At 68.9% G+C, this 56829-nt stretch carries 54 protein-coding genes and 1 other RNA gene (1 of these 55 only partly in view); 16 read left to right on the top strand and 39 right to left on the bottom strand.

All coding sequences use genetic code 11. The features are described 5' to 3' along the window. Positions 1-430 carry the start of an RNA polymerase sigma factor SigJ gene (gene sigJ / locus NE2_RS00270; RefSeq protein ID WP_373862190.1) on the bottom strand. Its footprint begins 491 nt before the window's first position, so 430 of the gene's 921 nt are visible here — the first part of the coding sequence; the start codon lies at positions 428-430; its stop codon lies off the left edge, out of view. Between the two features lie 116 nt (positions 431-546). Between sigJ and NE2_RS00265 the strand changes: the two genes are divergently transcribed. Continuing rightward, positions 547-1644, top strand: a complete 1098-nt coding sequence (locus tag NE2_RS00265) for a cobalamin biosynthesis protein (protein WP_063022769.1) — start codon at positions 547-549, stop codon at positions 1642-1644. On the opposite strand, the gene NE2_RS00260 is transcribed toward NE2_RS00265, so the two are convergent. The 3 genes from NE2_RS00260 to NE2_RS36810 form a co-directional block, all read right to left on the bottom strand. Continuing rightward, complete coding sequence (locus NE2_RS00260; RefSeq protein ID WP_063022767.1) at positions 1618-2034, bottom strand: ester cyclase; 417 nt, start codon at positions 2032-2034, stop codon at positions 1618-1620. The genes NE2_RS00265 and NE2_RS00260 overlap by 27 nt on opposite strands. Before the next feature lie 95 nt (positions 2035-2129). Next, entirely contained in the window at positions 2130-3149 is a 1020-nt protein-coding gene (locus NE2_RS00255; RefSeq protein ID WP_063023266.1) for an SURF1 family cytochrome oxidase biogenesis protein, read from the bottom strand. Between the two features lie 5 nt (positions 3150-3154). Beyond that, the gene (locus tag NE2_RS36810) at positions 3155-3649 is read right to left on the bottom strand and encodes a low molecular weight protein-tyrosine-phosphatase (protein ID WP_255407291.1); all 495 of its coding nucleotides are present in this window, start codon (positions 3647-3649) and stop codon (positions 3155-3157) included. Between the two features lie 289 nt (positions 3650-3938). Between NE2_RS36810 and cobC the strand changes: the two genes are divergently transcribed. Next, positions 3939-4967 (top strand): Rv2231c family histidinol phosphate aminotransferase CobC, encoded by a 1029-nt coding sequence (gene cobC / locus NE2_RS00245; protein ID WP_063023264.1) that lies wholly within the window; start codon positions 3939-3941, stop codon positions 4965-4967. A gap of 94 nt (positions 4968-5061) precedes the next feature. Then, the gene (locus NE2_RS00240; protein ID WP_063023262.1) at positions 5062-6204 is read left to right on the top strand and encodes a Nif3-like dinuclear metal center hexameric protein; all 1143 of its coding nucleotides are present in this window, start codon (positions 5062-5064) and stop codon (positions 6202-6204) included. Between the two features lie 128 nt (positions 6205-6332). Here NE2_RS00240 and NE2_RS00235 read toward each other — a convergent pair whose 3' ends face one another. Beyond that, positions 6333-6776 carry an OsmC family protein gene (locus tag NE2_RS00235; RefSeq protein ID WP_063022765.1) on the bottom strand — a complete coding sequence of 148 codons (444 nt, stop codon included), beginning with the start codon at positions 6774-6776 and terminating at the stop codon, positions 6333-6335. A gap of 233 nt (positions 6777-7009) precedes the next feature. Here NE2_RS00235 and NE2_RS00230 point away from each other — a divergent pair, with 233 nt between their 5' ends. Together NE2_RS00230 and NE2_RS00225 are read left to right on the top strand one after the other, a co-directional pair. Beyond that, complete coding sequence (locus tag NE2_RS00230) at positions 7010-7747, top strand: zinc ribbon domain-containing protein (protein ID WP_030515366.1); 738 nt, start codon at positions 7010-7012, stop codon at positions 7745-7747. Between the two features lie 10 nt (positions 7748-7757). Continuing rightward, positions 7758-8999: a bifunctional RNase H/acid phosphatase gene (locus tag NE2_RS00225; protein WP_063022763.1), complete on the top strand. Its 1242-nt coding sequence runs from the start codon at positions 7758-7760 to the stop codon at positions 8997-8999. Positions 9000-9015: 16 nt separating this feature from the next. Here the strand turns inward: NE2_RS00225 and NE2_RS00220 are convergent, their stop codons facing one another. Together NE2_RS00220 and NE2_RS00215 are read right to left on the bottom strand one after the other, a co-directional pair. Continuing rightward, complete coding sequence (locus NE2_RS00220) at positions 9016-9903, bottom strand: alpha/beta hydrolase (protein WP_063022761.1); 888 nt, start codon at positions 9901-9903, stop codon at positions 9016-9018. A 62-nt stretch (positions 9904-9965) separates the two neighbouring features. Beyond that, positions 9966-11129: a lactate 2-monooxygenase gene (locus NE2_RS00215; protein WP_063022759.1), complete on the bottom strand. Its 1164-nt coding sequence runs from the start codon at positions 11127-11129 to the stop codon at positions 9966-9968. Between the two features lie 208 nt (positions 11130-11337). Between NE2_RS00215 and rnpB the strand changes: the two genes are divergently transcribed. Both rnpB and NE2_RS00205 read left to right on the top strand, forming a co-directional pair. Further along, positions 11338-11755, top strand: an RNA gene (gene rnpB / locus NE2_RS00210) — RNase P RNA component class A. Positions 11756-11787: 32 nt separating this feature from the next. Continuing rightward, positions 11788-12093 carry a putative quinol monooxygenase gene (locus tag NE2_RS00205; RefSeq protein ID WP_228816300.1) on the top strand — a complete coding sequence of 102 codons (306 nt, stop codon included), beginning with the start codon at positions 11788-11790 and terminating at the stop codon, positions 12091-12093. Positions 12094-12107: 14 nt separating this feature from the next. Here NE2_RS00205 and NE2_RS00200 read toward each other — a convergent pair whose 3' ends face one another. The 3 genes from NE2_RS00200 to NE2_RS00190 form a co-directional block, all read right to left on the bottom strand. After that, the gene (locus NE2_RS00200; protein ID WP_063022757.1) at positions 12108-12380 is read right to left on the bottom strand and encodes a Clp protease N-terminal domain-containing protein; all 273 of its coding nucleotides are present in this window, start codon (positions 12378-12380) and stop codon (positions 12108-12110) included. 74 nt (positions 12381-12454) lie between these two features. Next, positions 12455-12853 (bottom strand): nuclear transport factor 2 family protein, encoded by a 399-nt coding sequence (locus tag NE2_RS00195; RefSeq protein WP_030515360.1) that lies wholly within the window; start codon positions 12851-12853, stop codon positions 12455-12457. A gap of 35 nt (positions 12854-12888) precedes the next feature. Continuing rightward, positions 12889-13722 carry an oxidoreductase gene (locus NE2_RS00190; RefSeq protein WP_063022755.1) on the bottom strand — a complete coding sequence of 278 codons (834 nt, stop codon included), beginning with the start codon at positions 13720-13722 and terminating at the stop codon, positions 12889-12891. An 809-nt stretch (positions 13723-14531) separates the two neighbouring features. Between NE2_RS00190 and NE2_RS00185 the strand changes: the two genes are divergently transcribed. Together NE2_RS00185 and NE2_RS00180 are read left to right on the top strand one after the other, a co-directional pair. Then, a complete protein-coding gene (locus NE2_RS00185) occupies positions 14532-14864 on the top strand; it encodes a hypothetical protein (protein WP_062963048.1) in 333 nt (110 codons plus the stop codon). A 15-nt stretch (positions 14865-14879) separates the two neighbouring features. Next, a complete protein-coding gene (locus NE2_RS00180; protein ID WP_084493654.1) occupies positions 14880-16322 on the top strand; it encodes an RNB domain-containing ribonuclease in 1443 nt (480 codons plus the stop codon). On the opposite strand, the gene NE2_RS00175 is transcribed toward NE2_RS00180, so the two are convergent. From NE2_RS00175 to NE2_RS00140, 8 genes are all read right to left on the bottom strand, one after another. After that, a complete protein-coding gene (locus NE2_RS00175; RefSeq protein ID WP_063022753.1) occupies positions 16303-16710 on the bottom strand; it encodes a MerR family transcriptional regulator in 408 nt (135 codons plus the stop codon). The genes NE2_RS00180 and NE2_RS00175 overlap by 20 nt on opposite strands. A gap of 34 nt (positions 16711-16744) precedes the next feature. Beyond that, entirely contained in the window at positions 16745-17761 is a 1017-nt protein-coding gene (locus tag NE2_RS00170) for an NADP-dependent oxidoreductase (protein WP_063022751.1), read from the bottom strand. Positions 17762-17805: 44 nt separating this feature from the next. Next, positions 17806-18675: a CHAD domain-containing protein gene (locus NE2_RS00165; protein ID WP_063022749.1), complete on the bottom strand. Its 870-nt coding sequence runs from the start codon at positions 18673-18675 to the stop codon at positions 17806-17808. Further along, positions 18672-19634 carry a prolyl aminopeptidase gene (gene pip / locus NE2_RS00160; protein ID WP_063022747.1) on the bottom strand — a complete coding sequence of 321 codons (963 nt, stop codon included), beginning with the start codon at positions 19632-19634 and terminating at the stop codon, positions 18672-18674. Before pip ends, NE2_RS00165 begins: the two co-directional genes overlap by 4 nt. Further along, positions 19634-20080 carry a hypothetical protein gene (locus NE2_RS36150; protein ID WP_233429592.1) on the bottom strand — a complete coding sequence of 149 codons (447 nt, stop codon included), beginning with the start codon at positions 20078-20080 and terminating at the stop codon, positions 19634-19636. The genes pip and NE2_RS36150 overlap by 1 nt, the downstream gene beginning before the upstream one ends. A gap of 106 nt (positions 20081-20186) precedes the next feature. Beyond that, positions 20187-21080, bottom strand: a complete 894-nt coding sequence (locus NE2_RS00150) for a phosphotransferase family protein (RefSeq protein ID WP_063022743.1) — start codon at positions 21078-21080, stop codon at positions 20187-20189. A 66-nt stretch (positions 21081-21146) separates the two neighbouring features. Continuing rightward, complete coding sequence (gene glnA / locus NE2_RS00145; RefSeq protein WP_063022741.1) at positions 21147-22484, bottom strand: type I glutamate--ammonia ligase; 1338 nt, start codon at positions 22482-22484, stop codon at positions 21147-21149. Positions 22485-22557: 73 nt separating this feature from the next. Beyond that, positions 22558-24108, bottom strand: a complete 1551-nt coding sequence (locus tag NE2_RS00140) for an alpha/beta hydrolase (RefSeq protein ID WP_106958700.1) — start codon at positions 24106-24108, stop codon at positions 22558-22560. 204 nt (positions 24109-24312) lie between these two features. On the opposite strand from NE2_RS00140, the gene panB reads away from it, so the two are divergent. The 3 genes from panB to NE2_RS00125 all read left to right on the top strand — a co-directional run bounded on the left by panB (position 24313) and on the right by NE2_RS00125 (position 30239). After that, positions 24313-25176: a 3-methyl-2-oxobutanoate hydroxymethyltransferase gene (gene panB / locus NE2_RS00135; RefSeq protein ID WP_106958701.1), complete on the top strand. Its 864-nt coding sequence runs from the start codon at positions 24313-24315 to the stop codon at positions 25174-25176. Positions 25177-25478: 302 nt separating this feature from the next. Continuing rightward, entirely contained in the window at positions 25479-28490 is a 3012-nt protein-coding gene (locus NE2_RS00130; RefSeq protein ID WP_063022739.1) for a bifunctional [glutamine synthetase] adenylyltransferase/[glutamine synthetase]-adenylyl-L-tyrosine phosphorylase, read from the top strand. A gap of 375 nt (positions 28491-28865) precedes the next feature. Continuing rightward, a complete protein-coding gene (locus NE2_RS00125; RefSeq protein ID WP_084493653.1) occupies positions 28866-30239 on the top strand; it encodes a bifunctional lysylphosphatidylglycerol flippase/synthetase MprF in 1374 nt (457 codons plus the stop codon). A gap of 7 nt (positions 30240-30246) precedes the next feature. Here the strand turns inward: NE2_RS00125 and NE2_RS00120 are convergent, their stop codons facing one another. Beyond that, a complete protein-coding gene (locus tag NE2_RS00120) occupies positions 30247-30774 on the bottom strand; it encodes a hypothetical protein (RefSeq protein ID WP_063022737.1) in 528 nt (175 codons plus the stop codon). A gap of 249 nt (positions 30775-31023) precedes the next feature. On the opposite strand from NE2_RS00120, the gene NE2_RS00115 reads away from it, so the two are divergent. Further along, positions 31024-32478 (top strand): neutral zinc metallopeptidase, encoded by a 1455-nt coding sequence (locus NE2_RS00115; protein WP_063023250.1) that lies wholly within the window; start codon positions 31024-31026, stop codon positions 32476-32478. A gap of 97 nt (positions 32479-32575) precedes the next feature. On the opposite strand, the gene NE2_RS00110 is transcribed toward NE2_RS00115, so the two are convergent. From NE2_RS00110 to NE2_RS00085, 6 genes are all read right to left on the bottom strand, one after another. Beyond that, positions 32576-33043 (bottom strand): 6,7-dimethyl-8-ribityllumazine synthase, encoded by a 468-nt coding sequence (locus NE2_RS00110; RefSeq protein WP_063022735.1) that lies wholly within the window; start codon positions 33041-33043, stop codon positions 32576-32578. 9 nt (positions 33044-33052) lie between these two features. Next, positions 33053-33889 (bottom strand): alpha/beta hydrolase, encoded by an 837-nt coding sequence (locus NE2_RS00105; protein ID WP_063023248.1) that lies wholly within the window; start codon positions 33887-33889, stop codon positions 33053-33055. 91 nt (positions 33890-33980) lie between these two features. After that, a complete protein-coding gene (locus tag NE2_RS00100) occupies positions 33981-34388 on the bottom strand; it encodes a DUF3224 domain-containing protein (RefSeq protein ID WP_030515341.1) in 408 nt (135 codons plus the stop codon). Between the two features lie 37 nt (positions 34389-34425). Continuing rightward, positions 34426-35784 (bottom strand): M20/M25/M40 family metallo-hydrolase, encoded by a 1359-nt coding sequence (locus NE2_RS00095; RefSeq protein ID WP_063022733.1) that lies wholly within the window; start codon positions 35782-35784, stop codon positions 34426-34428. Beyond that, the gene (locus NE2_RS00090; protein WP_233429591.1) at positions 35781-37427 is read right to left on the bottom strand and encodes a CocE/NonD family hydrolase; all 1647 of its coding nucleotides are present in this window, start codon (positions 37425-37427) and stop codon (positions 35781-35783) included. The genes NE2_RS00095 and NE2_RS00090 overlap by 4 nt, the downstream gene beginning before the upstream one ends. 116 nt (positions 37428-37543) lie before the next feature. Then, positions 37544-38455 (bottom strand): oxygenase MpaB family protein, encoded by a 912-nt coding sequence (locus NE2_RS00085; RefSeq protein WP_063022729.1) that lies wholly within the window; start codon positions 38453-38455, stop codon positions 37544-37546. A 197-nt stretch (positions 38456-38652) separates the two neighbouring features. Here NE2_RS00085 and NE2_RS35380 point away from each other — a divergent pair, with 197 nt between their 5' ends. Then, positions 38653-38820: a hypothetical protein gene (locus NE2_RS35380; RefSeq protein WP_157110917.1), complete on the top strand. Its 168-nt coding sequence runs from the start codon at positions 38653-38655 to the stop codon at positions 38818-38820. A 73-nt stretch (positions 38821-38893) separates the two neighbouring features. Here NE2_RS35380 and glnA (NE2_RS00080) read toward each other — a convergent pair whose 3' ends face one another. Beyond that, complete coding sequence (glnA, locus tag NE2_RS00080) at positions 38894-40330, bottom strand: type I glutamate--ammonia ligase (RefSeq protein WP_063022727.1); 1437 nt, start codon at positions 40328-40330, stop codon at positions 38894-38896. A gap of 462 nt (positions 40331-40792) precedes the next feature. Between glnA (NE2_RS00080) and NE2_RS00075 the strand changes: the two genes are divergently transcribed. After that, entirely contained in the window at positions 40793-41254 is a 462-nt protein-coding gene (locus NE2_RS00075) for an RDD family protein (RefSeq protein ID WP_036500011.1), read from the top strand. Positions 41255-41309: 55 nt separating this feature from the next. Here NE2_RS00075 and NE2_RS00070 read toward each other — a convergent pair whose 3' ends face one another. Then, positions 41310-41903 carry a TetR/AcrR family transcriptional regulator gene (locus NE2_RS00070; RefSeq protein WP_063022725.1) on the bottom strand — a complete coding sequence of 198 codons (594 nt, stop codon included), beginning with the start codon at positions 41901-41903 and terminating at the stop codon, positions 41310-41312. An 84-nt stretch (positions 41904-41987) separates the two neighbouring features. Here NE2_RS00070 and NE2_RS00065 point away from each other — a divergent pair, with 84 nt between their 5' ends. After that, entirely contained in the window at positions 41988-42848 is an 861-nt protein-coding gene (locus NE2_RS00065) for an aldo/keto reductase (protein WP_063022723.1), read from the top strand. An 11-nt stretch (positions 42849-42859) separates the two neighbouring features. On the opposite strand, the gene NE2_RS00060 is transcribed toward NE2_RS00065, so the two are convergent. The 12 genes from NE2_RS00060 to sucB all read right to left on the bottom strand — a co-directional run. Then, positions 42860-44356, bottom strand: a complete 1497-nt coding sequence (locus tag NE2_RS00060; RefSeq protein ID WP_084493652.1) for an aldehyde dehydrogenase family protein — start codon at positions 44354-44356, stop codon at positions 42860-42862. A 146-nt stretch (positions 44357-44502) separates the two neighbouring features. Further along, on the bottom strand, positions 44503-45138 hold the full coding sequence (locus NE2_RS00055; RefSeq protein ID WP_063909225.1) for an IclR family transcriptional regulator: 636 nt from the start codon (positions 45136-45138) through the stop codon (positions 44503-44505). Positions 45139-45148: 10 nt separating this feature from the next. After that, positions 45149-46336 (bottom strand): alpha/beta hydrolase family protein, encoded by a 1188-nt coding sequence (locus NE2_RS00050; RefSeq protein ID WP_233429590.1) that lies wholly within the window; start codon positions 46334-46336, stop codon positions 45149-45151. Further along, the gene (locus NE2_RS00045; RefSeq protein ID WP_063022719.1) at positions 46329-47567 is read right to left on the bottom strand and encodes a homogentisate 1,2-dioxygenase; all 1239 of its coding nucleotides are present in this window, start codon (positions 47565-47567) and stop codon (positions 46329-46331) included. The genes NE2_RS00050 and NE2_RS00045 overlap by 8 nt, the downstream gene beginning before the upstream one ends. A gap of 197 nt (positions 47568-47764) precedes the next feature. Further along, on the bottom strand, positions 47765-48508 hold the full coding sequence (locus NE2_RS00040; RefSeq protein WP_063022718.1) for a DUF4191 domain-containing protein: 744 nt from the start codon (positions 48506-48508) through the stop codon (positions 47765-47767). A gap of 66 nt (positions 48509-48574) precedes the next feature. Further along, on the bottom strand, positions 48575-50776 hold the full coding sequence (locus NE2_RS00035; RefSeq protein WP_063022716.1) for an elongation factor G-like protein EF-G2: 2202 nt from the start codon (positions 50774-50776) through the stop codon (positions 48575-48577). A 177-nt stretch (positions 50777-50953) separates the two neighbouring features. Further along, on the bottom strand, positions 50954-51964 hold the full coding sequence (gene lipA, locus NE2_RS00030; RefSeq protein ID WP_063023243.1) for a lipoyl synthase: 1011 nt from the start codon (positions 51962-51964) through the stop codon (positions 50954-50956). A 74-nt stretch (positions 51965-52038) separates the two neighbouring features. Continuing rightward, positions 52039-52590, bottom strand: a complete 552-nt coding sequence (locus NE2_RS00025; RefSeq protein WP_281262709.1) for a GNAT family N-acetyltransferase — start codon at positions 52588-52590, stop codon at positions 52039-52041. 70 nt (positions 52591-52660) lie between these two features. After that, entirely contained in the window at positions 52661-54190 is a 1530-nt protein-coding gene (locus tag NE2_RS00020) for an MFS transporter (RefSeq protein ID WP_063022714.1), read from the bottom strand. 4 nt (positions 54191-54194) lie between these two features. After that, entirely contained in the window at positions 54195-54887 is a 693-nt protein-coding gene (locus tag NE2_RS00015) for a 2OG-Fe dioxygenase family protein (protein WP_063023239.1), read from the bottom strand. Between the two features lie 221 nt (positions 54888-55108). Continuing rightward, on the bottom strand, positions 55109-56008 hold the full coding sequence (locus NE2_RS00010; protein ID WP_063011082.1) for a TIGR01777 family oxidoreductase: 900 nt from the start codon (positions 56006-56008) through the stop codon (positions 55109-55111). 32 nt (positions 56009-56040) lie between these two features. Continuing rightward, positions 56041-56829, bottom strand: a 789-nt coding sequence (sucB, locus tag NE2_RS00005) for a 2-oxoglutarate dehydrogenase, E2 component, dihydrolipoamide succinyltransferase (RefSeq protein WP_063909224.1), incomplete at its 5' end; no start/stop codon positions are given.

Here is a 56829-nt window from a genome sequence, read left to right as displayed (position 1 = left end):
TGCCGAAGATGTCCTGCAGCACGAAGGCGGTGCGTTCGGCGGGCGAGAGCGATTCGAGGACCACCAGCAGGGCGGTGGTGACGCGCTCGTCCTGCGAGATACGGTCGGCCGGGTCGTCCCAGCTGGTGACCTCCGGCTCCGGCAGCCACTCGCCGACGTACTGTTCGCGGCGCGCCCGGGCCGAACCCAGCTGATCCAGCGCGAGGCGGCCGGTGACGGTGGTCAGCCAGGCGCGCAGATTGTCGATTCGCTCACCGGGAGAACGGGTTTCGTACCAGCGTTGCAGTCGCAACCACGCCTCCTGCACGACGTCGTCGGCATCGCTGAGGCTGCCCAGCGTGCTGTAGGCCACGCGGCGCAGATACTGGCGATGCTCCTCGAATCGGCGTGCCAGTTCGGTCTGGTCGATATCGTCGTGTCCGGTCGTCACAGCTGCCATCCTCGTCTCGCCGCGCGCGCCCGCCGCGCGGGTGCCTCCTCATGGTGACGATGCCGCCGGGTCGAGTGTGACATCGGGGTGCCGGAGGGGGCCGATAGTCTCGCCCGGTGCGATATGGAACGGCGCGGGCCGCGGGACTGCTGATCGGATTCGCGGCGGATCGGATTCTGGGTGATCCGCGGCGGGGACATCCGGTGGCGCTGTTCGGGGCGGCGGCCGCCGCGGTGGAATCGGCCGGATATCGCGATGCGCGTACCGCCGGGGTCGTGCACGAACTCGTGTTGGTGGGTGGTGTCGTCGCGCTGAGTGCGGGCGCGGAGATCGCTGCCCGGCCATCGGGAGATGGGCGCGGCGTGGTGGTGTCGGCGCGGCGGAATCGGCGCGGCGGCGTGGCCGGCGGCGGGCGAGGTGGGTGCGCCGGTGCCCCCGCAGCGGTGGTGCAGGGGCGCCCCGGTCGTCACGCGGGGCTCGGCACCATCGTGATCACTGCGGTCGGCACGTGGATCGCGCTCGGCGGCACCACGCTCGCCCGGACCGGACGCGAGATGGCGGATCGGCTGGATGCGGGGGAGTTGACCGGTGCGCGGGAGGTGCTGCCCTCGCTGTGCGGACGCGATCCCGAAGCGCTCGATGCCGACGGATTGGCCCGTGCCGCAGTCGAATCCATTGCCGAGAACACCTCCGACGCCACCGTCGCGCCGCTGGTGTGGGGTGCGGTCGCGGGAGTGCCGGGGCTGCTCGGCTACCGCGCGATCAACACGCTCGACGCGATGGTCGGCTATCGCAACGAGCGCTACACCAACTTCGGCTGGGCCGCCGCGCGCGTCGACGATCTGGCGAATCTGCTGCCCGCGCGGGTGAGCGGGGTCCTCACCGTGATGCTCGCGCCGCTGGTGGGCGGGCGGCCCGGCGATGCGTGGCGCGCGTGGCGCCGCGACGCCGGGGCGCACCCGAGCCCCAATGCGGGAGTCGCCGAGGCCACGATGGCCGGAGCGTTGGGTGTCGCGCTGGGCGGTCGGACCGAGTATCGCCACGGGACCGAGATGCGTCCGGTGCTGGGCGACGGGCGGACCCCGCGGGTACCCGATCTGCGCCGGGCGGTGCGGTTGTCGAACGGAGTGCAGCTGACGGCCGCGGTGGTGGCGGCCGTGACCGCCTACGCGCTCGGGCGCCGCCGATCAGCTCGCGCCGAGTTGCCGGAGTAGAGCGGCGGTGTCCAGGTATTGCCGGTCCTCGACCACCTTGAAGTCGGTGTCGAAGACCAGGACCTTGGCGTAGGCGATCTCGAACCGCCGGCCGGTCGCCGGGAGCAGTGTCGCTCCGGCGACGACGAAGTCGTCCACCGAGGTTGCGCGGCCGACCAATTCGGCGACCGCCGAGTTCGGTGCCGGATGCACCGCGCGAATGTCCTCGGCGTAATCCGGGAAAGCCCTGAACCAGGCGCGGCTCCAGTCCAAGGTCCCCGCGAGATCCAGTCGCAGGCCGGTGCCGGTGTCGAATGCGTAATCGGGGGCGCAGGTCGCCGCCCAGGCATCCCACTGCTGCCGGGTCCACGATCGCTGCACGGTGTCGTAGGCCTGCCGGATGGCGTTCATCCCGTTCTCCGCTCGTAGAGATCTAACTATATTAACCTATAGCCAAATAGGTCGATCGAGCCAGTTGTGAAGCGGTCCGATTCTGCGGGATCCGGTCAGCTGCGGGCGTTGCCGTAGCGGTCGGCGAGGCGGTCCGCGGTGGTGCGTGGTTTCGGCGCGGCCGATGGTTCGTCCGGTGCGGAGGCGGTCTCAGGCTGGGCCTTCGGAGCCGGGTCCGATGGGGCGGAGGCCGCGGCGGTGCTCGCGCCTTCGGCTGATTCGGCAGCCGGTGATCCGGCCGTGCTCATGGCCGGGACCTGCTCACTCGGGGTGGCCGTCGCCGACTCGGCAGCGGCACGGTCGCGGCGGCGTTCGCGGATTTCGGCATAGACGAAGTAGCCGAGGCCGAGCGGGGCCATCACACCGAACGCGATCCACTGCAGCCCGTACGAGAGATACGGGCCGGCGTCGAGCTGGGGGAGTGACTCGGGGGTGAAGGCGCCGGGCTGGCCGGCGTCCAATTGCAGATAGCCGCCGTGCTCACCGGTGGCGAAGCCGGTCAGCGGCGTGCCCAGAACCGTGGCGAGCTGAGCGGTGTCGACCGAGTACACCTGGCGGAGGCCGTCACGGACCATCGGATCCTTGCCGGGGACGGCGCCCTCGGATTTCCGGACCCGTCCCTCGATGTGCTGCTGACCCGACGGCGGCTCCGCGATCACCGGCAGATCCGAACCGTTCACCGCCGCGATCAGGCCGCGATCGACCAGCACGACCCGGCCGTCGTCGAGCCGGAAGGCGGCCAGTACCCCGTAGGCGGGCTGATCGTTGAGCCGCTGCAATCGCTCGACCACCATCGAATTCGGCACGTAACTACCGGTCGCGACCACCCGCCGCCATTCGGTGTCGGCCGGATTGGTCCCGGCCGGTGGCGTGCCTTCGCCCGTGTTCAGCAGGTTCTTCGCCGGGACCGGGTCGGCGTTGACCGAGGCCGCGATCAGGTTGTTGCGATGGGACGTCGAGGTGTTCTTGCCGAGCTGCCAGGGCGCGAGCACGGTGAAACACAGGTAGGCGAACGCGACCACGACGACCGCCAGAATCGCCCAGCTGGGCCGCAGGAGGAAGGTGAGCCGGCGCAGAATGTTCATTGCCGCGGTCCGGTCGTCGCGGGTTCGCCGAGTTGTTCGCGCACCCAGGCCAGCAGCGCGGGAACGGCTGCCTCGATCTGCTCGCGCACGAGCTCGAAATCGGTGTCGTCGCCGTAGTAGGGGTCGGGGACGTCGTGATCGTCGGCGGCGGGATCGAAGCTGCGCAGCAGTCGCCGGCGCGCTTCGGGAATCCGCAACCGGGTCAGTTCGCGATCGTGGTTGGAATCCAGGGCGACCAGCAGATCGGCATCGAGATGATCGGGGCCGATCATGGCCGCGACGTGCCCGATCGGATATCCGTGGCGGGTGAGCAGAGCCGTGGTGCGCGGGTCGGCGTCCGAGCCGACGTGCCAGGCGGTGGTGCCGGCGCTGCTCACGCGCACCCGATCGGCCAGTCCGGCGCGTTCCAGATGCGCGGCGAAGATCTTCTCGGCCATCGGCGACCGGCAGATATTGCCGGTGCAGATGAAGGTCACGTGCAGCTCGCCCACGCACCCATTGTGGCCGGTCGGTGCGGGCGGCGGCCACGTAGGGTAGGTGGCTGTGCCCGAGGACACCCCCACGACCGCCGGCACGCGGTCGCACGCAGGCCCGAGCCGCCCGAGCGATACGCGTCCGCGCGGAGCAGCCGAGGCGGATGCGACGCGTGTGGGTTTCGCCGTGGGCACCGACGGGGGCATCGACGGCGTGCGGGCGCCCGGGGGTCCCGAAGTCGGCGGTTCCCGATCGACCGATGCGGAGTCCGGCGGTGCTGGGTTCGGTGGTGCTGGGTTCGGTGGTGTGCAGGTCGACCGTTCGGCGTTGCGGCATCACGGGGACCGCGATGTGCTGCCGGGGATGCTCGACTTCGCGGTGAATGTGCGGGGCGAGGCGCCACCCGAGTGGTTGCTGCGGCGGCTGGCCGCGCGACTGCCCGAGCTGGGGCGGTACCCGTCCGAGGCCGAGGCCGACGCGGTGCGCGCGATCGTGGCGGCACGGCACGGCCGCGCGCCCGAGGAGGTGCTGCTGCTCGCCGGGGCCGCGGAGGGATTCGCGCTGTTGCCGCGCCTGGCATCGCGGCTGGCGGCCGTCATCCATCCGTCGTTCACCGAACCGGAACTCGCTCTGCGCGAGGCCGATGTTCCGGTCACCCGGGTGGTGCTGGCACCGCCCTACGAGCTTGCCGGGGCGCGGGTCCCCGAGGATGCCGATCTGGTGGTCCTCGGCAATCCGACCAATCCCACCTCGGTGCTGCATCCTCGCGCGGTGATCGAATCGCTGCGCCGGCCCGGTCGCATCGTGGTGGTCGACGAGGCCTTCGCCGATGCGGTGCCCGGTGAGCCGGAAACACTTGCGGGACAGTCTTATCCGGACGTTCTGGTTTTGCGCAGCCTCACCAAGACGTGGGCGCTGGCCGGGTTGCGCTGCGGTTATCTGCTGGGTCCGCCCGAACTACTGATCCGGTTGAACCACGGTCGCCCCCATTGGCCGCTCGGCACGTTGCAGCTCGAGGCGATCGCGGCGACCTGCGAAGCGCACGCGATCGCCGAAGCCGAGGCGAGCGCGATCCGGATCGTGGCCGAGCGAGAGGCGATGATTCCCCGCCTGCGCGCCCTCGGCATCGACGTGCACGAACCGGCCGGGGGTCCTTTCCTGCTGATCCGCGTGCCCGACGGTGAGTTGCTGCGGAAACATCTGGCGGACAGAGATATCGGTGTCCGGCGGGGTGACACCTTCCCGGGGCTCGACGGTGAATTCTTACGCCTGGCGGTCCGCGACAGCGACGCTGTCGATCGTTTGGTCGCCGCGATCGAGGCCGTCGGCTTGTGAGGATTCGCGCTCGGGGGCGCGCGGCGCGGTCCGGCCCGGCAGGCGGCATCGGAGTGGATAATGACCGGAACGGCGAAACGGTGGAGGTGCGGTGGTGACAGCGACGAATTCTGTTGTGACGCTGAAGGACTTGATCCGAGTACTCGACGACGCGTATCCGCCCCGGCTGGCGGAGTCCTGGGATTCGGTGGGGCTGGTGTGCGGTGATCCCGCTGCCTCGGTATCTCGGGTGCTGTTCGCGGTGGACGCCACCGCCGCCGTCGTCGACGAGGCGATCGATTGGGGCGCACAGGCTTTGGTCGTGCACCATCCGCTGCTGCTGCGCGGCGTCGACACCGTGGCCGCGAGTACGCCGAAGGGCGCGCTGCTGCATCGGCTGATCCGCAACGACTGTGCGCTGTTCACCGCCCACACCAACGCCGATTCGGCCGATCCCGGAGTGTCCGATGCCCTCGCCCACACGCTCGGGTTGACGGTGACCGGGCCGCTGGAGCAGAAATCGGCGGCGCCGGTGGACACCTGGGTGGTGTTCATCCCGCGCGCCCACACCGATGCGGTGCTGGCGGCGATGTTCGAGGCGGGCGCGGGGGGCGCCGGGTTCTATCGCGAATGCGGCTGGCGGGTACCGGGAACCGGTCAGTTCCGGCCGATGGCGGGGGCGAATCCGGCGATCGGTCAGGTCGGCGACCTCGAGTTCGTCGAGGAGGACCGCGTCGAGGTGGTGGCGCCGCCGTCGGCCCGCCCCGCGGTGCTGGCCGCGCTGCGTGCCGCCCACCCCTACGAGGAACCGGCCTTCGACGTCACCGAACGCGCGGCGCTGCCGTCGGGACAAGGTCTGGGACGCATCGGCACCCTGTCGGAACCGGAGACGTTGCGCGCCTTCACCGCTCGCGTGCGCGCCGCCCTGCCCGGCACCGCGTGGGGTGTGCGGGCCGCCGGCGATCCCGACCGGGTAATCCGCACCGTCGCGGTCTGCGGCGGCGCGGGCGATTCCTTCCTCGGCACGGTCGCGAAGCTTGGCGTCGACGCCTACGTCACCGCCGACCTGCGCCACCATCCCGCCGATGAACATCTGCGCGCGGGCGGTCCCGCACTCGTCGACGTCGCCCATTGGGCCAGCGAACTCCCCTGGTGCGCCCAAGCGGAAGGTGTTGTGCGGGAAGCGCTTCCGGGCGTGCAAACCCGGGTCAGCACGCTCCGCACCGACCCGTGGACTCTCGGCGCCGCCGACGACTGACGTGAGCGGCCGTCGCGCAGGGTCGGTTCGGTGGCGAGCCGGCCGGCTGTGTCACTTTCGGGCGGCACAGGGACGAGCGGCGCGAGGCCGGCCCGGGCGTTCTCCCGCGACCGTGGACGGGCGCGAATTCACTCCGTCCGGATGTCCGGCTCGTGGTCGACGGGGAAATTGACCGAGTTGGCGATGAAGCAGCGCTTGTGCGCCTCCGGGTGGAGTGCGCGCGCCTGCTCGACCCGAGCGGCATCGGTGATGGTGACGCGGGGGCGCAGGGTGACATGTTCGAAGCGCTGGTCGTTCATCACGCCTTCGGCCTCGTCGAGATAGTCGATCACGACGATTCCGGCCTCGACGCACAGATGCAGATACCAGAGCATGTGGCATTCCGAGAGCGAGGCGACCAGGAGCTGTTCGGGATTCCAGCGCGTCGCGTCGCCCCGTCCGACGACCGGGTCCGCCGATCCCGGCAGGGGCGGCCGCCCTTCGGCGAGGACCTCGTGATTGCGCGAATACGAGCGGTAGTCGGTGGTGGCGCCGGTCCACACCACATCCACGCGATAGCGATGTTCGGCCATCCGATCAGAGTGTCACAGTCGCGGCGGCGCCGCACTCGAGTTGTTCGGGTGCCGGCGAACCGGCGCCCGGGGCACGGGGCATCAGGTCTCGACCGCGTATCCGGTGGTCGCGGGCGGGCCGCGCGGGGTTGGGGCGAAACCGGCCGCAGGCAGAGTACGGTTGAGCACCGGCGTCGCGCACCCGCTGCCCGTCGCACCGCAACCGTCCATAGTGTCGAGGAGTACGTCCCGCGTTGAATGTCGAACCACCGATCCAGGCCAAACTGCTCGACCTCGCGGCCGTCGACGCCGAGTTGACGCGGATCGCGCATCGCCGCAAGGTGCTGCCCGAACAGCAGGAAGTGCAGCGGCTGGAAGCCGAACGCACCGATCGCAAGGATGCGGCGGTCAAGGTCGAGATCCAGCTCGACGATCTCGACCGCGACATTCGCAAACTCGAGGGCGAGATCGACGCCGTGCGCAAACGCGAGGCGCGCGACCGCGGCATGCTCGAGGGTGGCAACGTCGGCGCCAAGCAGCTCTCGGAGTTGCAGCACGAACTGGGCAGCCTGGAACGCCGGCGCGGGGTGCTGGAGGACGAACTGCTCGAGGTGATGGAGCGGCGCGAGGCCGCCGAGGCCGATCACCAGCACGCGGGCGCCAACCTCTCGCGCGCCGAGGAGGATCTGACTCTCGCGCAGAGCCGGCGCGACGACGCGGTCGCCGACCTGGATGTGGCCGCGCAGCGTTGCGACGCCGACCGTGAACAGCTGCTCGCCGGATTCCCGGACGAACTGCTCGCGATCTACGACAAGCAGCGCGCCCAGCACGGTGTCGGCGCGGCGCTGTTGCAGGCTCGCCGGTGCGGCGCCTGCCGCATCGAACTCGACCGCGGTGAGATCGCCCGGATCGCCAAGACCGATCCGCAGGTCGTGGTCCGCTGCCCCGAATGCGGTGCGATCCTGGTGCGCACCAAGCAATCCGGATTGTGACGGGCCGGCGATGACGGTACGCAGCGTGATCGTGGAGGCCGACGGCGGTTCGCGAGGCAATCCCGGCCCGGCCGGGTACGGCGCGGTGATCTGGGATTCCGACCACGCCACGATCCTCGCCGAACGTCGCGAATACCTCGGCGTCACCACGAACAACGTCGCCGAATACCGCGGTCTCATCGCGGGCTTGGCGGCCGCGGCGGAACTGGGCGCGCGCGCCGTCGAGGTGCGGATGGATTCCAAACTCGTCGTCGAGCAGATGTCGGGACGCTGGAAGGTCAAGCACGCGGCCATGATTCCGCTCGCCGAACGAGCCCGGCAGCTGGTCGCGGGCTTCGATCGGGTGGGCTTCCAATGGATTCCGCGCGAGCAGAATTCGCATGCCGATCGGCTCGCCAACGAGGCCATGGACGATGCGGTGGTGGTCGCGGAGGTGCGCGAAGCCGATACCGAGCGCCCGGTGATCGACAGCGTGGCCGAACCGGAATCGGCTGCGCAGGAATCGGTGTCGGCGCGCGGCGTCGAGGCGGAGCTGCCGAGCTGGATCGACGAAGCGGCCGGCGCCCGTGCCGCGCACGAGGATCCGGTCGTGCAGGAGACGGCCCCGGCGACAACCGGTCCGGGCTGGACCGGCGCCCGCGGGCGGCCGACCCGGCTGTTGCTGCTGCGTCATGGCCAGACCGAATTGTCCGTGGAGCGACGGTATTCCGGCCGCGGCAATCCGGACCTCACCGCACTCGGCCGGGAACAGGCCGCCCGCGCCGCGAAATATCTCGCCGCGAAGGGGGATATCGCGGCGGTCGTCACCTCGCCGCTGGGCAGGGCCCGCGAAACCGCGCAGGCCGCGGCCCAGGCCCTCGACGTCCCGGTGCGGGTTCTGGACGCGCTGACCGAAACCGATTTCGGCGAATGGGAAGGCCTGACGTTCACCGAAGCGGCACAACGGGATCCGGACCTGCATCAGCGCTGGCTCGGTGATCCGTCGCTGCCCGCCCCGGGCGGGGAGAGCTTCGCCCAGGTGCGCGAACGTGTCGAGGCGGCGCGTCGCGATCTGCTCGCGCTGTATCCGGGACAGAACGTCGTCGTGGTCAGCCACGTGACGCCGATCAAGACGCTGCTGCAATTGGCCCTGGAAGTCGGCCCGTCGCTGCTGTATCGGCTGCATCTGGATCTGGCGTCGCTGTCGATCGCCGAGTTCTATCCCGACGGCGGATCGTCGGTGCGGCTGGTCAACGACACCTCGTATCTCTGAACGCCGGTCGTGACGGTCAGGGACGCAGGACCGACACCAGGAACTCGGTCTGGTCGTAGACGGCCTTCTCGAACCAGTCGTCGAAGTAGATGTCGAAGTGCCCGATCGGGTATCGCTTCACGATGCCGTGTTTGGTGCGTTCGGCGGCCTTGAGCGTCGGACCCACCGGCGCGACCGAATCGTTGTCGCACACCGCGTACAGCACCGGCACCTTGATGCCCTTGGTGCGTCGCCACGGTGAATCGAACAGCACCGACATACCTACGCGGGCAGCGACTTTCGGCTGGTAGTGCTCGCTCTCCTCGGCGAGGCGGCCGAAACCCTCGGGCACGTCGGAGGCGCTCATCAATGCCGCCGAACGCTTGCGCCCGGCCAGTCGCACGCCCACCGGCGTGCGGCGGATCGGGCCCACCAGGATGTCGATGAGCGCGAGGGTGCCGGTCTTGGCGAGGCTGATCGGCCCCTTCGCCAGCGCCGAGGACCAGCCGCTGGTAAAGGGGCACTGTGCCACGACCGCGGCCAGATAGTCGTCCTCGTGTGCGATGGACAGCACGTGTCCGCCGCCGAAGGAGCTGCCCCACAACGCGATTCGGGTCGCGTCGAAGCCCTTGAGGGTGCGGGCGAAGGCGATCGCGGCGCGCCAGTCGTCGCGCTGGCGGGCGATGTTGATCAGCTGGCGCGGTTCACCACCGCTGGCCCCGAAATGCCGGTAATCGAAGACCAGCACGCCCATTCCGGCCGCAGCGAACCGGCGTGCGTAGCGATCCAGACCCATTTCCCGGTTCGCGCCCAGCCCGTGCCCCATGATGACCAGCGGACGCGGTTTGGGCGGGCCGTCCGGAAGATAGAGCCACGCTGCACACTGTTCGCTTCCCGAACCGAACCCCACCTCGACACGCTCCATGGGCGAATACCGTACTGGGTCGCGCGCCCGGCCGCAGACGTGGATCCCCGCTCAGGGCACGATTACGGGTGGACGGAACGCAAACATTCGCGAGTCAGATCCTTCAGTGCCGGATAGCCGTCGACCGCCATGATCAGGTCCGCCTCCGCCAGCAGACTACGCAGGACGTGCACGATTCCGTCCACCCCGCCGAGCGCCAGGCCGTAGGCGTAGGGCCGGCCCACTCCGACCGCGGTGGCGCCGAGCGCGAGCGCCTTGACGACGTCTGCGCCGCTGCGGATTCCGGAGTCGAACAGCACCGGCAGACCCTCGGCCGCGGCGACGACCTCGGGCAACATGTCGAGCGCGGGCAGTCCGCCATTGGCTTGGCGCCCACCGTGATTCGAGCAGTAGATTCCGTCCACGCCACCGTCGCGGGCCCGGCGCACATCGTCGGGATGGCAGATTCCCTTGACGATCACAGGCAGATCCGTGAGCGAACGCAGCCAGGCCAGATCCTCCCAGCGCAGCGGGTTGCCGAACAGTTGCACCCACCGCAGCACCGCACTCATCGGATCCTCCTCCGGTGAGCGCTGCAGACCGGAGAGGAAGACCGGATCGGTGAAGTAGTTGGCGAGGCAGTGTCCGCGCAACTGCGGGAAGTTACCGGTGGACAGGTCGCGCGGCCGCCAGCCGGTGATCCAGGTGTCGAGGGTGACGACGATGCCCTTGTACCCGGCCTGCTCCGCGCGGTGCACCAAGCTGGCCGCGAGATCGCGGTCGGTGGGAGTGTAGAGCTGGAAAAAGCCCGGGGTGTCACCGAATTCGGCGGCGACATCCTCGAGCGGATCGACGGTGAGGGTCGAGGCGACCATCGGCACACCGGTGCGGGCGGCGGCGCGGGCGGTCGCCAGATCGCCGTGGCCGTCCTGGGCGCACAGGCCGATCACGCCGACCGGAGCCATGAAAAGTGGTGCGGGAAGCGTCATTCCGAACAGATCGACCGACAGGTCGCGCTCCTTCGCGCCGACGAACATGCGGGGGATGAGCCCCCAGCGGTCGAAGGCGGCGACGTTGGCGCGCTGGGTGCGCTCGTCGCCCGCGCCGCCGGCCACATACGACCAGATCGAGGGCGGCATGGCGGCCTGCGCGCGCTGTTCGAGTTCGGCGAACGCGACCGGGTACTCCGGTACGACACCGCGCAGCCCCTGGAAGTAGATCTCGTTCTGGAAGTCGCCGAACCCCATGTGCGCTGCCCTTCTGTGCCGTCGGTTCGCTGTGGGGACGCGCTCCACGGCGAATGCGGCTTCACTGTATGCGTAACCTCCGGTACCGCGCCACGCCCCGTCCGAGGGCGCGCCGCGGGACGGCCGCTGCCGATTCCCGGCCGAGCCCGGATGCCGGTCGCGGCCCGATGTGCGCTCGGCGCCGCTCGCACGGCACAATGGTTCGCGACGAGTCGGTCGGGCGACCGCGTCGACGGGAACGGGCACGGTGGTGCCGCCGCCCGTCGCCGAGGAAAGTCCGGACTCCACAGAGCAGGGCGGTTGTTAACGGCAACCCGGGGTGACCCGCGGGACAGTGCCACAGAAAACAGACCGCCGGCGGTCTCTCCGGAGGCCCGCCGGTAAGGGTGAAACGGTGCGGTAAGAGCGCACCAGCGCCCCGGGTGACCGGGGCGGCTCGGTAAACCCCGCCCGGAGCAAGGTCGAAGGCCGCATTCTCGCGAGTGCGGCTGCGCAGGTGCCCGAGGGCTGCTCGCCCGAGCCTGCGGGTTGACTGCTCGAGGTGCCCGGTGACGGTGCACCCAGATGGATGGTCGCCGCCCGGTGCGAATCGGGAACAGGATCCGGCTTACAGACCGACTCGTCCCCTTCGGGGTTCGCGGCATGAGACCCTGGCCGCATGGATGCCATGCCTCGGCAGATCATCGTCACCGGCTACCTGCGGGTGGACCCGGCCGATCGGGACCGTTATCTGGCGACCTGCGTCGAGGTGGTGAGCGCGGCGCGGAAGACTCCCGGATGCCTTGATTTCGCCCTGTCGGCCGACCTGATCGACACCGGTCGCATCAACATCCTGGAACGGTGGAGCGACCGCGCGGCGCTGGATGCTTTCCGCGGCGCGGGCGTGTCCGACGAGCAGGGGGCGATGCTCCGGGAAGCGCGGGTCACCGAGTTCACGGTCGGCGACGAAATCTCACTGCGCTGACCGACCGCACCCGGCTAGCGCGCGCAGCCCTCGCCGTTGTCCGGATGTTCGGTCGGGTTCGGGTACGGCCCGTTGCGGAGGGTTTCGTGCAAGGCGTCCGAGATCGCCGCCAGATTGGCGCCCGCGCGGTGAAAGGCCTGGGCGACAGTGGAATTCGGGTCCTGCAGGCCGGCCAGGACGAGGTGTTCGGTGCCGAGGGCGGTATGGCCCGCCCGGCGCGCGATCGCCGAGGCGTCGTCCAGCATTCGTCGCAGGGCGGGGGTGTGCGGTAGCGGTTCCGCGTTCATGTCTCCATGATCGCCCTCGCCGGCAACTTCGGAGCAATATTGGCCGGTTCCGTGATCAGCGGAAGGGCGCCGGATCAGGGGTGCAGCGGTTTCCGCCGCGGGCGCACGATGCGGTGGGTGATCTTCCAGCCGGCACCGATGCGCTGGATGGTGTCCTCGTAGGTGGCGCTGCCGACCGTACCGTCGGTCATGACGCCGAAACCCTTGGACAGGGCGCGGACGGTGCCGTCGGCGACCTCGTTGATGACGATGTTCGTGACGTGGTGGGCGACGGGGTTGTTGTCGCCCATCGCCAGCGCGGCGTCGCGGCACGCGGGGATTCCGACCAGGACGCCGCCGCCCATGGCGCTGACGTCGTAGACGACGTCCTCGGCGAACAGGGCGGGCCAGCCGTCGAAATCGCCGTTGTCGGTCAGGTGGCCGTGCAGATTGATCAGATCGGTGATCGCGAAGTGGTCTTCCGCGGACAGCATGTCGGGTCCTCCGGCGGTCGAGGCGAGGATAGTGGTCAGCGGAAGCCGGTGTCGGCGGCCCAGGGTTCGAGCTCGTCCAGATCGGCGAGGCGCTGGGTCAGGGTGGCGCGGATGCCGGCGAATGCCTCCGGGCCGAGCGGCAGCCGCAAGGGCGGCTCGTCCATGGCGACCGCGCGCAGCACGGCCGCGGCGGCGCGGGCCGGATCGCCGGGCTGGGCGCCGTCCTGGGCCTGGAAGCGCTCGCGTTCCTCGGCGAAGACCGGTGCGTATTCGGGCATCGATTCGGCCCACTGGATGGATCGCCCGGCGAAGTCGGTGCGGAACGGTCCCGGCTCCACGATCGTGACCTTGATGCCGAACGGCGCGACCTCGTACGACAATCCCTCCGAGAGTCCCTCGACCGCGAATTTGCTGAGTGCGTAAGGGGTTCCACCGAGACGGGCGCGCACGCCGCCGACCGAGGACAGCTGCACGATATGCCCGCTGCGCTGGGCCCGCATGAGCGGCAGTACCGCCTTCGTGACCGAGATCAGGCCCCAGACATTGGTTTCCATCAGTGCGCGCAGTTGCTCGTCGTCGCATTCCTCGAGCGCGCCGCGCAGTCCGTAACCGGCGTTGTTGACCAGAACGTCGATGCGGCCGAACCGAACTCGCGCCTCCTCGACCGCCGCGGTGATCGACGCCGGGTCGGTGACGTCCAGCTGTGCGACGAGCACCCGCTCCGGAGCGCGATCTCGAAGTTCGGCAAGGGATTCGGTTTTGCGCGCGGTGGCGACCACGCTGCCGCCGTCGGCCAGCACCGCCTCCGCGATCGCGCGGCCGAAGCCGCTGCTGGTGCCGGTGATGAACCAGACGTGATCGGTGGTCATGGTGGAGGCCTCCTGTGTCGGATCGTCGTCGAAGCCGGGCCTTGCGACCGCATGCGGTGCCCGCGGCGAACCGCCGGCACCGGGTGCGGTCGCGCGGTGATCAGCCGGCGGGGTTGATCACCAGAATCTGGGCCCAGTAGGCCGCCTGCTCCGGACCGACGAGAGGCAGCAGGTAGTCGAAGACGATGGACGACATGCGGTGTGGAACTCCTTGTACTCGAGGAACTATTACTCGACGACTCTCGCCGCGCGGCGCACTCTCGTTACTGCACGGACCCCCGAATCCGTGGGTACGCCGTGGCCTGTCACCATCGGCAACAGTAACAGCGCGCTCGGACAGTCGCAGGCCCAGCGGAAAACGGACTCGACGGGGGGATTCGACGTACGGTAGCGTGATCTGGACGTAGGTCCGACTCCTCGGAGTGATATCCGTTCGCTCTGAATGGTGTGATATTTCTTTCCGGAATGATCCGGGTCGCGGGCCGTCGGCATTCGCGCTCGAAACGATTCGTCGACCCCCGTTGCACTCACCGGAACCGTGTCGCCGCCGTCGTGGTGGCCGGTCGCGAAATCGCAGGCACCGAAGCTTCGCGCGGTCCGCGCCCCGGTCGCAGCCCGGTCCGGGCGGCGGGCGCATTCTCGGCAAATGTGGGTGAATCGGGTGGTCCCGGCGTGTCCTGCGCGACGAACCGCCCCGGAGTGGCCGGAACCGTGACCGACGTCATACAGTGTTGGCCGTTGGAAGTGTCGCTGCCGGGGGTGGCAGCGGCTATGGGTGCTACGAGTGTCGGAAAGCAGGTTCTGTATATATGCGAGTAGTTCGCAAGTTGGCGGCCGGTGCATTGATCGCCGCAGCTGCGTCGGGTGTGGCGGTGCTGGGCGCGGGATCGGCGTCCGCGGTCGCGGTCACTCCGCTGCCGGGTGGCGTCCAGGTGGACCTCAGCCCCGGTGACACCCAGTGGGTCCACCAGACCCACGTCGGCCAGTCGATCGCGGTGCTGCCGCACCCGTCGGCCGCCTCGTTCGGCCAGGCTCTCGATGCCGCGGCGACCCTGTCGTCGCAGTACCCCGACGGCCGCGTCGTCTTCACTGTGTACGGCCCGTTCGATCAGCTGAACGGCACCATGCTGGCGCTCAAGTAAGGTTCAGCGCCCCGCGTGGAACTGCATCCCAGGATCGTCTCGGCACCGGTGAATTTCGGTGCCGTGCGATCCGAATTCGGACTCGCCTCGGAATATCCGTCCGAGGCGGTCTCGGAGGCCCGCGACGCAGCCGATGCGTTCGCGGGCGTCCGGGCCGATCGCACCGACATCCCGTTCGTGACGATCGACCCACCCGGCGCCATGGATCTCGACCAGGCGCTGCATCTCGAACGCACCCCGACCGGATTCCTGCTGCACTACGCCATCGCCGATGTGGGCGCGGTGGTCGCGCCCGCCGGGGCGCTCGCGCGGGAATCTCTCGCCCGGGGCCAAAGCTTCTATCTGCCCGACGGCACCGTGCCGTTGCATCCGCCGGTGCTCTCGGAAGGGTCGGCGAGTCTGCTGCCCGGCGCGGTTCGTCCCGCCGCGCTCTGGACGATCGACTGCGACGACAAGGCCGAGCCGCGACGCTTTTCGGTGCGGCGCGCCCTGGTTCGTTCCCGCGCCCGCCTCGACTATCCCGGCGTCCAGGCCGATGCCGACGCCGGCCGCCTGCATCCCTCGATCGCCGCACTGCCGGAATTCGGCCGTCTGCGGATCGAGGCCGGGCTGGCCCGCGGCGCGATCGAACTGCGGCTGCCCGCGCAATCGGTGATCCCCGACGGACGCGACCACGACACCGAACACTGGCAGTTGGCGGTCGAGCCGCGCACCGCCGCCGACGACTGGAACGAACAGGTCTCGCTGCTCACGGGCATCTGTGCGGCCCGAATCATGTTGGCCGACACCGATTCCGATACCCGTATCGGATTGCTGCGCACCATGCCGGCGCCACCGGCCTCGGCGATCGCGTCCATGCGCCGTACCGCCGCCGCGCTCGGGGTGCGCTGGCCGGCGGGTATGCCGGTGGGCCGGATGCTGGCCGGACTCGATCCCAACACCCCCGCCGCGCTGGTGCTGAACTCGGAGGCGACCAGCCTCCTGCGCGGCGCGTCCTACACCGTGCTCGACGGTCAAGCGCCGGATGTGTTGCAGCACAGCGGCATCGGCGCCGCCTACGCACACGTGACGGCGCCGCTGCGCCGTCTCGCCGACCGCTACGCGACCGAAATCTGCCTGGCTCGCTGCGCGGGCACCCCGGTGCCGCAGTGGGTTCGCGCCGGGCTCGGCGCCGCCGCCGACGCGATGCGGCGCAGCGACGCGGTCGGTGGCAAACTCGAACGCGCGTGCATCGACCTCACCGAATCCACCGTGCTCGCACCACGTCTCGGCGACGTTTTCGAGGCGGTGGTCATCCGCGAGGGCAACGGCAACCGATCCGCCGAGATCTTCGTCGCCGATCCGCCGGTACTCGCCAAATGCGCCGGGTCACCGCCCGAAGGCCGGCGGGTGCGAGTGCGCCTGGACATCGCGGACCCGGATAAACGCGTGGTCGGCTTCAGCTTCCCGGTGGACTGACCCCTTGCTGGCCGGAAACGTGCTCCGGATCGAGCCACGGCATCCGGCTCACCAACTGATCCCGAAGGCGTGTCAGCCGGGCGATGCGCTCGTTCAGCTCCGCCACCCGTGGCGCTCCGACCACTGCATATCCCGAGGCGCAGCGTGGCTCGTAGGGAAAGACGTCGGGAAGCTCCCGGTCCAGATAGGGAGCGAAGGCACGCACGTCCTCGACGGTGAATCCGAGTTGAAGCAATTCCCGTATGTTGCGTACCCGGGCCACCGCCTCCTCCTCGTATTCCCGGTATCCCGCGGCGGTGCGCCCGGAGGTGAGTAGTCCCTGGTCCTCGTAGAAGCGCAGCGCCCGAGTAGTGACTCCGGTGCGGGCCGCCAGTTCGCCGATCAACATGCCGCGTATCCTCTCCGCCGTCTCACCCTCGTGCTCAACGCGCCAGCCGCACCACAACCTTCCCGGTGTAGCGCCCCCGCACCGCATCCAGCAGTGCACCCGGCGCGTTCTCGAGGCCTTCGACGACGGTTTCGGTGCGTACGATGTCTCCCGCCGCCGTCCATTCCCGCAGCTTCCGGCCGAATTCCGGGGCCAGATCCAGGTGATCGAGCGTGGTGAATCCGCGCAATGTCAATCGCTTGCCGATCACCGCCAGCAGATCACCCGGTCCCGCGTCCGGCTCGCCGCCCGCGCGCTGCCTGGCCAGAGCTCCGCAGAGCGCGATGCGTCCGCCGACGTTCATCACCTCGATCGCCGCACGCAATTGGGTTCCGCCGACATTGTCGAAGTACACGTCCACGCCCCCGGGCGCCGCGACTCGAAGCCGATCGACGAAGGGTTCGTCGTGGTAGTCGACGGCGGCGTCGTAGCCGAGTTCGTCGACGATGTAGGAGGCCTTACGCGGTGAGCCGACGCTGCCGACGACGCGACCGGCGCCGAGCAGTCGCGCGATCTGCCCGGCCAGGCTCCCGGTCGCACCGGCGGCGCTGGAGACGAAGACGGTATCGCCGGCGCTGAGGCCGGCGACCACGGTCAGACCGACGTAGGCGACCAGACCGAAGCCCAGATATCCGGACGGCGAGGGATAGGCATCCGGATCCACCATGCGTACCGTCCGCGCGTCGGCGAGGGCGTGTTCGCGCCAGCCGAGCCGGTGCAGGACCAGCGCGCCCTCCGGCACGGTCGGATCGCCGGATTCGATCACCTCGCCGATCGCGTCGCCGGACAGCACCTCACCGATCGCGAACGGCGGCATCGGGATTCCGGGATAGGCGCCGATTCGCATGAGACTGCCGGGGTCTATCGACATGAAGAGATTTCGGATCAGCAGCCGGCCGGCCTCAGTGGACGGCATCGGATGCTCGACCATGCGGAAATCGGTGAGTTCGGGGAACCCGGCCGGGCGAGCGGCCAGGTGGATCGAGCGGGTGGTCGCGGTCGTGGAGGTCATGGGGCGACCGTAGGCGTTGACGTATACGTGAAGGTCAAGCCCGATCAGGACAGGTAGTCGTAGTTCAGGAATTCGATGAGGGACGGGTACTGGTCGAGGGCGGTGCGCGCGGCTTCGACCTCGGCGGCGCACAGCAACTCGTAGGGCGTCGTATCGTCGCCGCGGCCGCGCACGATTTCGGCGCGGGCGGTGATGGTGGCCAGCGCCTCGATGGCGTCACGGTGGTCGCCCAGGACGCCCTGCACCTTCTTCGCGCGCCGGGCCAGGTCCTCGGCGGGGCCGTCGAGGATATCGGTGGCGGCTTCGGCGCTGTAGCGTAAACGCTTGGCGGCCTTGCGGATATCGTGCAGCGCATCGACCCGATCGGTGTCCTCGACGGCTCGTTCCGCGTCGACCCGGTCCTTCAGCCGGCGCAGGTCCGCGCGCACCGCGGCCGTGAACACGCGGTCGGCATCGCGGCGAGCGCGTTTGCGGCGCAGCGGCGGATCGGTGCGCAGGCCGACCACTCGCGCACGCAGCAGGGCGTAACGCTCACCGTCGAGCTCCCGCAGCACGGTTCGGTGGGCGTCGGTGTAGGCCGCGCGCTCCGCGCTCACCAGCCGCCGCCCGAGATGCCGCTGCACATCGGGATATTCGTCCAGCAGCGCGGCGAACCGGTCGGCGCGCACCTCGGCGTCGCGGGCGATGCCGAGCAGCCCTGCCAGCCACCGCAATTCGTCGCGGATGGCATCGATCTCGCTGCGGTGGAACATCTTCCGATACGACCGCAGCACCGACCGCAGCCGACGGGTGGCGACCCGCATCTGGTGCACCGAATCCGATTCGTCGGCACGGACCTTCGGTTCCGCCGACAGCAGCCGGTCCACGTCCTCACCGAGCGCGGCGACGACGGCGGGACCGGCTGCGCCGCTCATCGCCGATCCCGGAATTCGTCGGTGGCCTCGATCAGATGATGGGTGGTCCCCGGCTCGGCCGCGGCATGACCGGCATCGGTCACCAGATGCAGCCGCGAACCGGGCCAGGCCCGATGCAGATCCCAGGCGCTGACCGCCGGGCAGACGATATCGTGGCGGCCCTGCACGATGACCGCGGGGATATGCGCGATCCGGTCGATATCGCGCAGCAGCTGGTTCTCTTCCAGGAATCCGCCGTGCACGAAGTAGTGGTTCTCGATGCGGGCGAAGGCCAGGGCGAAGCGGGGTTCGGCGGATTCGGCGACCCGTTCCGGTTGTGGCAGTAGCGAACTCGTCGCGCCCTCCCAGCTGGACCACGCGACCGCGGCGGCGGTCGCCACGTCCTGATCGGGGGAGTGCAGCAGCCGGTGATAGGCCGCCACCATATCCCCGTCGCGCTCGTCGTCCGGGATCGGTGCCAGGTACTTCTCCCATTCGTCGGGATAGACGAACCCGGCGGCGCCGTTGTAGTACCAGTCGATTTCCTTGCGCCGCAACAGGAAAACGCCGCGCAGCACCATCTCTGTCACGCGCTCGGGGTGGGTCTGGGCGTAGGCCAGCGCTAGCGTCGAACCCCAGGACCCGCCGAAGACCTGCCAGCGCTCGATCCCCAGATGGGTGCGCAGCCGCTCGATATCGGCCACCAGATGCCAGGTGGTGTTGACCTCCAGACTCGCCCCGTCGGCCACATGCGGGGTCGAACGCCCGCACCCGCGCTGGTCGAACAGCACGATCCGGTAGGCGGCGGGATCGAAGAACTGCCGGTGCATCGGATCGGTGCCGCCACCCGGGCCGCCGTGCAGGAACACCACCGGCTTGCCGTCGGGGTTGCCCGACTCCTCCCAGTAGATGTGCTGACCGTCGCCCACGTCGAGCATGCCCTCACGGTAGGGCTCCAGCGGCGGGTAGAGGGTGCGCATCAGAAGGCGATTCCCGAGGCGAGATCGGGCAGTTCCAGCGCCTGCAGCGCCTGCGTGCGAACATCCGAGCAGGTCTTGGTGGTGATCCGGTCCACCACGGCCTTGTCGCCGAGCACCGCCAGGTTGATGCCGCCGTTCTCCGCGGCCCACTGGTGCACCGTGATGTTCAGCGCCACCTTGCCCAGCGTCGGGCCCTGCACCCGCCAGTCCGACAGCTGCGGCGAGATGGCGTCGCACAGCTTCTGTGCGACCGGGTCGGGAACCTGGACGGGATTGGTCTGTCCCGGCTTGGCGGTGACACCGGCCGAACCGCTGGGACGCGCGGCCGTCGAGGTCGCCGAGGCGCCGGATTTCTCGGGTCCGGCCGAACCCGTGCTTTCGCCACCACATCCGGCGACCAGCACGACGGCCAGCGCCGCACCGACGGCGAGCGCTCCGCGAGTCATCCAACGGCTCTGCGACATCTGTTCCCTTTGTTCGATTCCGGCGTGCATCCGGAGTTCCTGCTGTGGACCTACGAGTCTGCCACCTCACCGCGGGTGGCCGGGTGGCTCAGGCGAAGTTCGCGCGCAGCAGGTCCAGCATCTCGGTGACGAAGGGGGCGAACCGTTCGCCCGGGCGGCCCCGTGCCGTGTCGATGGTCAGCCACGAATGCAGGGTGGTCAGGGGTGCGAGGCGTTCGGCCAGCTCGATCTCGCGGTCGGTGACGGTGGTCAGTTCCCGCCAGGCGTCGAAATATGCCGTGCGCTGCGGATCCCGGAACGTGCGCACGGACAGGAAGGGATGGGTGATCAGCGCATCGCCCCAGTCGAACACCGCGGCGGTGGCGCGGAAGACGTGGCCCGGATACAGGTCGTTGTGTTCCACGCTCAGCCGGCCGTACCGCGCGAGTTCGGCAGCGGCCGATTCGATCGCGAACTCCAGTCCCGGGGCGCGGTCGGCGAAGTGACGGTAGACCTCGATCAGGCGCGCCGGCGGCAGGTACGGAGTTCCGGTGTCGCGCAACGACTCCGCGTGCGTGCAGACGGTGTGCTGCAGGCCGGCGTAGGACCGCAGCACCGATTCCCATTCCGGCGGACGCGGCGGCGGCGCGTCCGCACCGTCGAGTGCGAAGTGGCGGTCGAGTGGTCCGGTTCGCATGGTCTCGCCGCCGTCGCCTCCGAGGAACCATCCGTTCTCACGATGTACCGCAAGGGGTTTAGGCACCGATCCCGGAACGAGCCGATCCAAGGCCGCCAGCAGCGGGCCCTCGTGGGCGAACGCGCGCGCACTCGCCTTCGCCCAGACAGCTCCGCCGTTCGTCTCGATGCGGCCGAGCAGCGTCCAGTCCCGCCGCCGCATCTCCTGGGCGCCGGTCACGGTCAGTCCCCGCTGCGCGAGTTCCCGGGTGGCCCAGTCGATCAGCGGTTGCAGTGGTTGATCGGCCACCGATACAGGCGCGTTCATCGGAACAACCTAACCCAGCTCACCGATCGTCGGTGCGGCCGGCCGAAGCCGTTCTCGCACAGGCGATCACAGCGTCAGGTACTCGCCCAGCTCCCACGGGGTGACCTGGGCGCGGTAGGTGGCCCACTCGTGGCGCTTGTTGCGCAGGAAGAAGTCGAACACGTGCTCGCCCAGCGTTTCGGCGACCAGCTCGGACCGCTCCATCGCCCGCAGCGCCTCGTCCAGGGTCGAGGGCAGCTCGCGGAAGCCCATCGCGCGGCGTTCGGCGGAGGTCAGCGACCACACGTCGTCCTCGGCCTCGGGGGGCAGCGTGTACCCCTTCTCGATACCCCGCAGGCCCGCGGCCAGCAGCACCGCGAAGGCCAGATACGGATTGCACGCGGAGTCTGGGCTGCGGATCTCGACTCGCCGCGAGGACTGCTTGTTCGGCGTGTACATCGGAACCCGGACCAGCGCAGAACGATTCGACCGGCCCCAGGACGCGGCGGTCGGCGCTTCGCCGCCGTGGATCAGCCGCTTGTAGGAGTTCACCCACTGGTTGGTGACGGCGCTGATCTCGTTGGCGTGCTCGAGAATGCCCGCGATGAACGCACGCGCGGTCTCGGACAGGTTGTTCGGGTCGTCGGGATCGGCGAAGGCGTTGTGCTCACCCTCGAACAGGCTCATGTGGGTGTGCATGGCCGAACCCGGATGGTCGGAGAAGGGCTTGGGCATGAACGAGGCCCGCACGCCTTCGTCGATGGCCACCTCCTTGATGAGGTAGCGGAAGGTCATCACGTTGTCGGCCATCGACAGCGCGTCGGCGTAGCGCAAATCGATCTCCTGCTGGCCGGGCGCACCCTCGTGATGGCTGAACTCCACCGAGATGCCCATCGATTCCAGCGCGTCGATGGCGTGGCGGCGGAAGTTCGGCGCCTCGTCGTGGACGGCCTGATCGAAGAAGCCGCCGTTGTCGGCGGGCACCGGACGGCCGTCCTTGAGCGCCGAGCGGATCAGGAAGAACTCGATCTCTGGATGCACATAGCAGCTGAACCCCAGGTCACCGGCCTTGTTCAGCTGCCGGCGCAGCACGTGCCGCGGATCGGCCCACGACGGCGAGCCGTCGGGCATCGCGATATCGCAGAACATGCGCGCGGAATGCTGATGGCCCTTGCTGGTGGACCAGGGCAATACCTGGAACGTCGACGGATCGGGCTTGGCGACCATATCGGCCTCCGACACCCGGGCGAAACCCTCGATCGCCGAGCCGTCGAATCCGATGCCCTCCTCGAAGGCGCCTTCCAGCTCCGCGGGGGCGATCGCCACCGACTTCAGATATCCCAGGACGTCGGTGAACCAGAGTCGCACGAAGCGGATGTCCCGCTCCTCGAGCGTCCGCAGCACGAATTCCTTCTGGCGATCCATACGCGCGAGCGTAGGCACCCGCGGTTAAATCCGTGTTACATCGTGCAACAACCGCCGGTCCGCATGTGTGGCGTCAGCCGCAGGTGAGTCCTTCCGGCGGTGTCTTCAGGTCGCTGAGGTAGGCGAAGACGGCGTCGTCCACGCACGGCACGCCCCCGGAGAGGAACGCGGTGTGGCGGGTTCCCTTGTTGGTGATCAGCGCCGCGCCCAGTTGATGGGCCAGATCGACACCGGCCTGATACGGGGTGGCCGGATCCGCGGTCGTGGAGATGACCACGGTCTTGGGCAGGCCCGGTGCGGAAATGTTGTGCGGGGAGCCGCTGTTGGGCACGGGCCAGAACGCGCACATCTCGAGCGGCGCCTGCCCGGTGGCGTGGCCGTCGTCGAGGAACGGGGCAACCTTGCGGTATTCCGCGTCCTGCTTATCGGTTTCGGCGCGGCCCTTGATGGCCGGATCGTCGACACAATGAATGGCCAGGAACGCGTCCTGCGAATTGTCGTAGGTGCCGTCCTTGCTGCGGCCGTCGTAGAGATCGGCGAGCTGCAGCAGGATGTCGCCCTTGCCCTTGGCCAGCTGAGCCAGGCCCGCGCTCAGCACATTCCAGCTGTCCTCGGCGTAGAGGGTGTTCTGCACACCGGTGACCGCGTCGCTGTAGGTGAGCCCGCGGCCGTCGCGGGTCTCGGCCGGGTGGTTCCAGAGCGGGTTGACCAGATCGTGGAAGCGGGCCACCGCCTGACTCGCGTCCTGGCCCAGCGGGCAGTCCGGTTTGCTCGCGCAGTCGGCGGCGTAGGCGTCGAACGCCTTCTGGAATCCGGCGGCCTGCTGCACCGATTCCTTCTCCGGATCGGCGTCCGGATCGAGGGCGCCGTCGAGCACCATGGCCCGCACCTTGTCCGGGAACTTCTCGGCGTAGGTGTAGCCGAGCCGGGTGCCGTAGGAGTAACCGACGTAGTTGAGTTTGTCGTCGCCGAGCACTCCCCGGATGATGTCCATGTCCTGCACCACCTCGCGGGTGCCGACGTGGGCGAGGAATTCGTTGCCGGTCTTCTCGGTGCAGTGCGCGGCGAAGTCCTTGTTCTCCTGCTCGGCGGCCGCGATGCCGGCGGGGGTGTAGTCCTTGGGCGGTTCGGCGCGTTGCTGATCCCACTGCTGCCCGGTCAGGCATTCGATCAGCGGCGTGGAGGCGCCGACACCGCGCGGATCGAAACCGATGCGGTCGAACCGCTGCGCGAGCGGGGTGTCCTGCCCCTGCGCGGCCATCCACAGTCCGGCCTGGCCGGGCCCGCCCGGATTGAACAGCAGCGATCCGATGCGCTGCCCGGTCGCCTTGATCCGGGAGACCGCGATCTGCGCGGTCGCGCCCTCGGGCTTGTCGTAATCGATCGGCACCGCGATGTGCGTGCATTCGGTGCCCTGCGGGAATCGGGTCGAGGAATCGCCGAATCCGTCACAGCTACCCCACGCGGGAACCTGGGTGTAGTACTTCTGCAGTGCGGCCGGACTCGGCGCGGACGGCTGGGCGACGGGGTGATTCTTCGACGTCGACGAGCAGGCGGCGGCCACACACATCAGGGCCACCGCGGCTGCGACGCGACCGGATCGCGACAAGGACATGCGCGCCATCCTTCCATCTCCGCCCGTGTCCCTTGGCGGTGTCCGCGGCGGCCTCCGTGGTTACGCAGGCTGCCTCCTCCGGCCACGGCTCCCACCGCTGTGACAAATCCCATCCCGGGCACGCCTTAAACGCGGCCCTGTCGCGGTGGCAGACTGAACGGGTCATAGCAACCCGGGGACCCGATCGGGCCTCGAGGACAGACGAAAGGGACGATGATGTCCGCTGCTCAGGACAATCCTGCTTCCGAAACCACCGCCTACGGTGCCGCGCCGACAACTTCCCGGCGGAAGACGCGAGTACAGCACCTGCAGCAATGGAAATCCGCGGGCGAGAAGTGGGCGATGCTGACCGCCTACGACTACTCCACCGCGAAGCTGTTCGAAGAGGCCGGCATCCCCGTGCTGCTGGTCGGCGATTCGGCGGCCAACGTGGTCTACGGCTACGACACCACCGTGCCGATCACGATCGAGGAACTGCTGCCGCTGGTACGCGGCGTGGTCCGCGGGGCCCCGCATGCCCTGGTGGTGGCCGATCTGCCGTTCGGCAGCTACGAGGGCTCGCCCGACCAGGCGCTGGCCAGCGCCACCCGCTTCATGAAGGAGGGTGGTGCGCACGCGGTGAAACTCGAAGGCGGAGAACGGGTTTCCGAGCACATCGCCCGGCTGACCGCCTCCGGCATCCCGGTGGTGGCGCATATCGGCTTCACCCCGCAGAGCGTCAACACCCTCGGCGGCTACCGGGTGCAGGGCCGCGGCGACGGGGCCGAACAGCTGATCGCCGACGCCATCGCGGTGCAGGAGGCCGGGGCCGTCGCCGTGGTGATGGAGATGGTGCCTGCCGAGCTGGCCGGGCAGGTCACCCACAAGCTGACCATCCCGACCGTCGGCATCGGCGCCGGCAGCGACTGCGACGCCCAGGTACTGGTCTGGCAGGACATGGCCGGCTACACCAGCGGTAAGACGGCCAAGTTCGTCAAGCGCTTCGGTCGCGTGGGCGACGAATTGCGCAGTGCCGCAGAGGAATACGCACGAGAGGTAGCGCAGGGTACCTATCCGGGACCGGAACACAGCTTCTGAGGAACGGGTCGGCCGCGGGCTGCGTGCGCGCGGTCGACCCCATTTCGGCGCGGACGCCGATACCGCGGTAGGGCGGCTCAGGGCGTTCGATCCGGGTCTGAGCGATGGGCGGCGGCTCGGGGCCGAGCTTGCTGTGGCCTCCGGCCCGATACAGCTCGTCCCCGGTAGGCCAGCGGGAGGCGGCGTTCCCGCAGCCCTTCCCGAAAAGGAATCGGCTCCGTGGCCGACGTCGGCCGAGCACTCACTCCACGCCTGCGAGCAGGCAACTTCCGCATGCTCGGCCGTGACGGTAATTTGAGAGAATGGTCCGGCCACCGACTGCACGTCCCGCAGTGCCCGGTGCCGGTCGGCTGGGATTGCTGGAGCCGACGGCAGCCGCGTCGTTACGAGAGCTCGCCTGGGACAATGTCGACAGCGTTGCACTGCTGTGGGCGTTGTCGCGGTCGCCGGATGCCGATCTGGCGCTGCTGACCCTGATCCGCCTGCGCGAGGCGCTCGGGTCCGATTGGGCCGCACTGGATTCCGCGTTGCGCACCGATCTGTCGTTGCGCGGCCGGCTGTTCGCGCTGATCGGCTCGTCGAGCGCGTTCGCCGACCATCTGGTCGCCGATCCGGCGAGCTGGCAGCTGTTGCGGCGGGAACTGCCGAGCACGCGCGAGATTCTCGACGATCTGCTCGATGCGGTCGGCGCAGCGCCCGAGACGGGGCCGAACGCCGCGCCGATGCTCTACCGCGCCACCCATGCCGGACCCGACGCGATCGCGTTGCTGCGCAAGCGATATCGCGATCAGCTGATGGTGCTGGCCGCCCACGATCTGGCCGCCACCGTCGAGAACGAACCGGTGCTGCCGTATCAGCAGGTCGGCAACCATCTCACCGACCTCGCCGATGCCGCGCTCACCGCCGCGCTCTCGGTGGCGGTGGCGCGGATCTGCCCCGACGACCCGGTTCCGGTCCGGCTGGCGGTGGTCGCGATGGGCAAATGCGGTGCGCGCGAACTCAATTACGTCTCCGATGTCGACGTGGTGTTCGTCGCCGAACCCGCCGACACCACCGCCACCCGGCTGGCCGCGGAGATGATGGGCATCGCCGGCAGCGCGTTCTTCGACGTCGATGCCGCGTTGCGTCCGGAAGGCAAGGCCGGGGCGCTGGTGCGCACGCTGGATTCGCATACCACCTACTACAAGCGCTGGGCGCGCACCTGGGAATTCCAGGCGCTGCTGAAGAACCGCCCCGCCACCGGCGATCTGGAACTCGGCAGGCAGTACAGCGAGGCGCTGATGCCGATGGTGTGGAGCGCCTCGGAACGACCGGATTTCGTCACCGACGTGCAGGCGATGCGGCGGCGGGTCGAAAGCCTGGTGCCCGAGGAGATGCGCGAGCGGGAGCTGAAACTCGGCCACGGCAGCCTGCGCGACGTCGAATTCGCTGTGCAGCTGCTGCAGTTGGTGCACGGCAAGGCCGATGAATCGCTGCATGTGCCGGGTACGGTCGAGGCGCTGACCGCGCTGGCCGCGCGTGGCTATGTGGGCCGCGACGACGCTGCGAACCTCACCGCCTCCTACGAATTTCTGCGCCTGCTCGAGCACCGCCTGCAGTTGCAGCGGCTCAAACGCACCCACACCTTGCCCGCACCCGACGACGAGGAGGGGATGCGCTGGCTCGCCCGCGCGGCGCATATGCGTCCCGACGGACGCCAGGACGCGGTCGGGGTGCTGCGCAGCGAGATCAAGCGCAACACCGTGCGGGTGCGCCGGCTGCACGCGAAGCTGTTTTACCGCCCGCTGCTGGAATCGGTGGCCCGCCTCGACGCCGCCGCGTTGCGGCTCAGTCCGCAGGCCGCGGTCCGCCAGCTCGCCGCCCTCGGCTACGCCGCCCCGGAGAACGCCCTCGGCCACCTCAAGGCGCTCACCGGGGAGGTGGGGCGCAAGGGCCGCATCCAGGCACTGCTGTTGCCGACCCTGCTCGAATGGCTCGGTGACACACCGAATCCCGATGCCGGGTTGCTGGCCTACCGTCGGGTGTCCGAAGGCCTCGACGACCAGATCTGGTTCCTGCGCGAACTCCGCGACGAGGGCGCGATCGCGCAGCGGCTGATGATCGTGCTCGGCTCCTCGGCCTATCTGCCCGATCTGCTGATCAACGCGCCCGAAACCATCCGGATGTTCGCCGACGGACCGGACGGGCCGCTGCTGCTGACCCCGAAGGCCGAGGATGTGCGCTCGAGCATCCTGGCCGGGGCCGCCCGCTACGACGATCCCAGACGGGCCGTGGCCACCGCTCGCTCGCTGCGCCGCCACGAGCTGGCCCGCATCGCCTCCGCCGACGTGCTCGGCATGCTGGAGGTGCCGCGGGTGTGCCGGGCGCTGTCGTGGGTCTGGGTCGCGGTGCTCGAGGCGTCGCTGCAGGCCGTGATCCGGGCCTGGGAGGCCGAACATCAGGCGCCGGCGCCGGCGGACTTCGCCGTGATCGGCATGGGCCGTCTCGGCGGAATGGAACTGGGCTACGGGTCCGACGCCGATGTGCTTTTCGTCTGCGATTCGCGTCCGGGCGCGGACGAGACGGTCGCGGTGAAGTGGGCGATCGGGGTGGCCGAACAGGTGCAGCGGCTCCTCGGCGCGCCCAGTACCGATCCACCGCTGCAGGTCGATGCCGGGCTGCGGCCCGAGGGACGCAACGGTGCGCTGGTCCGCACCCTGGCCGCTTATCGCGCCTACTACCAGCAGTGGGCGCAGCCGTGGGAAGTGCAGGCGCTGCTGCGCGCACATCAGGTCGCCGGCAACGAGGAACTGGGTTTGCGGTTCCTGCATTCCATCGATCCGGTGCGCTATCCCAAGGGCGGGGTCTCCGAGGAGGCCGTGCGCGAGATCCGGCGGATCAAGGCTCGCGTCGACTCCGAGCGCCTGCCGCGCGGCGCGAATCCGGCCACCCACACCAAACTCGGCCGCGGTGGCCTCGCCGATATCGAGTGGACCGTGCAACTGCTGCAACTCCAGCACGCGCACGAGGTGCCCGATCTGCACAACACCTCCACGCTCGAATGCCTCGCGGTGATCGAACGGAACAAACTGCTCGACGCCCTCGATGTGGAGCTGCTGCGCGACGCCTGGCTCACCGCCACCAAGGCCCGCAACGCCCTGGTGCTGGTGCGCGGCAAACCCGCCGACCAGCTGCCCGGGCCCGGGCCGTTGCTCTCGGCCGTGGCGCGGGTCGCGGGCTGGCCGACCGACGACGGCAGCGAATTCCTCGACCACTACATGCGCGTCACGCGGCGGGCCAAGACGGTCGTCGAACGCGTCTTCGGCGGCGGGTGAGCGGGGCGTAGATCCGTCGCGGCGGGGTACGCGGTCAGTGATACCGATGCGTGGGCGCGGCGGTTGTCGCGGTCACGTCGGTCACCGGGGGTAGGCGGCGCTTTCGTGGACCGGCGATGAATTCTCGCGATACGGCCGGCTCTGTGGGCCGAAAACGTGTTGCGGGGAACAGACCGGGCGCGATATCGGTTGGTACAGAGTGTGCTGTGCCGTCGTGACCGTGCGAGGGGCCTCGCAGAGCCGGAACGAGCGTTCCGCATACTGTATCGCTACGCGACCATTCGGGAGGACCGCCATGGTGAGGATGTTCGTGGACGTGCGCAGCGCCCACCAACTCGACGACACACGCGATGCCCTGCGTGATCGGAGACCGTGATGGCTGAACTCAATTCGGCCGTCACCGGTTACCGCACCTATCGGCACGCCGCCCTGAATCCGACCCGCGCCGTGCGGGTTCCGCTGATCGTGGTGCTGGTGCTGGTCGGTGTGGTGCTGCTGTACGCGGCCGACCGCGCCTCCCGTGAAGGTGTCAATCGCGGCTGGTTCGTGGCGGTTTCCCTGTCGGGCCTGTTCGTGGCGCGCGGACTGCATCTGCGGCGGCCGATCACGCTGCCGCACTTCACGGTCGCGGTGATCGTGCTCGGGGTGTCCAATATCGCCTACCGCAGCGATCACGGCACCGTCGGCTTCGTCTGCCTCGCCTCCACGGGCCTGATCCTGATGCTGCCGCAGAGTTCGCGCCCGCAACCGGATCAGCGGCATCGCATCGCCGCGCTGGTCGACCGCACCGTCGAGGATCCGCTGGCCCCGTTCGCTCTGCATTCGGCCAAATCCTATTTCTTCAGCGCCGATTCGAACGCCGCGATCGGTTACCGCGCGCGCTTCGGCATCGCGGTCGTCGCGGGCGACCCGGTCGGCAACTGCGCCGAATTCGGCCGGCTCATCGCCGAGTTCTCCGAATTCGCTTCCGTGCGCGGCTGGCGGATCGCGGTGCTGGGCGCCAGCCCCGCGGTCACCGAACTGTGGCGCACCCGCGCGGCCGATCATCATGGCCTGCACGCCATTCCGATCGGCCGTGACGTGGTGATCGAGGTCGACTCGTTCGATATGGTCGGCCGCAAATTCCGCAACCTGCGCCAGGCGGTGAGCCGCACCCGCAACTTCGGCGTCAAGACCGAGGTGATTCCCGAACGCGAACTCGACCGCGAGATGCGCGAGGCGCTGCTGGGCATCGTCGACGAGTGGGGGACCGGCCACCAGACCCGCGGCTTCTCGATGATCCTGGATCACCTGCTCGACGGCCGGAATCCGGGCATGCTCGTGGTGATCGCCCGCGACGGTGAGGGCCGGGTCGCCGGATTCCAGCGCTACGGATCCTCCAATCACGGCAGCGAACTCAGTCTCGATGTGCCGTGGCGGCGCAAGGATGCCCCGAACGGCTTGGACGAGCGGATGATCGTCGACCTCGTCGACTACGGCCGCGACCACGACGTGCACCGCATCTCGCTGGCGTTCGCGGCATTCCCCGAACTGTTCGCCGACAAGGAACGATCGCGCTCCAAGCAGGCCATCTATGTGCTGGCCCGCACGCTGGATCCGCTGATCCGGCTGGAATCGCTGTATCGGTTCCTGCGCAAGTTCAACTCCTTCGGCAATCAGCGTTTCGTCCTCATCCGCTGGCGTGAGATCGTCTTCACCGTGCTCGCGCTGCTGACGCTGGAATTCGTTCCGCACCGCAAACAGGGCTGACCGGCGATCACGCCATATTGCCCTCGTAGCACAGGCCCGTTCCGCGCCAGGTCGGCTGCGGCGCAACGCTTCCGCGATCGAAGCGCCATGCGCTGACGGGTTCGGCGGCCTTCCAGAACAAGCGGCCGTCGTTGTCGCGCACCACCTGGTAGACGTCGTCGGCGCCCTCGACCAGTTGATTGCCGACGCAGTAGTCGTTGTACGCGGTGCCGGGCTGGCGCGCGCCCAGACTGAAGTGCGCGGCCGGGTCGCCGGCCGAGCCCGGGTTGGCGACGGTATCGGGCCGGTCCGAGGCGGCGCCGGCCGACCACATGGGAGTGCCGCGACCGTCGGCGCCGCAGGTGTAGCCGCGGCCGCCCGCGATGACGGTGGCGCCGGCAGGGTGGGAGGTTCCGGCCCACAGGCAGCCGGGGGTGGTTTGGGCGGCCGATCGCCTGGATTCGGCCTCGGCGGGCGCCGCGGTGAAGCCGAGGCCCGCGGCGGTGAGCGCCGCCAGGGCGGGAAGGGTGAGGGATGCGCGGGGGTGTCGGGGCATGGTCTCGGCCTCTCTGCTCGCCGTTGAGCATCTACTATCTACGTAGGTAAATAGTAGATGAACGCGTGGTGTGCGCGCCATGTCGTGGTCGTCACCGTGCGGTATCCGTGCCGATATCGAGATATACGTTGCGCATTCGCGCGGGCGCCCGATTACGATGTGAGCGCTCGGGAGACGGGGGGACCGCTGTGCGGAATCCGGATCGTCGTCGGTCCGGGCGTCGACAGTGGTATTCGGGGAGGATACGAGATGAGATACAACAGGCGGCTGCGGCTGGCCGCGGCGGCCGGGTTGCTGGTGCTCGGCGCGGTATCGGCCGGATGCGGCACCGATGCGAAAACGACTGTGGCACATGATGTTGCCGCGACCAACGAGAATCCGTGGGCGCTCAGCGGCGCCGCGCCCAACGCCTCCGGCCCGAGCGGTCCGCGACCGGGCGTGCCGGATGCGCCGCTGCACGCCGACAACGGTGACGGCGGCGAGATGGACCGGCTGGCCCTCAACACCCTGTCGGATCTGCAGGACTACTGGGGCGCCGAGTACGGCAAGAACTTCCCGGGCACCTTCAAGCCGGTGGGTCACTTCATTTCCTGGGATGCCAACGCGCCCAAGGAACAATCGGTCACCTTCTGCCGCTCCGGCACCTATCACGTGGTGAACGCGGCCTACTGCAAGATCGACAAGACCGTCGGGTGGGATCGCGGCAAACTGCTGCCGCTGATCTCGAACAAGTACGGGAAGATGGCCGTGGTCATGGTGCTCGCGCACGAGTACGGTCACTCGCTACAGGACCAGGCCCGGCTCAACGGATTCTTCACGCCCGGAATCGTGCTCGAACAGCAGGCCGACTGCTTCGCGGGTGTGTTCTTGCGGCATGTGGCCGAGGGCGGTTCGGCGCATTTCACCCTGAACACGACCGACGGGCTCAACGGTGTCCTGGGTGCGACGGTCGCCGTGCGCGACCGCGACCCCGACAACCCGAAGAATGTGCACGGCTCGGCGTTCGAGCGCGTGACGGCGGTGCAGATCGGCTGGTCCGACGGCGCGGCCGGGTGTAAGGGCATCACCAAGAAGGAGATTCAGCAGCGCCGCGGCGGCCTGCCGACCACCTTCGAACCCGGCGACGAGGAGAATCAGATGGGTGTCGACGTCGACGGGCTCAGTGCCGTCGCCGCCGCGCTCGCCCGGATCTATCCACTGCCGCAGCCGCCGGTGCTCGACTATTCCGGAATCGCCAAGAATTGCCCGAAAGATACTGCGGTGGAGCCGGTTTCGTACTGTCCGGCGAGCAATACCGTGGGCACCGATGTGCCGGAGCTGGCCAAGCGTGCCGGTCAGCAACCGGGCGACGAGGACCCGCTGTCCGCGGTGGTCGACGGCAACTACAACGCCTACGTCGTGTTCATATCCCGCTACGTGCTCGCGGTCGAACGGGATCGGCACCTGTCGCTGCAAGGACCGGAATCCGCCGGGTTGCGCACCGCCTGCCTGTCCGGCGTCGTCACCACCAAGCTCAGCGATCCGGCCGGCGATCCCCGGCTCACCGCGGGTGATCTGGACGCCGCGGTGTCGGGTCTGCTGGCCGACGGCCTGGCCGCGAGCGATACCGACGGCAAGGTGGTGCCCAGCGGGTATCAGCGGCTCCACGCGTTCCGCGCCGGGGTGCTCGACGGTGAGACGGCCTGCCTGAACAACTACAAGTGACGAGCAGGGGCGACCGGATCGCCGGTCGCCCCTGCCGTGCTGTGTCGTCGGCCGGCCCCGGACCGCGGGCCCTCGGCGGTCTCGGCCGTGTCCGGTCTCAGACCGCGCTGGTGGGGAGGGTGTGCAGGGAGCTGAGCGTGGTGGCGACCGCGCGTGCGGCCTCGGCGCCCTTGGTGTGGAAGTGCTTGGTGAAGTAGTCCACGTGCTCGCTGTGCTCGTGGAAGTGATGCGGGGTCAGCACCACGGAGAACACCGGGACGTCGGTCTCGAGTTGCACGCGCATGAGCCCGTCGACCACGGCCGAGGCGACGAAATCGTGCCGGTAGATGCCGCCGTCGACGACCAGCGCCGCGGCCACCACCGCCGCGTACCGGCCGGTGCGGGCCAGCCGCTGCGCGTGCAGCGGGATCTCGAACGCGCCGGGCACGTCGAACACCTCGACCGCATCCGCCGAATACCCCAGATCGCCGTACTCGGCCAGGAAACCCGCGTAGGCCTGGGTGACGATGGACTGGTGCCAGTTGGCCCGGATGAAGGCGATACGTCCCTGGTCGGTATTGCTCATTCTCGGATGTTACTGCGCGCCGGTGTGCTCCTCCAACCAGCGCACCAGGTCGCCGAGTACCTTCTCGCGCTCGGGTTCGTTGAAAACCTCGTGGTAGAGGCCTGGATACCGCAGCACCGTGAGATCGGTCGCGGTGGCGCCGGCCTCGATCCGATCGGCGCCCACCGGGGCCGCCAGGGCATCCTCGCCGCCGTGCAGCACCAGCGTCGGCACCCGCAGCGCGTCCAGGTGAGCGAGGACGAATTCGGCGCCACGCAGAATTTCGGTCGCCGTGCGGGCCGGCAGTTTGCCGCGGTAGACCAGCGGATCCTGATCGTAGGCGCGTACCACCTCCGGATCGCGGCTGATCTGCGCCGAATCCAGTTGCAGCACACCCAGATTCGGCGCCCAGCGGCTCAACGCGGGAGCGAGCAGTCGCTGCACGGGATTGCCGGCCTCGATGACCACCGGCGGCGCCGACACCGCGATGCCCGCGACGTCCAGCGGCGCCCGCGTCGCCAGATACAGCGTGATCAGGCTGCCCATGCTGTGCCCGAGGACGAACCGGGGCAGGCCCGGATGCTTCGCACTCGCGATATCCAGCATGGTGTTCACATTGTCGGCGGCCGCGTCGATCGATTCGATATTCGACTGGCCGCCGCCGGAGCGGCCGTGCCCGATGTGGTCGAAGGCGTAGACCGCGAAACCGCTGTCCGCCAGCCGTTTACCCACGTGGTCGTAGCGCCCGGAGTGCTCGGCGACGCCGTGTACCAGCACCACGACCGCGCGCGCCTGTTCGGGCAGCCAGGCCCGCCAGAACACCTGTCCGCCGCGGGCGTCGAATTCGCCGGTATCGCCTGTCGTCATCGCTACCTCCGTCTGCGTCGTCGCTGCGCCGCCATTGTCGCGCACGGCGGGCCGGAGCGTTGCACATCGGCCCGCCGCGCCGCGTCGATGGTCAGCCCAGGTCGTAGTCGAACCAGATCCGGTGGGTGCCGTCGGCGTCGACCGCCAGACCGCCGGTTCCGGTGATCTCGCTCAGCTCCCCGGTGCCGCTGCTGGGCACGATCGTGAAGAATTCGGCGCTGCGGTCCTCGCCCGCGGTGGTCGCCGAATGGGCGAAGTTGAACGTGCCGGCCAATCCGTTGAGCGAGCCCTCGAACGACTCCATCGCGACATAGGTGCCCCGGCCCGACAGTTGGTCGAACGCGGCGGTGAACAACGTGGCCGAACGTCCGACCGCCTCACCCTCGAAATGCTTTTCCAGCCGGGCGATTCCGACCGGCGTCGCGGTGGGGATATCCGGATCGGGCAGGACGTCCGTGGCGACGAAGGATTTGACGGTGAACGTTGCTGTAGCTCGCACCCGTTGAGGGTAGCGGCGAACACCGACATTCCCGGCATCAGCCGCCGGTGCCGGTGTAGTGCGCGAGGACGCGGCGGTTGAATTCGATCAGCCGCGCGTAATTGGCCCGGGAGAGCCGTTCGTCGGTGCCGTGGATCCGCTCCAGATCCGCCGCGTCGACCACGATCGGCGCGAAGTTGCACCGGGTGGCGGCCAGCCCGTCGTAGTGGCGGGAATCGGTGGCGCCGGGCACGATGCCGGTGGTCACCACCGCGTCGGGCACCAGAGCGCGGGTGATGTCGGCGAGCACGTCGAAGGCGGGGCCGGGTCCGGTGATCCGCGACGGTTCGGAGGCCGTTCCGATCACCTCGATCGCGACGCGCGGGTCGGCGACCACGCGGCGGCAGTGGTCGAGCACGGCGGACACCGAATCACCGGGCAGGATACGGAAATTCACCAGCGCCTCGGCGCTTTGCGGCAGCACGTTCGCCTTCACCCCGCCGCGGATCACGGTGGGGGCGGTCGTGGTGCGGACCAGCGCCTCGGTCTGCGGCCGCGCCGCCATCATCCGGGTGATCACCGCGCCCGCGACCGGGGCCAGCCGCAGCGCGGAACGCCGCGGTTCGGCCATGGCGGGGCGCATCCGGACCAGCATGTCGGCGATCACCGGCGTCATGCGCAGCGGCATCGGATGGTCCTGGAGGCGCGCGATCGCCCGCGCGATCCGGCCCACTGCGGTCTCGCGACCGGGCATCGAGGAATGCCCGCCGGTGTCGGTGGTGCGCAATTGCACCGTGGCCCAGCCTTTTTCGCCGAGCATGATGGAGGCGACGGGTGCGGTGGCCCCGTCGGCGACGCCCTGGGTGATCACTCCGCCCTCGTCGAGCAGCAGATCGGCGCGCACCTCGAGCTCGCGCAGCCGGGCCGCCATCCGGGTGGCGCCGGCGCGGCCGAAGATCTCCTCGTCGTGGCCGAAGGCGAAATAGATGGTCCGGCGCGGACGGCGGCCCTCGGCCAGCAGCGATTCGGCGGCCTCCAGAATGGCCAGCACCCGGCTCTTGTCGTCGATCGCGCCGCGGCCCCAGACGAATTCGTCGTCGACCACACCGGCGAACGGGGGATGGGTCCAGCGGGCCTCGTCGTCGACCGGAACCACGTCCTGATGGGCGAGCAGAACGGCCGCCGTACCCGGTTCGGTGCCGGGCCAGCGATACAAGCGGCTGTGGCCGAACCGCTCCAGTTCGAGATGGGTATGTACCAACGGGAATTCGTGTTCGAGAAGGCTTGCGAGCCGGTCGAATTCGACCACGTCGGCATCGGCGTCGTCGCGGGAGACGGTGACGCAGCGCAGGGCGGCCGCGAGCCGCTGGGCGGTCGCGTCGTCGACGGTGGTCGCGGTCGTACCGGTCGCTGTCATCGATCTCCTCGTCGTTGCGGGAAGTCCACGGTCACACCGGAATCGCGCAGCACCTCGGCCGGCAGGTCGGTCACCCAGCGCGCGCGCCATTTGCCGAGCGCTTCACTGGTGCCGCCGGTCAGATCGAAATTCCGGGTGCCGGTGAGCAGCGGCAACTCCATGGTGCCGGAATGCACGCTCACCCGCGCATTCGCCGGAGTGTGCGACCAGACGGTGTCGACCACATCGGTGATACGCACCCCGATCCGATGCCCGGCCGGCACGGTCCAATCCTGTGCCAGCAGGCGGATGTTCGCGGTCTCGGCGACCTGCGCGATACCCCGAGTGATCACCGTGCCCGCGCCGTTGGGCGCCACATCGTAGAGTTCCGCGGCCACCGTGGCGTCCGGTGGGCCGCTCAATGCCAGGGTGGCCATGGGGATTCCGGACAGATGCTGATCGGAGGGCAGCGGCTGCGAGAGCGACCAGTACTCGCGGTCCGGTCCGGGGAGCAGGCCGCGATCGGTGTATTCACCGGGCCGGATCGGCATCGTCACTCGTGCGGAATCGGCGGGCGGCCAGACTTTTTCGCTGCGCCACCGGCCGTCGAAACTGCCGACGGTGACGCGCGGGCCCGGAACCTGGACGTCGCGTTGGGCCACATACTTGTCGAAGAAGGCCAGCGCCTCGCTGTAGAACTGCGGTGTCCCGCATGCCTCGTGGCAGTTCTGGTGTCCCCACTGGCCGAACCAGCCCCTGTCCTCGGGTAGGTCGTGATTCTTCCAGACGTCGAAGACTCGATAGGCGCGGGTGTTGTAATCGAGGAAACCCTGGCTCAAGAACAGCGGAACCTTGCTGCCGCGAACGCGATCGGTGAGGTCACGATCGCGCCAGAACCGGGTACCGCCGTCGTGGTCGGTGGTGCCCGCCAGATAGGACCGCGCGCATTCGATCGGTAGCCGCGCGGCGTTGGCCTTGTATTCCGGTGAGTCGGAGGGGTGCGCGGGGGTGGAGGAGATCAGCAGATGTTCGAATCCGGCCATATCCCCGGGGCGAATTCCGTCCTCGGTCACCGGTTTTCCGGAGAACTTCCACGAAATGCCCTGCATGTACAGGTAGCTGTACGGGTCGACGACGGGTTCGAACGACGCCACCGCCGCCAGCCCCTTCGGGTTGGTGGCCAGACCCATGATGCCGGTCCATGCCTCGTAGGAGGTACCGGTCAGGCCGACTCGTCCGGTCGACCACGGTTGTGCCGCAGCCCATTCGACCGCGGTACGCACATCGCTCTGCTCGCCGGGGCCACCGAAGTCGGGGCAGCCACTGGACCCCCCGAAACCTCGCAGATCCACGATCACATAGGTGTAGCCGGCGTCGAGGAACAGTTCCGAATACAGATCGCGCAGCGACGGCCCGCCCTGCGGATGAATTTCGGCTGTGAATGCCAGATGGTTGCGGTAGGGGCTCACCGTCATGACGACGGGAGTGCGCACGTCGTCGGCCATGCCGGCGGGCCGGAGGATGTCCGCGTGTAACCGCACACCGTCGGGGGTGGTCAGGAACTCCTGGCGCCACTGATACGCCGGGGCCGGTGCGGCGGTCGCGGTGACCGGCGCCGCCGCCGCGACCAGGAGGACCAGCCCGCACAGCACGCGCGTGAGCACGCGCCGCGCGCGTGGCGATGAATTCTCGAGCACCATAGGACTATCGAGTCTGCACCGCCACCCGTCCAGCCCTCAGAACCGGGGTCGGGAAGCCGGCCGGTCACGCGGCGCCTCGATTACATCGGGCGCAGATCGAGCACCTTGCGCAGCCGGGCGCGGTCGCGTTCGAGTTTGCGCGCCTCGTAGGCGATGGGGAAGTAGCGGATCCGTTCCGGCAGCAGTGGCACGAGCCGGGCCAGCAGCCAGCCCAGGATGCGCAGGTTGCGCTCGTCCTGCGCGGTCCAGGTCAGTCCGAGTTTGCGGCGCGCCGGTTCGGGTGTGGTGCCGACGGTGCAGAAGTACTGCATGCGGCCCAGCGGTGCGGCGGCCAGCTTCCACAGCGGCACCAGCGGTGTGGGCAGCGACTTCGGCGGGGCCACGTGGCGGATCGTCTTCAGGTAGTCGCGCGCGGTGTCGGTGGCGACCAGATGGTTCTCCACGGTGTCGGCGAAGAAGACCTCGAATTCGGCGTAGGTCGGCGGAATCTCCTTGGGCGCCACCGAGAACATGCGCAGCAGCTGCAGCACCTCCTGGTAGTACTGCTCCTTCTCCGCGTAGGTGAGCGGCGTGCGGCTGAAATATTTCGAGCCCTCGTTGAAGGCGTAGGTGCCGGTGTGCAGCACCCAGGCCCACGGACCGGAGGCGAGTGCGGAGTGGCGTTTGCCCTGCGCGTCGACGGTGTTGAGGGAGGCGTGCATATGCCGCAGGCGGTCGGCCTCGGCGACGGCCTCGTCACCGCCGTAGGTCCAGGTCATCACCGCCGCGAGACTGCGCATCGCGCGGCCCATCGGGTCGGTGCGGAAGGTCGAGTGCTCGTCGACGACCGCGGAGATCGTCGGTTCCATGGTCTGCAGCAGGAATGCCGATCCGGCGGTGAGGGAGAAGGTGATCAGTCCTACCTCGTCCCACATGCGGGTTCCGGGCTCGATCGGCGTGCGGGGGCCGAGTTCGTGTTCGGTGCGCTCGGCGCGGGCGACGGAGGCGGTCATCCGTGATCTCCTTTGACCACTAGACATGATGAGAAGATAACAGGCGAATCATCTCACTCTCTTTCGATCTTGGCAACCGCGCGCTCACCGGCGACGCGCCGCGCGGCCCAAAAGTGAACACAACCTGAAATCTCGGTGAACTGATGGAAGAATGGGATCCTCGCCACATCGAAAGTTCAGGGAGGAGGGATCCAGCCATGATCCACATTCACGCCCACCCCTCGTTACTGGGGACCTTGCGCACCTACGCCCGCCGCGCGCTGGCCCGCCATACCCTGACCGCCGAGGAACGCCGCAATCTCGCTGCCGCCCAAGCTCATCCGGCCGTCTACAGCGCATCCCTGGGCAGCCACCCGCATCTGTAGCGTGTCCCGGAACGCACCGAAGCCCCAGCCGGATTCGGCTGGGGCTTCGTGAATTCGGTTGTGCCGTGACGACTTACACGTCGTAGTACAGCTCGAACTCGTAGGGGTGCGGACGCAGGTTCACCGGCGCGATCTCGTTGTCACGCTTGAGCTGGATCCAGGTCTCGATGAGGTCGTCGGTGAAGACGTTGCCCTCGGTGAGGTACTCGTGGTCCTGCTCGAGGCGGTCGATGACCGAGGCCAGCGAGGTGGGGGCCTGCGGGATGTTCTTGGCCTCCTCCGGCGGGAGCTCGTAGAGGTCCTTGTCGACCGGGGCCTGCGGCTCGATCTTCTTCTTGATGCCGTCCAGGCCGGCCATCAGCATGGCGGCGAAGGCCAGGTACGGGTTACCCGAGGAGTCGGGCGCGCGGAACTCGATGCGCTTGGCCTTCGGGTTGTTGCCGGTGACCGGGATGCGGACCGCGGCGGAGCGGTTGCGCTGCGAGTACACCAGGTTGATCGGGGCCTCGTAGCCCGGCACCAGACGGTGGTAGGAGTTCACGGTCGGGTTGGTGAACGCCAGAAGCGACGGCGCGTGGTGCAGGATGCCGCCGATGTAGTGGCGGGCCAGGTCGGACAGGCCACCGTAGCCGGCCTCGTCGTGGAACAGCGGCTTGCCGTCCTTCCACAGCGACTGGTGCACGTGCATGCCCGAGCCGTTGTCACCGAACAGCGGCTTCGGCATGAAGGTGACCGACTTGCCTTCCTGCCACGCGGTGTTCTTCACGATGTACTTGAACAGCTGCAGGTCGTCCGCGGCCGACAGCAGGGTGTCGAACTTGTAGTTGATCTCGGCCTGGCCGGCGGTGCCGACCTCGTGGTGGCCGCGCTCGAGCACGAAGCCCGCGTTCTGCAGGTTGGTGGAGATCGTGTCGCGCAGGTCGACGTAGTGGTCGTACGGGGCGACGGGGAAGTAGCCACCCTTGTTGCGGACCTTGTAGCCCAGGTTGCGGGTGCCGTCCGGGTTGAACTCCTCGCCGGTGTTCCACGAGCCGGAGACGGACTCGATCTCGTAGAACGCGCCGTTCATGCCGGAGTCGTAGCGCACGCCGTCGAAGATGTAGAACTCGGCCTCGGGGCCGAAGAACGCGGTGTCGGCGATACCGGTCGAGCGCAGGTACTCCTCCGCCTTGCGCGCGATGTTGCGCGGGTCACGGGAGTAGGCCTCACGGGTGAACGGGTCGTGCACGAAGAAGTTCATGTTCAGCGTCTTCGCGGCACGGAACGGATCGATCCGGGCGGTGGAGAAGTCGGGCAGCAGCAGCATGTCCGACTCGTCGATCGACTGGAAACCGCGCACCGAGGAGCCGTCGAACGCCAGGCCCTCTTCGGCCAGGTCGGTGGTGAACGACTTCGCCGGGATGGAGAAGTGCTGCTGAACGCCAGGAAGGTCCGAGAAGCGTACGTCGACGTACTCGACGTCCTCCTCCTTGATGTACTTGATGACCTCGTCGGCCGTGCTGAACGCCACTTAGTACTCCTTACGGATCGGTTCCCAGCCTGTGCCGATTGCTGGGTTTCAGCGCTGAACGGTATGGATGCGGTGTTTCCCCGCAATCAAGGCTGTGTTTCGCCAGTGTTACACGTGCTGCTGGACGGGTCGGCGGCATCCCCGGGCAACGCCGCGCGGTGGGTCGCTCACGATGCGGTGCCGGACCAGCACCGTTATCCTGCCACCACGGCATCCGGCGCTCGATTCGAGGACCGCGCATCGTCGCCGATCGGTGCGTGCGACCGCGAGAGTTTCCCGGCCGCAACCGCTTTGGGAAATCGCCCCGGCGGGGTGCCGTGCTGCCGTCGCCGCGGGCGGCCGGACGTGGTGACGCGGACCCTCCGGCGGGTAACCGGCGGCCGGCGGCCGGTGTTACGTGGCTGCCGGGGTGTGGCCCGGGTGTGACGTAATCCTCACCGTCACCACGCCTAAGCTGGGAGCATGGCGCGAATTACCGGTTCCTGGCTGTCCGGCCCGAATGCGGCCCACCCCGGCGAGCCGCAGCCCGACGACTATCCCGGCAAGCTGCTCGGCCTGCCGCAGGAGGGTGTGGGGTCGCTGGCGCCCATGTCGCGTCGCATCGTCGCGCTGTTCGTCGACTACTTCATCGCCATGGGTATCGCCGCGCTGATCGTGCGCGGCGCCGGATCGCTCAACACTGTCACCTACCTGATCTGGTTCGTGATCGGCGTGGTGACGGTCATGCTGTTCGGGTTCACGCCCGGGCAGTACTTTCTGGGAATGCGCACGGTCCGGATCGATGCGTCGGCGCCGGTCGGATTCGTGCGGTCGGTGGCGCGACAGGTATTGCTGACTTTCGTGGTGCCCGCGTTGTTCACCGACGGGGATCGGCGCGGTATGCACGACCGGGCGACCGGGACGGCACTGATCCGCGCCCGGTAGCAATCGTTCGCCGCCCGGCAGGAGGGGCCTGTCGGCGCGCGACCACGGTGAGTGGTTACGTGGTCGTCGGTCGGCCCTCGTCGGCCGGCCTCCCCGCGCCGAGTCGCACCCCGTCGAGCAACAGGTCGAGGAGACGGTCGATCTGCTCGCGGTCGACACCGGCCAGTGTCGCGCCCGCCATCGCCGCCGTGATGTCCTCGGGCCGGACGTCGTCGCGCAGCGTGCCGGCCGAGATTCCCGCATCGAGGACGGAACGGATCGCCGCACTGAGTCTTTCGCGGGTCTGCGCCGAGGTCATCGCCCCGGAGGCGATGACCTCGCGCAGCGCCTCGGCCATGCCGCGTTTGGTGGCCACGAAGTCGGCGTAGCGGCCGAGCCAGATGCGCAGTGCGTCCTCCGGGGTGTGGCCGGCGAGCAGGTGCGCCGCCTGATCGCACAGCTGTTCCAGTTCGCTGCGGTACACGGCCTCGATGAGCGCTTCCCGCGACGGGAAGTGCCGATACAGCGTGCCGATGCCCACTCCGGCGGATTTGGCGATCGCTTCCAGGCTGACCGTGCCTTCTTCGCCCGTGAACGCGGTGAGAGCGGCATCGAGGAGTAGTTGGCGGTTGCGCTGGGCATCGCGGCGTCCACGCGGCTGTCCGGACAAAGTGGAGGGTCCTCCGTTTCTGTACTACTGTGGAGTTAAGCGGAGGATCCTCCGTTTGATGCCAGGATAACAAGGGAGACCCGAATGACGGTCATGACGCAACCGCGTGACGGCGAACTGGCGGGACGTGCGGTCGGCCGGATCGGCTACGGCGCGATGCAGCTGGAGTCCGGCGCGGACGGGGTAGCGGTTGTGCGGCGAGCGGTGGAACTCGGCGTGAGCCACATCGACACGGCCGGTTTCTATGGCAACGGCTCGGTGAACGCGCTGCTCAGGGAGGCTCTGCATCCGTATCCGGACGAGCTGCTGCTGGTCGACAAGGTCGGCGCCGTGCATACGGGCGATGGTCTCGTGCCGGCGCAGAAGCCCGAGCAGCTACGGGCCGCGGTCGAAGCGGATCTGCGGGCGCTGGGCGCCGAGCAGTTGGCGGTGGTGAACCTGCGCCGGGTCGACGGTCCGCCCGGAATCGTGGCGACCGGTGATCAGATCGTGGATCTCGACGACCAGCTGGCCGAGCTGATCTCGTTGCGGGACGAGGGCAAGATCGGGGCGATCGGACTCAGCAGTGTCACCGTCGAACAACTCGGTCGCGCCGCCCCCGCCGGGATCGCGTGCGTGCAGAATCTGTACAACCTGCTGGAACGCGACGAGGAACCGCTGCTGGCCGAATGTTGTTCGCGGGGAATCGCTTTCGTGCCCTACTTTCCGCTCGGCTCGGGATTTCCGGATCGGCCCAAGGTGGCCGGCGACGACGTGGTGCGCGATATCGCGGGCCGCCTCGGGGTGACGCCGAGCCAGGTGGGTCTGGCGTGGTTGCTGGCCCGCGATCCGCACATCCTGCTGATTCCGGGGACTCGCAGCATCGGGCATCTCGAACAGAATGTGGCGGCGCGAGAGGTCGAGCTGGATGCCGGGATGCTCGCCGCGCTCGAAGAACGGGCCTGAGGGCGGGCGGCTCAGAACATCATCTGCACCGTCTTCTCCTCGGTGTAGGCCTCGATGCCGGCGGGGCCGAGTTCGCGGCCGATGCCGCTGCCGGCCCGCCCACCCCACGGCGTGGTCATGTCGGGGATGCCGAAGGCGTTGATCCACACATTGCCGACGCGCAGATCACGCGCGGTGGTCTGCGCGGTGTGCAGGTCCTCGGTGTAGATGATCGCGTTGAGCCCGAAGTGGGTGTCGTTGGCCAGCGCCAGTACATCGGCGGTGTCGGAGAAGGGAATGATCGTGGCCACCGGGCCGAAGATCTCCTCGCGCGCGATGCGCTGATCGTGGCGGCCGAGAAAGACGGTCGGCTCGACGAAATAGCCGGGCCGCTCGGCGAGTGAACCGCCGGTCACCAGTTCCGCGCCCTCGACGGCACCCAGTCCGAGATAGCCGCCGATGCGCTCGTGCTGCTGCCGGTTCACCACCGGTCCCATGGAGACCTCGGCGTCGAACGGGTCGCCCAGCGTGAGCGATTCGGCGTGTTCGGCCAGCCGCCGCGTGACCTCGTCCACCAGGCTGTCGTGGACGTACACGCGCGTGCCGGCCGCGCACACCTGGCCTTGGTGCAGGAAATTGCCGACCGCGACAAACGGCAGTGCGCGGTCGAGGTCGGCATCGGGAAAGACGATCTGCGGATTCTTCCCGCCCAGTTCCAGGGTGACCTTGCGGAACTGACCGGCGGCGTGGGTGTTCATCAGGGCGCCCACCTCGGGGCTGCCGGTGAAGGTCAGTTTGGCCAGGCCGGGATGGCGGGCGAGGGCGGCGCCGGCGGTCTCGCCACGGCCGGGCACGACGTTGAACACCCCGTCCGGCACCCCGGCCTCGGCGAGGATTTCGGCCAGCCGCAGGATCGACAGCGCCGCATCCTCCGGCGGCTTGATCACCACGGTGTTGCCCGCCGCCAGGGCCGGGGCGATCTTCCATCCGGCGACCACGATGGGGTTGTTCCATGGTGTGATCGCGCCGACGACACCCAGGGGCTCGCGCAGGGTGTAGTTGAGCCGGTGCCGGCCGGCGTAATCGGGCAGCTGCACGGTCGAGCCGTGCAGTTTGTCGGCGTATCCCGCGTAGTAGCGGAACGTGGCCAGGGTGGCCGGAATGTCGCCGAAAACGCCGTCCTTGTACAGTTTTCCGACCTCGAGGGTCTCGAGCGCGGACAGGTACTGCGTGTCGGCCTCGATGAGATCCGCTGCGCGGAACAGGATTCGCCCGCGTTCGGCGCCGCCCATCTGCCTCCAGCCGCTGCTGTCGAAGGCCGATTGCGCCGCGCGGACCGCGTCGTCGACGTCCTCGGCCGACGCGTCGGCGATATCGCAGATGTGCTCGAGGGTGGTCGGATTCTCGGAGCGGTAGGTCGCGCCGCCGCTCGCGTCGCGCCAGCGGCCGCCGATCCAGAGGCGGCGGGGCGGGAACGTGGTCGGAGCCTGAGCGCCGTCGGCGCGGGCGGTGGAGGTGTAGTCGGACACGGCTGCTCCTGACGACTGATCGAAGTGTGAGCAGGCTAGCGCGGCGATCGTATGTTGTGAAGCAGTTTCCGATTATCGGACAAGTGTCGTCACGTTGCGGGACGCAAGGCGATGGATGTCCGCTGCGACGTGCCGGGCGGGCTCGGTTACCCCAGCGCCGAATGCAACCTCTGGGCGGCTCGGCGTACGGCATCGGCCATCGCCGGAGTTTCCTGCCCGACCAGAGTGACCACGCCGACCGCGGCCGGAGGACCGGGTAGCCCGGGCAGCGAGGCGACAACGCCGTGCGCGCCGGGCACCAGCTTGCCCTCGCTCTCGAAGATGTCGCTCTCACCGCGCCGCGACGCCTCGATCGCCTCCCCGAGGGCGCCCTGTCCGCGCCCGGTGCGCGCGCCGACCCGATAGGCGACGTGGAAGGTGGTGAACGGTGGTTCGACGACCGCGACCGCGAGGACGTCGTCGCCGTCGGCGACGCAGAAATGCGCCGTCGCCTCCACTTCGCGGGCCAGATCCTCGAGGATCTCGCGAGTGGCCTCGCGCACCGAGCCGAGGACGTGCTGGGTCAGCACGAGCGCGCCCGCGGAGACGCCGACCGTGCCGTCCTCGGCGCGGCGCACCAGTCCGTGTTCGACCAGCGTGCCGACCAGGCGGTAGATGATCGTGCGGGAAAGGCCCAGCTCCTGCGCCAGTTGCGCGGGGGTGCGGGCATGGGGGCTGCTGGCGAGCAACTTCAGCACATCGAGTCCGCGGCTCAGAGTCTGCGAGGTGTCGGGCGCCGGCATGGCAGAAATCCTACGTGGGCGGTCCCTCGATCAGCTCACGCTCGGCGGCCCACTCCTCCACGTGTTCGAGACAGGCGCGCAGATGGCCCGGTTGTCCGACGTAATAGTGTGTGGCGCCGGGGATTACGCGATAGGTGCGGTCCGGGGTGGCGAGCGCGTCACGCACGATCGGGTTGTGGGTGGCGGGCACCGCGTCGTCGGCGGAATTCTCGATCTGCAGCACCGGGCCTTTCGTGATCCGCGCGGCATTGCGCGCCCCGCCCGCCACCGAATGGTCCAGACTCCACTGGCTCAGCCACGACCGCAGGGTCGTATAGCGGGCGAGGCCGACCGGTCCGACGTTCGCGGTGCGCGGATCGCCGAGATAACACCAGTTCGGGCGGCGGTCGTTGGGGTCGACGGCAGGATCGAGCCAGCGCACATCGCACATCGTGCGGTGGACCAGGAATGGCTGTTCCTGTTCGGGCCCGCCGGCGGCGCGCAGGTCGGCCAGGCGCGCGAGCGCCCATTCCGAGATGCGGCGGTTGCGGGCGCGCTGTGCCTCGCGGAATCCGGCGACGTATTCGGGGTCGTAGGGCGGGCGCTGCGGGGCGTCGTCGGCATAGATGTCCCAGGTGGCGTCGCGGCGGTGTGGATCGGTTTCGTCGATCACCGACGGATCGAGCCATTCGGTGAGCGTCTCGGCCCGCGACAGATGAGCCGCGATGAACACCACCCCGTCGGCCGGTGAAAGTCCCGCTCCCACGACATCTACCGGATCTCCGGCGGGCGTGTGCGTAATGCTCGGATCCAATGCCTCGGCCTGATAGAGCAGCGACAGCGATCCGCCGCCGGACCAGCCGACCAGGATCACGCGGTCGTAGCCGGCGACCTCCCGCGCCCAGCGCACCCACGCGCCGAGGTCGAGGACCACCTTCTCCATCACCAGCGCGGAATCGTTCTTCGGGTAGCGGCTCGCCCCGCACAGCACGTGCTGCCCGCGGGCGGCGAGCGCGGTCGGCATCGGCAGCAGATTCAGCGTCGAGGTCGGATGTTGGAACAGGAAAACCGTTCCGCCCGAACGTCGTTCGCCGGGCGGTCGCAGCAGCTGCCCCTCCAGTACGATTCCGTGACCGCCGGTGAATCCATAGGTCTCGCGGACCGTGGGCTGCTCCTCGCTGTGCAGGATCACCGGGATCCGCTCGAACGGCTCACTCACGATGGCCTCTCTTCTGTTGTGGCCGACCGGCATACGGTTTGTCCGACCAGCTCCACGGATAGCCGGGCACATCGCTCGCGGTGCCGCCTTCGGCGACCTCCAGCGGGCGGAAGGTATCGATCATGAACGCCATCTCGTTCGGTTCGGTGAAACCGGGGGAGTCGAGATAGGCCTGGCGTCGGGGGCCGTGGGTGTACGCGGCGGGATGCAGGCTCACCGAACCGGTGCGGATGCCGGACCCCTTGCGCGCGGCGGTCTCTCCGGCGAAGTAGAACATCACCTCATCGGAGTCGACGTTCGAGTGGTAGTAGGGCACCTTGATCGCCCCGGGTGCGAATTCCAGTGGGCGCGGGACGAAGTTGCACACCACGAAGCCCGGGCCCTGCAGCACCTGATAGGTGGGCGGGGGTTGCAGCACCGCACCGACGACGGGGGAGAAGTCGCGATAGTTCAGCGCGTACGGATACAGGTGCCCGTCCCAGCCGACCACGTCGAACGGGTGATGGTCGTAGACGACCACCGTGCCGTGCAGGCCCGAGGCGGTGCGATGTTTGACGTAGACCTCGGTGTCGGCGTCGACCAGTTCGCCGGGGGCCAGCAACGGTCCGGCCGGTCCGCGCAGGTCGCGCTCGGTGATCGGGGAGCCCTCGAGGAATTGGCCGTAGCGCGTGCGGTGCTTGTCCGGCGGTTGCACGTGTCCGGCCGCCTCGACGCACAGCAGCCGCAACGGGCCCGCGTCGGTGTGCGGCAGCCAGCGATGGATGGTGACCCGCGGTATGACGACATTGTCGCCCTGCCGCACTTCGACCCGGCCGAACACGCTCTCGAGAGTGGCCGCGCCGGCCTCGACGAAGATCACCTCGTCGCCGATGCCGTTGCTGTAGAGCGGAGAGGGCTCGTCGGCCACGACATAGGAGATGCGGACATCGGCATTGGCGAGAACCGGGCGGCGGTGCCGGACCGCGTCCCGGCCGGTGACGTCGTGAAAAAGGTCGGGCAGATGAAAATGCCGGGGCAGCAGCGGGATGTTCGCGGTGAGGGACTGATCGCCGAGATCCCACTCGCGCGCGTCGACCAGTGCCGACGGCACGCGGCGGTGATAGAGCAGCGAACCGGTCCCCGAGAACCCCTCCTCCCCGATGAACTCCTCGAACGTCGGCGTGCCGTCGCCGAGGGTGAAGGCGGTATGACGCTGCCGGGGGAATTCGCCGACGGCCCGGTAGTACGGCATCGCACCTCCTGATCGTCTGTCCGACTTTCATGGCCGGATGTCCTATATACGAACATATGGGAGGCGCTGTGGTCCTGTCCCGGGTTTGACGGAGATGCGGCGGGAGTCGGCCTGCACGGCAATCGCCGCCACCCCGGACATCCGGGATGGCGGCGATCAGGGTCGTCAGCTGTGCGACAGAGCCCGGCGTGCGTGATTCAGCGGCGGCGGATGGTGCGCTGCACTCCGCGCATCTTCGCGCCGGCCGGCAGCGGGCCCTTCGGCAGCGCCGGTCCGCCGCGGGTGGCCAGTGCGGTGAGGCGGCCCTCGATGAGGTCCATCCGCTTGGCGTCGATATTGCGGGGCAGTTTGGTGAGGTGGCGCTGCAGGTTCTTCAGCGGAACCTGGCCCTCCTCGTTGCCGATCACGATGTCGTAGATCGGAGTGTCGCCGACCAGGCGAGCGGTCTTCTTCTTCTCCTGCGCCAGCAGCGATTTCACCCGCTGCGGCGACCCCTCGGCCACCAGGACCACACCGGGCAGGCCGATCACGCGATGGACGGCGTCGAGCTGGGTGGTGGCGGCGACAGCCTGGGTGGCACGCCACTTACCCTGCAGGTTGTCCAGCACCCACCAGGCCGCACCCGCCTGACCCTCGGCCTTGGCGTAGACGTTCTTCTGCACCCGGCGTCCGAAGATGATGAAGGCGACCAGCGCGCCCAACAGAATGCCGACCGGCAGTAGGAACCACTGCATGTCGAACAGGAAGCCGACGAGGAACAGCACCACGGTAATGCCGACCAGCGCGCCGATCATCAGCGGCAGCAGCAGTTTGTCCTCTTTGCGCACCATCTGGAACGTCTGCCAGAGCTGCTGACGCCGCTCCTTCGACGCCTGCTTGCGCGCCGCCTTCGCCGCGGCCTTCGCTTCCTTCGACGGTGTGCCGCCCTTACCTGCTGCCATACCTCTCAGGATAGTGGTCGAGCGGGACATACCCCGCACGGGCCGCAGAACAGTGCGACGCTCGCCTCAGACGGTGGCTTCGCTGCGACTGCGCAGGTCTGCGGCGATCTGGCTCGGCATCGGTTCGTGCCGCACATAGCTGCGGTCGAACTGGGCCGCGCCGCGCGAGAGTGAGCGCAGGTCGATGGCGTAGCGGCTCAATTCCAGTTCGGGGACCTCGGCGCGGATGACGGTGCGCCCGGCAGCGGCCGGTTCGGTGCCCAGTACGCGGCCGCGGCGGCCGGCCAGATCGCCGAGGATGGTGCCGACGAAATCGTCGGCGACGGTCACCCGCACCTCGGCGATCGGTTCGAGCAGGTCGATCCGGGCGGCGGCGGCCGCCTCCCGCAGGGCCAGCGCTCCCGCGGTCTGGAAGGCGGCATCGGAGGAATCGACCGAATGCGCCTTGCCGTCGAGCAGGGTCACCCGTACATCGACGAGCGGATATCCGGCGGCGACGCCGCGCTCGGCCTGCGCGCGCACGCCCTTCTCCACCGAGCCGATGAACTGGCGTGGCACCGCGCCGCCGACCACCTTGTCGACGAATGCGATCCCGGAACCCTCCGGCAGCGGTTCCACCTCGATATCGCAGATCGCGTACTGGCCGTGGCCGCCGGACTGCTTCACATGCCGCCCGTGCCCGGCGGCCTTGCCCGCGAACGTTTCTCGCAACGCCACCCGATACTCGTCGACATCGACCTGCACGCCGAACCGGGACCGCAGCCGTTCCAGCGCGACATCGCGATGCGCCTCGCCCAGACACCACAGCACCAGCTGATGGGTGCGCGGATTCTGCTCCAGGCGCACCGTCGGATCCTCGGCGACCAGGCGGGCCAGGCCCTGCGACAGCTTGTCCTCGTCGGCCTTGCCGTGGGCGCGCACCGCCACCGGCAGCAGCGGTTCGGGCAGCGGCCACGGCTCGATCAGCAGCGGAGAATCCTTGGCCGACACCGTATCTCCGGTCTCGGCGTGCCCCAGTTTGGTGACGTAGGCGATGTCGCCGGCGATGGCCTGGCCGATCGGGAACTGTTGTTTACCGAACGGCGCCGTCACCGCGCCGACCCGTTCGTCGACATCGTGCCCGTTGCCGTCGTTGTGCCCGCAGATGTGCACGGTGTCGTCGGCATGCAGGGTGCCGGAGAAGACGCGCACCAGCGACACCCGGCCCACATACGGGTCGGAGGCGGTGCGGATCACCTCGGCGGCCAGCGGCGCGCCCGGATCACAGGACAGTGGCTGCGGCGCGGCACCGTTGCCCGGGCAGCGCGCCGCGACCGCATGTTCGGCGGGGGTGGGGAAGCCGCGCGTGATCAGCTCGAGAATCTCGACCATGCCCAGGCCCTCGCGGGTGCCCTCGGGCGGAGGCGCCGCGATCAGGATGGGATGGAAGCGGTCGCGCGCCACCGCGCGTTCCAGATCCGCGATCAAGGTGGTGAGGTCGATCCGTTCACCCTCGAGGTAGCGGTCCATCAGGGTTTCGTCTTCGCTCTCGGCGATGATGCCCTCGATGAGCCGGTTGCGGGCGGTCTCGATCTGCGCGGTCTGTTCGGCGGTGGCGTCGGTGCGGGTGTGGGCGCCGCCGGAACAGTCGAAGACCTGCTCGGTCAGCAGGTCGACGACCCCGGTGACCGGGCGGTGTCCGTCGGCACCCTTCGGGCCGTACACCGGCAGCTGCAGCGGCAGGATGGCGTCGGAATCGCCGTCGCCGAGCAGATCCGCGCAGGTCTGGGCCATCAGATCGAAATCGGCGCGGGCCGCGTCCAGATGGGTGATCACCAGGGCCCGCGGCATCCCGACCCGCGCGCATTCCTCCCACAGCGCCAGCGTCTGCCCGTCGACACCGTCGGCGCCCGCAGCGGCCGAGACCACGAAAAGGGCCGCATCCGCAGCTCGCAGACCGGCCCGTAGTTCGCCGACGAAATCGGCATATCCTGGCGTATCGATCAGATTGACCTTGATGCCGTTCCAGGCGACCGGCACCACCGACAACTGCACCGATCGGTGTTGGCGCTGCTCGATATCGTCGTAATCCGAGACACAGGTGCCGTCCTCCACGCGGCCGGCTCGGGTGAGCGCCCCGGCCTCCATGGCCAGTGCCTCGACCACGGTGGTCTTGCCGGAGCCGGTGTGCCCGACCAGGACCACATTGCGGATACCGTCGGGCTGCGATGCCTCGATCACTCTGCCGGCGGAACTGTTACGGGCGGCGGTGCTCGCTTTCTCGGCCATGTCTCTTCACTTCCCGGAGTCGACACATGCGGTTGCTTCGAGCTTCCCACCGGCGCGCGGCTGTGTCACCCGTTCCGGGGATCCGCACCCCATCCGTGGTGAATCCGCACCCCGTATGCAACGAACGACCGGCCGAACGGGAATTCGGCCGGTCGCTGCGGGGTGGCTGGGGGTTGTTCAGCCGCCGAATCGGGCGAGAACCGAACTCGCCTCCTGGCTCGCCGAGCCCTCCTCGGCCAGATGCGCCATCTCCGGTGCGATCTCCCGGCCGTGATGCGCCATCGCCTGCGCGTACAACCGGCCGGCGCGGTAGGACGAGCGCACCAGCGGCCCGGCCATCACGCCGGCGAAGCCGAGTTCGGTTGCGACGCGGGAATGTTCGACGAATTCCTCCGGCTTCACCCAGCGGTCCACCGGATGGTGGCGCGGCGAGGGCCGCAGGTACTGGGTGATGGTGAGGATGTCGCAGCCGGCCTCGTGCAGATCACGCATCGCCTGGGTGACCTCTTCGGGCGTCTCGCCCATACCGAGGATCAGATTCGACTTGGTGACCAGTCCGGCCTCGCGGGCCGCGGTCAGCACCGCCAGCGACCGTTCGTAGCGGAACGCCGGGCGGATCCGCTTGAAGATGCGCGGCACCGTCTCCACGTTGTGCGCCAGCACCTCCGGCCGCGAGGAGAACACCTCGGCCAGCTGATCGGGATCGGCGTTGAAATCGGGGATCAGCAACTCCACGCCGGTGTGCGGGTTGAGTCGCTTGATGGCGCGCACGGTTTCGGCGTACAGCCAGGCGCCGCCGTCTTCGAGGTCGTCGCGCGCGACGCCGGTGATCGTCGAGTACCGCAGGCCCATCGCCTGCACGCTCTCGGCCACCCGGCGCGGTTCGTCGCGGTCGAGCGCGGCGGGCTTACCGGTGTCGATCTGGCAGAAATCGCAGCGCCGGGTGCACTGTTCGCCGCCGATGAGGAAGGTGGCCTCGCGGTCCTCCCAGCATTCGAAGATGTTGGGACAGCCCGCTTCCTCGCAGACCGTGTGCAACCCTTCGCGTTTGACCAGGCCCTTGAGCTCGGAGTACTCGGGGCCCATGGTGGCGCGGGTGCGGATCCACTTCGGCTTGCGTTCGATCGGGGTCTGCGCGTTGCGGGCCTCGATGCGGAGCAATTTGCGACCGCCTGATTCCCGTACCAGGGAATCGGAGGACGAAGTGGCCGGCGCGGCGGTGTGTGCCGTGCCGCTGTTCGATGTCGGGGTGTCGACGGAGGTCACCCGAACGACTCTACGCCCGCCGAAATCGGGCCCGGCAGCGTGCGCTGCATCAAGGTCAGATCCATCCAGCCGCCGAACTTGTGCCCCACTTCGGGCAGCTGGCCGACGATCCGGAAGCCGAACTTCTCGTGCAGCAGAATCGAGGTCTTGTTGGAGGTTTCGATCGCCGCGATCACGGTGTGCACCCGCCCGGACTCCTCGGCCCGTCCCAGCAGTGCCGTCAGCAGCGCGGTCGCCGCGCCGCGGCGCTGGAACCGCTCCGAGACGTACACCGAATTCTCCACGCAGTAGCGATAACCGGATTTGGGCCGCCACTGCGCGTAGCTGGCATAGCCGGCCACCTGACCGTCGATGATGGCGACGAGCACCGGGTATCCGGCGGCCACCCGGTCGCGCCACCAGCGCAGGCGATCGTCGAGGTCGACCGGGTTGGTGTCCCAGATGGCGGTCGTCTCGGCCACGGCGTCGTTGTGGATGGCGAGGATCGTGGGGATGTCGCGTTCCTCGGCATCGCGAATGCGCGGTCCACCCGACTGGATATCGGTCACCGCCTCAAACTATCGGCAACCAGCGGTGGCGGCGAGCCGACTCGATCACACGCGTGGGGGCGACGGGCGACTATCTCTGCGACTTCCGGCGCAGGGGCAGCAGACAGGTCACCACCGCGACCACGAGCGGTAGGACGCTGACGGTCGCCATGGTCAGCCGCAACCCGCCGGCGACGTCGAGTCCCAACTCCAGTCCACTGGTCTGCCGTAGCAGATTCGGATCGTAGGTAGTGCCCGGACTGAGCGCCATGCCGCTGCGTACCGCGTCGACGGTCTGTTCGGCCCGCGTCACCGCCATGCCGCGTGCCTCGGCGTCGGCCGACCATGCCTGCCGGAAGAAGAACTGGAACAGCAGCAGATAGACGGTGGGCCCGAACGCGCAGCCGATCATGCCGAACGCCAGCTGGGTGGAGGCGACCGTGCCGGAGTGCCCGGGCGGCGCTTCGGCGAGAACCGCCTCCGACACCGAGACCGACGTGACCAGAGATCCCAGGTTGCCCAGCCAGACGACCGCCACCAGCAGCCACAGCGCCATCGTGGGGCTCGCGGTGGCTGCCAGCACGAATCCGCTCGCCGCCAGCAGCAGCAGGCCCGCGACCATCACCGGCCACGGAGTGGTCTTTCCGACCACGCGGCCCGCGAAGACAACGGCGCCGGCGATCAGCAGGGTGCCGGGCAGATACAGCAGCCCGATGGCTTCGGGGGACAACGCCAGCACCACACTGCCGAATTGCCCGAGGACGAAACCCAGCCCGGCGGCGAGCAGATTCAGCGTGAGGGCCGCCGTCAACGCCACACAGAATCCGGAGTTGCGGAACAGGGCCAGGTCCAGCGCGGGCTCGCGTGCCCGGCGTTCGTGCCGGACGAAGAGCAGGGCGGCGGTCGCGCTGATCGCCAGAGTCAGCCAGGTCTGCGGGCGGGTGATCCCGTTCTGCGCTGCCGCCAGGCCGATGACCAGTGTTGTCAGTGTCATCCCGAACAGGCTGATCCCGCCGACGTCGAGCCGTCGGCGCTGGGTGCGAGCAGCCTCCGGCACATAGCGCGCGGTCAGCACCAGCGAGACCGCGGCCAGCAGCGGAGTGAGCAGGAACAGGAACCGCCAGCCGGCGGTGGTGACCACCCAGCCCGTGAGCGTGGGGGTGACACCACACAGGACCATTTCGACGGCCATGAGCATGCCGATGGCCGCCGCCCGCTTGCTCTCCGGCACCGACGTTTTCAGCAGGGCCAGGGGCCCGCCCAGCAGCGCGGCCATGCCGAGTCCGGCCAGAGCCCGCATCGCCAGCAGGAAGCCGAAACCGGGCGAGAAGAAGGACAACAGGTCGGCGACCGTGACGACGATCAGCCCCAGCGTGAGCAGCCGCTCGAGTCCGAATGCGTCGCCGAGGTTGCCCGCGGCGAGGACCGCGGCGGCCATCACCAGCGTCGCGGTTCCACCCAAGAGTCCGATCAGATGCGGCGGAACGTGGAGAGCGCGGCTCACCTGCGGCAGGTTCAGGTTGAGCACCAGCGGGTCCACCACCGTGATGGTGAAGGCGAAGGCCAGTCCGACGACGATCGGCAGGATCTTCGTATCCGTCGCTGACCGTGGCGGTGCCATCGCCTCACCTCCTGCGCGGTCCCGGGGCGAACGTCACGACCAGGACATCGCGGTAGGCCGGCCGGCTCGGATCCACCGGAGACAGGGGCGACACGCTGTGCAGAGTGCGGCGGTCGTCGCCCAGCAGCAGATCTCCGGGCTCGCCGAGCGTCGCCGTCACCAACTGCCTGCCGTCGGTGTCGAAGACCGAACTCACCCCGCCGGTGGCGTTTCGCCGACCGACCAGCAGCGACGCGACCAGCGTGACACCGTCGCGGTGCCGGCCCTCCGGCGTGGGCAGCCCCCGCGCGCCCGCGGCGGCGGCGACTCGGAAGGGGTGCACCTTCACGGTCCACTCCGGCGGGTCGTCCAGCGTCGTCGCGAATCGCCCGAGCAGCCGCAGCACAGCGCGGAAAACCGGCGCGTCGACGAACGAATCCGTCAGGGGCTCGAAGATGCGGTCCCTGCCGACATAGAGCGGATTGGTGGCCTCCGGCTGCACGAAGTATTCCTGCGGGAGCCGATGGAACTGCCCGGTCGCCGCCGAGAAGGAAAACCGGCCGTAGCGCCGCAGTCTGCGGGTTCCCCGCTCGGAGGCGTACGCGTCCGGGCACAGCGCGTCCCAGTGGGTGTGGAAATTGGCCCATGCTCGTTCGTCCACGCCGAGCCACGATGTGGTGACGGCGGCGGGCACGAGGTGAACACCATCGCGCAGCAGGGCCTGCCGGGCCGCCGCCGGGACGAGAGGCGAGCGCGTCCGCGGCCCGGGGGAAGCCTGGGGAGCCGTCTGTGCCACACCGGTCACCTTCTTCGCGCGATGACCCGCTGTCCGCCTTGGTTGTGCGACTTCCCGCGAGGCGCCGGACAGCGACCGAGCCGATTACGCCATTCGAGCGTACGGCGGCGTGGCCGGAGAACACCAGCGCGGACCGTGGTCGATCAGCGGTTGTCGCCGATCACCGAGGCCAGCGCCTGCCCGATGGTTTCGTGGCGGAAGGTGTAGCCCGCCTCCTCGAGCACGGTGGGAATCGCGCGCGGGCCGCGCAGGATCGCCTCCTGGGCCAGTTCGCCGACCGCGGCCTGCAATGCGACGGCGGGCACGATGAACGGAGCCGGACGATGCAGCGCCCGCGCCAGCGCCCGATTGAATTCGGCATTGGTCACCGGCGCCGGGCCGACCATGTTGACCGGTCCCCGCACCGACGGATTCGTCAGCACGAACGAGATGCCGGCGACCTCGTCGTCGAGTGAGATCCACGGCTGATACTGGCGCCCGCTGCCGAGGCGCCCGCCCAGTCCGATCGAATACAGCGGCCGCAGCAGGGCGAGCATGCCGCCGTGACGCGAGAGCACCACCGCGCTGCGCACCTGCACCACCCGCACCCCGGCGTCGACCGCGGGCTGGGTGGCGGCCTCCCAGTCCCGGCACAGCGTCGCCAGGAAACCCGTTCCGGCGGAATCGGATTCGGTGATCACCCGGTCGCCGGTGTCGCCGCCGTAGAAATGCACGCCGCTGGCGTTCACCAGCGTCGGCACTCCGGCGTCGACGACCGCGGTGGCCAGCACATCGGTCGGGCCGATGCGGCTGTCGCGCAACTGCTGCTTGTAGCTGCCGTTCCAGCGCCGCGCGCCGAGTCCGGCGCCGCAGAGGTTGACCACGGCATCCGCCGCTCGCAGGGCCGGTGCGGGCACCTGTGCCCGCACCGGATCCCAGCTGAACTCGTCCTCGGCCGCGGCGGGACGGCGCACCAGGCGAGCCACCTCGTGCCCGTCTCGACGCAGCGCGGCGACCAGCGCCGTCCCGACGAGTCCGGACGAACCGGCGATCACAACCTTCATGTCGTCACCGAATCGTCGTGTCGCCCAGCGATTTACAGACCGAGATCGGCCTCGAACGCGGCCTCCTCCAGCCGGTGCCTGATGGTGGTCAGGAAGCGGCCGGCGTCGGCGCCGTCGATGAGGCGATGATCGTAGGTCAGCGGCAGATAGCACATCGAGCGGATGCCGATGAACTCGCTGCCGTTGTCGGAGATCACGATCGGGCGCTTGACGATCGCACCCGTGCCCAGCATCGCCGCCTGCGGCGGAACCAGGATCGGGGTGTCGAACAGGGCGCCCTGGCTGCCGATGTTGGTGATCGTGAACGTGCCGCCGGCCAGCTCGTCGGGCTTGAGGCCACCGGTGCGGGCGCGGTTGGCGATATCGGCGATGGCGCGGGCCAGTCCGGCCAGCGACAGGTCGCTGGCGTTGTGGATGATCGGCGACAGCAGGCCCTGCTCGGTGTCGACCGCGATGCCCAGGTGCACCGAGGAGTGGTAGGTGATCTCCTTGGTGTCCTCGTTGTAGGAGGCGTTGACGTTGGGGTGCACGCCCAGCGCCTCCACGGCGGCCTTCGCGAAGAACGGCAGGAACGTCAGGTTGACACCCTCGCGGTCGGCGAATGCGCTCTTGGCCTTGGCCCGCAGCGCCGCGATCTTGGTGACGTCGACCTCGTGGGTCTGGGTCAGCTGCGCGGTGGTCTGCAGCGATTCGCGGGTCTTGGTGGCGGTTATCTGCCGGATGCGGTTGGCCTTCTGGACCGTGCCGCGCAGTGCCTGCAGCTGCGGACGGGCGCCGGCCGGAGCCGACGGCGCGGCCGGGGCGGCAGCGGCGGCCGGAGC

This window comes from Nocardia elegans NBRC 108235 (assembly GCF_001612845.1).
GTDB classification, from domain to species: Bacteria; Actinomycetota; Actinomycetes; order Mycobacteriales; family Mycobacteriaceae; genus Nocardia; species Nocardia nova.
This window is presented reverse-complemented; position numbering and strand designations above follow the sequence as displayed.

Coding starts and splice junctions, on each gene's coding strand:
- NE2_RS00130 (WP_063022739.1), top strand. CDS start 25,479: ATGGTCCGGCCACCGACTGCACGTCCCGCAGTGCCCGGTGCCGGTCGG.
- pip (WP_063022747.1), bottom strand. CDS start 19,634: ATGCGCACCCTCTACCCGCCGCTGGAGCCCTACCGTGAGGGCATGCTC.
- NE2_RS35380 (WP_157110917.1), top strand. CDS start 38,653: ATGATCCACATTCACGCCCACCCCTCGTTACTGGGGACCTTGCGCACC.
- NE2_RS00055 (WP_063909225.1), bottom strand. CDS start 45,138: ATGCCGGCGCCCGACACCTCGCAGACTCTGAGCCGCGGACTCGATGTG.
- NE2_RS00075 (WP_036500011.1), top strand. CDS start 40,793: ATGGCGCGAATTACCGGTTCCTGGCTGTCCGGCCCGAATGCGGCCCAC.
- NE2_RS00200 (WP_063022757.1), bottom strand. CDS start 12,380: ATGAACGCGGAACCGCTACCGCACACCCCCGCCCTGCGACGAATGCTG.
- NE2_RS00215 (WP_063022759.1), bottom strand. CDS start 11,129: ATGGGGTTCGGCGACTTCCAGAACGAGATCTACTTCCAGGGGCTGCGC.
- NE2_RS00140 (WP_106958700.1), bottom strand. CDS start 24,108: ATGGCGCGCATGTCCTTGTCGCGATCCGGTCGCGTCGCAGCCGCGGTG.
- NE2_RS00195 (WP_030515360.1), bottom strand. CDS start 12,853: ATGCTGTCCGCGGAAGACCACTTCGCGATCACCGATCTGATCAATCTG.
- NE2_RS00175 (WP_063022753.1), bottom strand. CDS start 16,710: ATGTTGATCGGCGAACTGGCGGCCCGCACCGGAGTCACTACTCGGGCG.
- NE2_RS00125 (WP_084493653.1), top strand. CDS start 28,866: ATGGCTGAACTCAATTCGGCCGTCACCGGTTACCGCACCTATCGGCAC.
- NE2_RS00220 (WP_063022761.1), bottom strand. CDS start 9,903: ATGGAGCGTGTCGAGGTGGGGTTCGGTTCGGGAAGCGAACAGTGTGCA.
- NE2_RS00150 (WP_063022743.1), bottom strand. CDS start 21,080: ATGAACGCGCCTGTATCGGTGGCCGATCAACCACTGCAACCGCTGATC.
- NE2_RS00165 (WP_063022749.1), bottom strand. CDS start 18,675: ATGAGCGGCGCAGCCGGTCCCGCCGTCGTCGCCGCGCTCGGTGAGGAC.
- panB (WP_106958701.1), top strand. CDS start 24,313: ATGATGTCCGCTGCTCAGGACAATCCTGCTTCCGAAACCACCGCCTAC.
- NE2_RS00120 (WP_063022737.1), bottom strand. CDS start 30,774: ATGCCCCGACACCCCCGCGCATCCCTCACCCTTCCCGCCCTGGCGGCG.
- NE2_RS00115 (WP_063023250.1), top strand. CDS start 31,024: ATGAGATACAACAGGCGGCTGCGGCTGGCCGCGGCGGCCGGGTTGCTG.
- NE2_RS00035 (WP_063022716.1), bottom strand. CDS start 50,776: ATGGCCGAGAAAGCGAGCACCGCCGCCCGTAACAGTTCCGCCGGCAGA.
- NE2_RS00010 (WP_063011082.1), bottom strand. CDS start 56,008: ATGAAGGTTGTGATCGCCGGTTCGTCCGGACTCGTCGGGACGGCGCTG.
- NE2_RS00040 (WP_063022718.1), bottom strand. CDS start 48,508: ATGGCAGCAGGTAAGGGCGGCACACCGTCGAAGGAAGCGAAGGCCGCG.
- NE2_RS00045 (WP_063022719.1), bottom strand. CDS start 47,567: ATGCCGTACTACCGGGCCGTCGGCGAATTCCCCCGGCAGCGTCATACC.
- NE2_RS00020 (WP_063022714.1), bottom strand. CDS start 54,190: ATGGCACCGCCACGGTCAGCGACGGATACGAAGATCCTGCCGATCGTC.
- NE2_RS00235 (WP_063022765.1), bottom strand. CDS start 6,776: ATGGCCGAACATCGCTATCGCGTGGATGTGGTGTGGACCGGCGCCACC.
- glnA (WP_063022741.1), bottom strand. CDS start 22,484: ATGGATCGCCAGAAGGAATTCGTGCTGCGGACGCTCGAGGAGCGGGAC.
- NE2_RS00110 (WP_063022735.1), bottom strand. CDS start 33,043: ATGAGCAATACCGACCAGGGACGTATCGCCTTCATCCGGGCCAACTGG.
- NE2_RS00085 (WP_063022729.1), bottom strand. CDS start 38,455: ATGACCGCCTCCGTCGCCCGCGCCGAGCGCACCGAACACGAACTCGGC.
- NE2_RS00185 (WP_062963048.1), top strand. CDS start 14,532: ATGCGAGTAGTTCGCAAGTTGGCGGCCGGTGCATTGATCGCCGCAGCT.
- NE2_RS00260 (WP_063022767.1), bottom strand. CDS start 2,034: ATGAACGCCATCCGGCAGGCCTACGACACCGTGCAGCGATCGTGGACC.
- NE2_RS00225 (WP_063022763.1), top strand. CDS start 7,758: ATGACGGTACGCAGCGTGATCGTGGAGGCCGACGGCGGTTCGCGAGGC.
- NE2_RS00065 (WP_063022723.1), top strand. CDS start 41,988: ATGACGGTCATGACGCAACCGCGTGACGGCGAACTGGCGGGACGTGCG.
- NE2_RS00205 (WP_228816300.1), top strand. CDS start 11,788: ATGGATGCCATGCCTCGGCAGATCATCGTCACCGGCTACCTGCGGGTG.
- NE2_RS36150 (WP_233429592.1), bottom strand. CDS start 20,080: ATGACTCGCGGAGCGCTCGCCGTCGGTGCGGCGCTGGCCGTCGTGCTG.
- NE2_RS00095 (WP_063022733.1), bottom strand. CDS start 35,784: ATGACAGCGACCGGTACGACCGCGACCACCGTCGACGACGCGACCGCC.
- NE2_RS00170 (WP_063022751.1), bottom strand. CDS start 17,761: ATGACCTCCACGACCGCGACCACCCGCTCGATCCACCTGGCCGCTCGC.
- NE2_RS00105 (WP_063023248.1), bottom strand. CDS start 33,889: ATGACGACAGGCGATACCGGCGAATTCGACGCCCGCGGCGGACAGGTG.
- NE2_RS00190 (WP_063022755.1), bottom strand. CDS start 13,722: ATGACCACCGATCACGTCTGGTTCATCACCGGCACCAGCAGCGGCTTC.